The sequence below is a fragment of the Variovorax sp. GW821-FHT09D07 genome (genome assembly GCF_059416345.1).
The window spans coordinates 1-54,732 of record NZ_JBWKOY010000004.1; the positions used below are offsets into that span (position 1 = coordinate 1).

Consider the following 54,732-nt stretch of genomic DNA (forward strand, 5'->3'; position numbering starts at 1 on the left):
GGTTTATCCAGGCCGTAGTCCTTCTGCACGCGGGCGATGTCGGCGGCGGTGGCCTGGTCGCCCAGCAGCACGGAGATGGGGTCGCCCGAGGCGGCGCGCGTGAGCACGAAGACCAGCACGGCCACCAGGGACAGCACGATGAGCATGCCGGCGAAGCGCGAGGCAATGAAACGGAACAAGCGCGCCTCCTACTTGATCTTCACATTCCAGAAGAAGGGCCAGTTCGTGGGTTGGTAGTTGTCCAGTGCCGGGCTCTTGGCCGAGAGGGCGTTGAACTTGCCGACGCTGATGTACGGCACCTCGTCGTACACCACCTGCTGCACCTTGCCCCACAGTGCGCCGCGCTTGGCCGGATCGCTCTCGGTGTTGAATGCGCTGAGCGAGGCCTTCTTGGCGGGTGAGTCCCACCAGCCTGGTGCACCGTCGCCCAGTTGCGGTGGCGACAGCATGGGCTCGGGGAACAGCCCCGAATGGGTGATGAAGATTTCCCACAGCCGCGGGTCGTTGCGGCGCTGGGTGAGCGTGGCCCAGTCGACCACGTTGAGGTCGACCTTGAAGCCGGCGCGCTTGAGCTGCTCGGCCATCAACAGCGACATGTTGTAGTGGAAGTCGTACTGGCGGCTGGTGAGCACGCGGATCGGCTCGCCCTTGTAGCCGGCCTTGGCGGCGGCGTCCTTCGCCTTGGTGGCGTTGCGCTGGTTGTACTGGTCGGCGCCGGCGGCCGAGTAGAACGGCGAACTCTTGGGAAAGTGGTTCGCTTCCGCGATGAAGAAGCGCGTGTCGCCGAAGCCGGCCGCGAGCATCTCGCCCTGGCCCATCGCCGTCTGCAGGGCCTGGCGCACGGCCTGGCTGGCGAGCGGGCCTTCCTTGGTGTTGAAGACCACCAGCGGAAAACCGAAAGCGGGCGTGATGATCGGCAGCGTCTTGCCACTGGCCTTCTCCAGGCGCGGCAGCGCTTCCACCGGCAGCAGGTCGGCAAAGTCGTACTGGCCCGCGAGTGCACCTTCGACGCGCGTGCTCGCGTTCGGCACGGGAACGAAGCGCAGTTCTTCGATGACCGCTTCGCGCTTGCCGCCGTAGCCGCTCGCAGGTTCCTTGCGTGGGCTGTACTTGTCGAAGCGCGTGAGCAGCACGAACTGGTCGGGACGGCGCTCCTTGAACTTGTAGGGGCCGGTGCCGACGAAGTCCTTCAGCGGCGAGGCCATCGATTCCTTGGCCATCATCGCGGCGGTGCCATTGCTGGGCAAAGCCAGTTGCGACAGCAGCGGCGCGTACGGCGCCTTCAGCACGATCTCCACGCCCAGCGGGCCCTTGGCCTTGAGGCTCTCGATTTCCTTGCCCACGGCCTTGCCGCGCGGCGACTGGTCCATCCAGCGCTGCAGGCTGGCCACCACGTCGTCGGCCGTGAGCTCGCGCCCGTTGTGCAGCGCCACGCCCTTGCGCAGCGTGATCGCGTAGGTCTTGCCGTCGGCCGAAATTTTCGGCATGCCCTCGGCCAGCATCGGCACCACGTTCCACTTGGCGTCGAAGGTGTACAGCGTCTCGTACACGTGCTGCATGATGGTTCCGACCAGGTCGGCCGTGGAGGCCATCGGGTCGAGCGTCTGCGGCTCGGCGACCATCGCCAGCGTGGCGAAGTTGCGCGGGCTTTGCGCATGCGCTGGATGGTGAGGCAGCGTGGTGCACAGCATCGCGAGCAGCGAAGCGCCCAGCAGGCTGCGCTTGGACAGACGGGGCAGGCGCTGGACAACAAGACCGGCGTGAGACATGGGGTGTTCCTTCATGGGCGATCGGTGGGCAATGAATTCACTTTTTTCAGGCCCGAACTTTGAAGCACAACCTATGCCAAAACATCACCATTTACCCTGAGCAATGATCTAAATATTCGAACTCTCCCTTCGAAATTCAATGCCGTTCGCGCACGCATCCGCTGCTAGATTCCGGTCGAATCTTTTCCCACCGAAAGATGGCGTCCGATCGAATTTGCGAGGATGAAAATGAGCACCAAGAAAGTTCTTGCGGTAGGTTTTCTGTTCGGCTGTGCGTTGTTGACGCATGCGGCGATCACCGGGGTGAACCCCCTCGACACGATCAGGAAGGCTGCCACCAGCATGGCCTCCGCGGCCGCTGACTTGGTGGCCGATCCCTTGCCGCTGCAGGGACCCGGACTGGGCAACCTGACCTACACGCAGGCCGAGCTGTTCAAGCCCATCTCGATGATCAAGGAGGAGGTCGACACCGGCGTCGGCGCCGGCACCGGCGCCGACGTGCCGAAGATCCCCGGGGGCAGCGTGACGCACCCCACCGCCGGGTACACCAAGTACCACTACGGCCAGAACGTGGGCCTCATGATCAACGGCTACTTCCTGACGACGTTCACGCCCGACGGCGGGCTGGGCCCTGGCGGCTTCCTGCTCTACGACGTCTCCGATCCGCGCAACCTGCGGCTCGTCAAGCGCATCTACGAGCCGGACGGCCGCACCAAGGAACTGAGGGAGCCGCATTCCATCGGCATCGCCACCATCGGCGGCAAGCAGTACGTCGCCGTGCCCAGCGTCTTCGGCGTGGAGTTCTGGGACTTCACCGACATCAACGACGTCAAGCAAGTGAAGAAGCTGGTGCTGCCCAACGTCAACAAGGGCGACTACAACAACGTGAGCTGGCAGCTGTGGTGGCAGGCGCCCTACCTGTACGTGGCGGCGGCGGAGCAGGGCGTGTTCGTCATCGACGCCGCAGACCCCGCGAACGCACAGCTCGCGAACCGCGGCGCCGGCAAGCCCAACCCGATACCGACCGGCGAGCTCGGCGGCTTTCGCGTGGGGCCGATCTTCACCATGGGCAACCACATGGTGCTGACGTCCATGACCAACACCAGCGGTTTCGCCAGCCTGGACATCTCGGACCCGCTGAATCCCAAGGTGCTCGACACCGTCTCCGGGTCCACCGCCAGCTACTACTCCACCTGCTTCGACGGCAAGAAGGTCTACGCCTCCGCGCAGGAGAGCGGCGGCAAGATGTACGGCTACGACCTGAGCGACCGGTCGCGCTTCGTGGCCGAGGACAACCGGCTGGTGATCAACCAGCAGCTGTACTGCAGCACGCAGGACAACTTCGTGTTCCAGGGCGCGCAGAACTACATCCACAAGGTCGATGTGAGCAACCCGCTCAACCACGTCGAGGTCGGGCGCGGCGGATTGTTCGCAACGACGCACCCCGATTTCTCCAGCTCCGACCACGGCCAGGTGTCGCCGTTCGGCAATCTGATCTACGTCGGCAACGACCACGGCTCGGGCAGTGGCTTCATCGTGCATGCGGTGGACCCCGACACCACCAAGCCCGAAGTGAAGCAGGTCTCGCCCGTGAACGGTGCGAAGCAACAAGCCCTCACCTCGCGCATCGGCCTGGGCATGACGGACAGCATCCGCCCGGAGAGCGTGAACGCCAACACCTTCATCGTGCGCCCGGTCGGTGGCAACACGCTGGCGGGCACCTACAGCGTGCAGCTGGGCATCGTCAACTTCCACCCCGCGCAGCCGCTGCAGCCGGGCACCGCCTACGAGGTGTTCCTGCCCGCCAACGGCCTGAAGGACTATGCGGGCAATGCCATTGCGGCCGACTACCGCTCGACCTTCAACACCGGCAACGCCAACGACATCAACCTGATGCACCACTGGGCGCTGACGGGCAACCTCGGTGACCAGATCAGCGCCAACAACGGCACGCCCGCCACCGGCGATGCGTTCGAGAGCATCGGCCTGAACTTCGCCAATCGCACCACGGGCGTGCAGCTGAAGAACGACAGCGTGTCCACCACGCTGGGCGGCACCGCTTCGCTGAGCTTCTACATGAAGACCACGCAGGCCGGCGGTGCGAATTCGTGGACCGCGCCCGGCATCTTCGGACGCGACCAGTCGCCGGGCGTCGACGACGTGTTCTGGGGCTGGCTCGACAGCACCGGCAACATCAAGCTGTCGGTAGGCGACCACGCAGGCACGCGCTCGCAAAGCGCCGTGAACGACGGCAACTGGCACCACGTCGTGCTCACACGCGACGCGGCTTCGGGCGCGCAGGCGGTGTACGTCGACGGCGTGAAGACCACCTCGACCGGCCCGACCGGCACCAAGGGCCTGTCGACCAAGTTCCAGCTGCTGGGCCAGATCCAGGGCAACACCGCACTCTTCAAGGGCACGCTGGCCGAAGTGCGCGTGTACGGCCGCGTGCTCGGCGACATCGACGTGGCGGCGCTGCGGGCGCAGGCCGTGATCGGCGATCCCGGCATCGTGGGTGCACCGAAGATCGTCAACGGCCAGCTGAACTTCAACCCGGCCACGCTCGGTGCCACCGGCGCACAGTTCCGCTGGAACTTCGGCGACGGCACGCAGAGCGCGTACGCCTCGCAACCCGGCGTCACGCACACCTACAGCAGCCCCGGCCACTACACGGTGACGCTGACGGTGAAGGCCGCGAACGGCCAGGAGACCTTCTACACCTACAACCTCACGGTGATCGCGCCCGTCACGGCGGCGGCGCCGACGCACACGACCAACATCGCGGGCGATGCGAACGCGGTGTATTCGGTGAACCCCGACAGCGGCACGGTGGCGGCCATCGACGCGCAGACCTTCGCCAAGCGCTGGGAAGTGCGCGTGGGCGATGAGCCCAAGACGCTGGCCGTGGGCCCCGACGGCCGCATCTGGGTCACGGTGCAGGGCGAGGACAAGCTGGTGGCGCTCAACGCAGCCGACGGCACGCTGTCGACCACGGTGCCGCTGGCCTACGGCAGCGGCCCGTACGGCGTCGTCTTCACGCCCAATGGCACCAAGGGCCTGCTGACGCTGGAAAGCAAGTCGGCGCTGGTCAGCTTCGATCCGACCACCGGCGCTGCCACCGGCACGCTCCCCCTGGAAGGCGCGGTGCGCGGCATCGCGGTCGATGCGGGTTCGCAATCGGCCTACGTGACACGCTTCAAGTCGAAGATGACGGGCGGTCAGCTGCACAAGGTGAACCTGCAGAGCTTCAGCAGCGCCACCACCATCGCCCTGGCGGTCGACACGACCACGGTCGACACCGAGGCCGCCTCGCGCGGCGTGCCCAACTACCTGAGCCAGGTGGTGATCTCGCCCGATGGTGCGCGTGCGCTCCTGCCTTCGAAGAAGGACAACATCGTGCGCGGCACCTTCCGCGACGGCCTGCCGCTGGAGCACGACAAGACCGTGCGCTCCATCCTGTCGCAGGTGAACCTGCAGACGGCCGCGGAAGTGTTCAGCGAACAGCTCGACTTCAACGACCGCGCCCCCGCGCGCGCCGCGCTGTACTCGCCGGCCGGCGACTACATCTTCGTGGCGCAGATGGAAGGCAACCGCATCGCCATCGTCGATGCCTACAACCGTTCGGTGCGCGGCGAGATCAACGCCAGCAGCGCACCGCACGGCCTGTACCTCGATGCGGCGCGCAAGCGGCTGTACGTCAACAACTTCCTGGCGCGCTCGGTGTCGGTGCACGACGTGGCGCAGGTGCTGTCCTCGGAGTCGGCGGCCCCGGCCTTCCTGCAGAACATCACCACGGTCGCGCAGGAGCCGATGGCCGCCGCGGCACTGCGCGGCAAGCAGGTGTTCTACAACGCGTCCGACCGGCGCATGAGCATGAACAACTACATGTCCTGCGCGAGCTGCCATGCCGATGGCAGCGACGACGGCATGGTGTGGGACTTCACCCAGCGCGGCGAGGGACTGCGCCGCACCATCAGCCTGCAGGGCCGTCGCGGCACGGGCCACGGCAAGCTGCACTGGACCGCCAACTTCGACGAGGTGCAGGACTTCGAGCACGACATCCGCAACGAGTTCGGCGGCACGGGCTTCCTGACCAACGCCGACTTCTCGGCCACGGGCGACCCGCTCGGCGTGCCGAAGGCCGGCCGCAATGCGCAGCTCGACGATCTCGCGGCCTACCTGAACTCGCTGAACAAGTACATGCGCAGCCCGGCCCGCGCGGCGGACGGCAACCTCAGCGTGGACGCGGTGCGCGGCCAGACCGTGTTCAACACGGCCCAGTGCGCGACCTGCCACACGGCCGGCAGCCTGCGCGACGGTCTGCGGCACGACGTGGGCACGATCCAGCTCTCGTCGGGCAGGGGCAGCAACCAGCCGCTGGCCGGCGTGGGCTTCGACACCCCGACGCTCTACGGCACCTGGAGCAACCCGAGCTTCTTCCACAACGGCCAGAAGGCCACGCTGCAGGACGTGCTCGCGGGCGGCCACGGCGACGCATCGAGCCTGCCGGCGGCCGACCTGCTGGCGCTGGGCGAGTACGTGAAGTCGTTCGACACGGCACCGGCGATCGACACGCGCATCCGCTCGGAGGTCAACAACCTGTGCGTCAACGTGTCGGGCGGCTCGACGGCCAGCGGCGCCACGGTGGTGCAGTGGGCCTGCGGCAACGGCGCCAACGAGACCTTCACCGTCAACAGCAGCGGCGGCTACAGCCAGTTCGTCGCGAAGCACAGCGGCCTGTGCCTGGCGCAGGGCAACACCAACGCCGGTGGCGGCCCGGTGGTGCAGCTGGCGTGCACGGCGGGTGCGGCCACGCAGTGGAGCGTGGTCGGGGCGACGCTGCGCAACCGGGTGTCTTCGGGTGCGTGCCTGGATGTGCCCGGCTCGACCACCACGCAGGGCACGGCGCTGTCCACCTACGCCTGCCATGGCGGGGCCAACCAGCGCTGGAGCCAGATCCCCTGAGCTCCTGTGCCCGTTCTCTCTTTTTCTCTCGCTCTCCAAAAAGGAAATCACGTGTCGGCACTCCAACTCTCCCTCCCAGGCGGCTATCGGTTCATTCCGGGCGTCCAGCAGTACTCGGCTGGCGTGGCCGCCGAACCTGGGTTTCGCATCGAGCGCGTGCGCTTCCTGGAGCCCCTGCCCCTGAAGCAGGGCTTTCGGCGCATCAAGGAAATCCTGGAGGAGGCCTCGCGTCCGCTGGCCGCCTTCTGCGCGTGCGAACTGCGGTCCCCGGCACCGTTCACCGAACAGGGCTTCGTCGAGTTCAACAACCTCTACGTGGGCACGTTGAAGGAATGGGGGATCTTCATCGGCGACCTGAACCCGGTGGCGCGAAGCAACGTGTGCCCCGCGCTGTCGCCGCCGTCGGAGCCTTCGTTCCATGCCTTCAGCTACACCGTGCCCGACGCCGAGGCGGCGGCGTCGTTCGTGGTGGCGGGCAGCGCCGAAGCGCCGGAAGGCAAGGGGCACTACCGCGACCATGCCGTGCGCCTGGGCGACACCTCGCCGCCCGCCATCCTGAAGAAGGCGCAGTGGGTGCTCGACGAAATGGAACGCCGACTGGCATCGCTGGGCTTCACCTGGGCCAGCACCACGGGCTCGCAGCTGTACACGGTGCACGACATCCATCCCTTCATCGCCGACGAGATCGTCAAGCGCGGTGCCGCGCGGCACGGGCTGACGTGGCACTACAACCGCCCGCCGGTGGTCGATCTCGAGTACGAGATGGACTGCCGCAGCGTCCAGTTCGAACGCGTCGCGGTCTGATCGCGCGCGGGTCGCCACACCTTCTCACCGAGATGCCCATGCTCAAGAAATTGCCGCATCGCCTGGCCGCCACCTGCCTCGTCCTGAGCGCGTTCCTGGCGGCCGGCCTCGCCGCTGCGCAGAACATCCAGGAGCGCACCTTCAAGTTCGCCTTCGTGAACCAGAAGGAGCATCCGCAGGGCATGGGGGCGCAGCGCTTCTCGGAGATCGTCGAGAAAAAGAGCGGCGGCAAGATGAAGGTGAAGCTCTTTCCTTCGGGCGTGCTCGGCGGCGATGCCTCGGTCATCGCCTCGCTGCAGGGCGGCACGGTGGAAATGACGATGGCGATCCCGGGCCTGCTCTCGGGCATGGCCAGGGAGTTCTCGCTGTTCGACCTGCCGTTCCTGTTCAACAACGAGAAGGAAGCCGACTTCGTGCTCGATGGGCCGGTCGGCCGCAAGCTGCTGGACAAGCTGCCCGAGAAGGGGCTGATCGGCCTCACGTACTTCGAGCACGGCTTTCGCAACGTCACCAACAGCCGGCGGCCGGTGGCGAAGATGGAAGACCTGCAGGGCCTGAAGCTGCGCGTGATGCAGATCCCCGTGATGATCGATGCCTTCCGCGCGCTGGGCGCCAACCCGTCGCCGCTGCCGCTGCCCGAGGTCTACACCGCGCTGGAACAGAAGGCCGTCGACGGCCAGGAAAATCCGTACTCGCTGGTGGAAGCCTCGAAGTACTACGAGATCCAGAAGTACGGCTCCAACACGCGGCACGTGTTCAACCCCGTCGTGCTGCTGTTCAGCAAGAAGCGCTGGGAGCAGTTGTCGGACGACGAACGCAAGATCCTTCTCGATGCGGCCCGGGAGACGCAGCCCTTCCAGCGCGCCGCCAACCGCGACGTCAACGCCAGGGCCGCCGAGTTCCTGAAGGGCCAGGGCATGGTGTTGACCGAGTTCCCCGCCGCCGAGCGCGAACGCCTGCGCGAGAAGCTCGCGCCGGTCACGGACAAGCATGTCAAACAGATCGATCCGGCACTGACCCAGGAACTGTTCTCCGAGCTCGGCAAGGCGCGCGGCAACGCCGCCAGATAGCCAGCCAACCAACCACCAAGGAATGACGAATGAAGCTGTTGCGTTACGGGGCCGTCGGCCAGGAAAAGCCGGCGATGCTCGACGCAGAAGGCCGCTTGCGCGACCTCTCCATGCACGTGAACGACATCGCACACGAGGTGCTGTTGCCCGCCGGCCTGGCGCGCCTCGCCGCGCTGGACCCGCAGAGCCTTCCGCTGGTGGAGGGCTCCCCGCGGATCGGTGCCTGCGTGGCCGGCTCGGGCAAGTTCATCTGCATCGGGCTCAACTACTCGGACCACGCGGCCGAGACCGGCGCCACGGTGCCGCCCGAGCCCATCGTTTTTTTGAAGGCCACCTCGGCGATCGGCGGACCGAGCGACGCGCTGGAGATTCCACGCGGTTCCACCAAGACCGATTGGGAGGTGGAGCTGGGCGTGGTGATCGGCAAGACCGCGAAGTACGTCAGCGAAGCGGATGCGATGAAGCACGTTGCGGGCTACTGCCTGATCAACGACGTGTCGGAGCGCGCCTTTCAAACCGAACGCCAGGGCCAGTGGACCAAAGGCAAGTCGGCCGACACCTTCGGACCGATCGGGCCCTGGCTCGTGACACCCGATGAAGTGCCCGACCCGCAGCAGCTGGACATGTGGCTGGAAGTCAACGGCGTGCGGCGCCAGAGCGGCTCCACGGCCACCATGGTCTACGGCGTGCGCTACCTGATCGCGTACCTCTCGCAGTTCATGAGCCTGCGCCCGGGGGACATCATTTCCACCGGAACCCCGCCCGGCGTGGGCATGGGGTTCAAGCCGCCGGTCTACCTCAAGCGCGGCGATGTCGTCACGCTGGGCATCGAAGGGTTGGGCACCCAACGGCAGGTCGCCACGCAATTCGACTGAAGGGGAGGTGGCAGGGGGCGGCAGCGGGCCGTGAGGCGCCCGCTGCTGCCGCTGTGTCAGACCAGCGTGGCGCTCACGCCGCGCTGCACCACGGGCGCGATGCCGGCGTAGAAGAACGCCAGGCTGTCCTCGGGGCCGTTGACGGCGCGCCCGCGCACTTTGGCCATCGCGCAGACGCCGACCTGTGCACTGTCGGGGCCGATCACGAGGACGAAGGGGTTGTCGTCGTCGCCGCGCAGGTAGTGTCCGCCGAACTCGCGGCGTGCGGTTTCGAACACGTAGGCCGACGCCAGGAAGTGCAGGTCGTCGGGCAAGGGCGCCTGCTGCTGGAAGAAGTCTTCGAGCACCTGGTCGACCAGGACCAGCGAGGCTTCGGAGTAGTCGAGCGCCGCGCTGTCGATGGGCGCGCCGGGTTGCGAGAAGGCGCCGATGAAGTCTTCCGCCTGCGAGGCCATGCCGGCCTCGAGCGTCGACGGCATGTCCACTTCCGGCTGCTTTTTCTTCTTCAGGAAATCGAACAGTCCCATGGTGCTCAGGCCTGCACCGCGGCCGACAGTTGCCGCAGCATGGCCGACTGCCGCGCCTCTTCGGCGTCGCGCAGGCTCTTCGCGGCGCGCGCCGCGACGTAGCTGACGTACAGGGTCTCGACGGCCCGCGCCCATTCGTGCGCCTTCTGCGACACGCCTTCCGCCTTCACCGGCGAGCCGGTGGCCATCGGCGTCGACAGGTCGTCCAGCGGACGGGCCGGTACGTCGACGCCGGCCTTCCCGAGGATCACGGCTTTCTGAAGGATGGTGAGCATGGCGGACCTCTCTTTTTTCTTGTTCCAGAGTAACAGCGCCCTTCGCGGGCTGCCATTCGCCAGATGACGTATCCGCCCCCGAATTCAAGATGAACTTTCGGCTGACATGGGGTTTGTCTGGGTGGCCGGAAGCAGGGCCTACACGAAGCGCCATCGGCCTCTCGCAATGTCCCTTCGTTGGTTCTGGATGCAAATAATATTTGTTTTCATTCTCAATAGAATTGATGCTGATCAGTTGGTACGCAACAACAACGCATCCCGAGAGCGGCCCTGTTTTTCCTGCCGTTTCCCGTGGAGTTTTTGCATGTTGTTTTCGCGTTGCGGCCGTCGGCCGCGTCCGTCGGTGCTGGCGCTGGCCGCCGCATCTCTTTTTTCTCCCGCCCTGTTCGCCCAGACGCCCGCTGAACAACAACTGCGCGAGGTCGTCGTCAGCGCGACCGGCTTCGAGCAGGAACTCAAGGACGCGCCCGCGTCCATTTCGGTGATCACGCGCCAGGAGCTGGAAACGCGCCAGTTCCGCGACCTGGCCGAGGCGCTGCAGAACGTCGAAGGCATCGACGTGGGCGGCTCGACCGGCAAGACCGGGGGCCTGGACATCTCGATCCGCGGCATGCCCAGCGACTACACGCTGATCCTCATCGACGGCCGGCGCCAGAACGTGGCCGGCGACGTGACGCCCAACGGCTTCGGCGCCGCGCACACCAGCTTCATGCCGCCGCTGGCGGCCATCGAGCGCATCGAGGTCATCCGCGGCCCGATGTCCACGCTGTACGGCTCCGACGCCATGGGCGGCGTGATCAACATCATCACGCGCAAGGTGGCGCGCGAATGGGGCGGCCAGGTCACGATGGAAACCGGCATCCCGCAGGACAGCGAGTGGGGCTCGCAGACGCGCTCCAGCGTCTACCTCAGCGGCCCCGTGGCCACCGACCTGCTGGGCCTGACCCTGCGCGGCAACATCTACCGCCGCGAAGCCGCCGACTGGGTGCTGGCCCCCGGCCAGGCGCAACCTGCGACGGCCCGCAACCCCGCGCCCGCCGAGAGCCGCCAGCACAGCGTGGGCGGCCGCCTGATGCTCACGCCCAACCGCCAGCACGACATCTGGCTCGACGTCGAATCGGGCCGCAGCTGGTACGACAACGAAGACGGCCGGCTGGGCACGCGCGACGCCGCCGCGCCCAACCGCACCGGCAACAACCCGCCGGGCTACCTGGACGCGCTGCGCTTCAACCGCGACCAGGTCGCCATCGGCCACACCGGGCGCCTGGGCTTCGGCACGGTGGAAAGCAGCCTGATGCACACCACCACCGAGACCGTCGGCCGCACGATTCCGGGCGGCGCCATTCCGCGCAATGCCGCGGCCCGCCGCACCGTGTACTGGCTGAGCGAAGCCGACCGCGGCCGCGCGCGCGAACTCAAGACCACCAACCTCGTGCTCGACAGCAAGCTCGTCGCGCCGGTGGGCGATGCCCACGTGCTGACGGTCGGCGGCCAGTGGTGGGACGCCAAGCTGGTCGACGGCCTGCTGCCGCGTTCGCAGAGCCAGACCATGTGGGCGCTGTTCGCCGAAGACGAATGGCGCCTTGCGCCCGGCCTCACCGCCACGCTGGGCGGACGCTACGACCACCACAGCGCCTTCGGCGGCCACGTGAGCCCGCGCGGCTACCTGGTCTGGGACGCCACGCCGCAGTGGACCTTCAAGGGTGGCGTCAGCAAGGGCTTCCGCGCGCCGCGCCTGAACCAGCTGATCGACGGCATCAGCGGCGTGAGCGGCCAGGGCGCCACGCTCAACATCGGCAACCCGAACCTCAAGCCCGAGACCAGCACCAGCACCGAGCTGTCGGCGCTGTTCAACAACCAGAAGGGCCTGACCGCCTCGGCGACCCTGTTCCACAACAAGGTGAAGGACAAGATCGCCAGCGGCGGCGACTGCAGCGTGGCGCGCATCTCCAGCTGCATCGTCGACCCGACCGCCAACTACTCGGTCAACGTCGACCAGGCCAAGACCTGGGGCATGGAGCTGAGCAGCCGCGTGCAGCTCACCAAGGCCTGGGGCCTGAAGGCGGGCTACACCTGGACCGACAGCGAAGTGATCGAGGGCGGCGTGAAGAACGGCAAGCTGGCCGACACCGCGCGCCACCTGCTGCACGCGCAGCTCGACTGGAACCCCGACGCCAAGTGGCGCTTCTGGCTGCGCGGCGAGTACCGCGGCAAGAGCCCGCGCTTCACCGGCGACCCGGCGCGCCTCACGGGCAACAACCTGGCGATCTACCGCGCGGTGGGCGACATCAAGGCGTATCACCTGTTCCACCTGGGCGGCTCCTACCAGGTGTCGAAGAACGTGCGCCTGAACGCCAACATCAACAACCTGTTCAACAAGGACTTCCGCAAGTTCCAGCAGGTGAACCTGGCCGGCACCTCGGCCTGGGTCAACGAGTACTTCCAGGGCGGTGCGTCGGTGGCGGGCACCACGCCGGCGGGACGCACGATCTGGCTGTCTGCGAACGTGACGTTCTGACGCTGACGGCGGGCCGCGCGGACCTCAGGGGTTTGCGCGCGCCTGCCACACCAGCGTGGCCGCGCTCAGGTCTTCGAGCGCGCTGCCCACGGCCTTGAACACCGTGCGCTCTGCATCGCCCGTGCGCCCGGGCCGCGTGCCGCGGCACAGCTCGGCGAGCGTGCCCTGCACCGCGTCGGCACGCAGGGTGCCGGCCGCGATCGCGTCGAGCAGGTCACCGGCCTTCTGCAGCGCCTCGGGCGTGTCAATGAAGGTGCGCGTGCCATCGAAACATTGCACATCGGCTTCGCGCATCGCGGGCGTGAAGCTTCCGATCAGGTCGAGGTGCGCGCCCGGTGCCAGCCATTCGCCACGCACCAGCGGCGTGGTCGCCAGCGTGGCGCAGCTCACGATGTCGGCACTGCGCACGGCCGCTTCGAGGTCGGTGCCGGCCGCCTGCGCGTTCCATCCCTCACTGCGCCATTGCTCGGCCAGCGCCTCGGCGCCCTCAGGCCGGTGGTTCCACACCCACACCTCGTCGATGGGTCGCACGCTCGCGTGCGCGGCGGGCAGCATGCGCGCGATGCGGCCGGTGCCCAGCACCAGCAGCTTGTGCGCATCGGTGCGGGCCAGGAACGAAGCGCCCAGCGCCGAGGCGGCCGCCGTGCGCCGCGCCGTGATCTCGTTGCCGTCCATCATCGCCAGCGGCACGCCCGTGCGCGCGTCGTACAGCACGTAGGTCGCGTGCAGCCCGGGCAGGCCGCGCGCGCCGTTGCCCGGAAAGATGTTGATCGTCTTGATGCCCAGGAAGCCCGCGTCGCTCCACGCCGGCATGATCAGCACCGTGCCGCGCGTGGCCGCGTCGCCACCGGTCTCGATGCTGTGCACGTGGCGCGGCGGCACCTGCGCCTCGGCCGCGAAGGCGGCGCGCAGCGCGGGCACCAGCCGCTCGAAACCCAGGGGTGCGGCGGTGGCGGCTTCGTCGAAGTGTTTCATGGGCGGGCAGGCAGCGCCGGGGCGCTGTCGAAGAAGGTGGTGAGGGCTTGCTGGTACGTGGCGCCAAAGCGCGGCGCCGCCATCGGCTCGAGGTGGCCGGCGCCTGGCACTTCGATCAGCTGCTTGGGTTCTTTCGCGTCGGCCAGCAGGCGCTGCGAGTGGCCTTGCGGAATCACCATATCGGCGGTGCCGTGGATCAGCAGCAGAGGAATCGGCGCAAGGGCCGCGACGAACTTCGAGGCCGCGTAGTCGTCGCGCACCAGCAGGCCGGCGCCCGGCAGCTTGTCGTTGGCGATGGAGCGGTACGAATAGAAGGTCGACTCGATCGCCACCGCCTTCACGCCGGCCCGGTTGCCCGAGCCCACGGCCGCGATTGCGTTCGTGCCGCCCAGGCTCTGCCCGAAGACGAACAGCCGCGACGCATCGACGTCCGCGCGGGCGCGCACATGGTCGAGCGCGGCGTTCGAATCCTCGAACACGCCGCGGGGTTCGGGTTCGCCGTCCGATTCGCCATAGCCGCGGTAGTCGAAAACGAAGACGTTGTAGTCCTGCGCCGGCAGCCATGCGACGAAGCGCCAGTGGCTGCTCATGTTCTGCGCGTTGCCGTGGAAGTGCACCACGGTGCCCTTCGCCGTCTTCGGGTCCGCCCGACCCGCGGCGGGAATGAACCAGCCGCTCAGGCGCGTGCCGTCGGCGCTGGTGAAGCGCACGTTCTCGTAACGCAGGCCCAGCGCGTCGGGCGTTTCGTAGCGCACGCGGTCGGGGTAATAGAACATCGACTGCACGCAGCCGCCGAGCAGGAAGAGGGGCAGGGCGGCGAGCGACATCCACCAGCGGCGAGCGGGTGCGGTGGTGGTGGTCGTCATGCCTGCGGTCCGCCGGCCCGCCGGCTTTCGGCAAGCATGTTGCAGAAGAGGGCGCCTTGCTCGATGGCGTCGTCCAGCGCCACGTGCGTGTGCGGCAGCCCGGCGTCGAACCAGCGGCGCGGCATCGCGCGCTTGGTGCTGTCGCGGTAGCCGATCTTCAGCAGGGCCATCGCGAAGCTCTTCATGTCGAGCGCCGAATGGCTGAACGGGCTCTCGCCCGCGAAGCGCATCAGGTACCAGTAGACGAACAGGAAGTCGAAGCCCGCCGGGTACGCCACGAACACCGGCCGCGCCTTCAGCCCCTTGAGCCACGCGACGTAGTTCTTCATGGCGTGCGTCGGGTCCTGCAGGTCGGTGCGGCACGCGGCCCAGGCCTCGGGCTGCGTCTGCCACCAGGCAGCCGTCTTCGGATCGGCCTCGGCGCCGGGCAGCGTGTGCAGGTTGGCGCTGAAGGTGGACACGAGTTGCTTGTCGGCCGTGTAGGCGGCCGAGCCGAAGCTGAGCATCGAGTGCGGGCCGGGAATGGGGCCGTCGGTTTCGACGTCGGTGCTGATGTAGATCTCGGTCATGGGCGAAGGATCGTCGCGGGGGCGGTGAGTGGGAAGACATGCATGTCCATCCACCGCCCCGACGCGTTCTCGATGAGCACGACCTCCGTGCAGCGCGCCTGCACCGGCCCCGACGCAAGCAGCCGCGCCTGCAGTTCGATGGCCGCTCCTTCCGCGTGCAGCGCGTTGCCGTGCGCCACCGACAGATGCGGAATGATGTCGTCATGCGCGCCGTCGTACGGCGGGAAGTCGGGAAACTCTTTCACCAGCGCGCGCGTCATTTCGATGAACGGCGCAGCGGGCTCCGGTGCCAGGTAGGCGGTCTCGGGAAAGCGCCCGACCTTGCCGAGCACGAACGAGAACGGCGCCGTGCGTTGCAGCACGCGCCGCGCACGGGCGAGCACCTCGTCGGTGATCAGCGCGGGGTCCATGAAGGGCACGAGCAGCGTGATGTGGGCGGGCACGCCGAGCGCCACGGTGGGGTCGAAACGGCGGCGAAGGTCTGCGGCGAAGGTTTCAGCCGCGGGGACCTTCACGGCGAATGCGGAGATGGGCATCGGGCGGAGGATAGCCCATCGATGCTCCGATTCGCTCCCGGAAAACGCGGCGATGAAGGCGCCTTCTGCCTCAAAAGAAATCGGCCTCCCGCAGTGCTTTCGCGGCGACCACCAGCCGTCGGACGGTGATGCCGATCTGTTCGTGTTCCACCCCATTCGACAAGACGGCGCCCGCGTGGAAGTCCGGCTCCAGGGTGACCCGGTAGCGCATCTGGAAGCGGATGGCGCTATTGATGGTCTCGATGACCATGTGCAGCGCGTTCTCGTTGAACTGCCTGCCGGTCTTTGCGCCGGAGGCCTTGAGCACCTGCCAGTCGTCCTGCTTGTGAGCTCGAAGGTCTCCCAGATCGTGCTGCCAGGCATCAAGCAGCTTGTCGCAGATCGCCAGCCCGATCTGGTCGTCGGGCGCCGATGCGTCGAGCACGATGGGCGTGCCGGTCTCGGCGATGCTCGTGGTCGAGGAGACGATGTACGTGCTGTCCCCGTACAGGTACAAGACCGCGCGCAGTTCCTTGCCAGTGCGCAACCTGGCGTCGTTGATCTCGACGGCGGAATGGTCGGGCGACGCCCTCCTGGCGGGCTCTTCCTTGGGAGCTTTCTTCAAGAAGTCGAACATGGACAGGTTCTCCTCAGTGCTTCGCAAGCGTTGAAATTCGGCCCCAGTCCAGCCCCATCTTGGCCAGGTACTTGCGCAGCCGGTCCGCATCGTTGACCACGCTGCGCTGCGTCCGCGAGGCCTGGAACAGTTGGCGCCCCGCCTCCGACAAGCTGCGCGCCGGCCGGCACACGCGCACCACCGCCTCGAGCTGCAGGCGGTCGAACAGGTCGAGCGCCGCGAACTTCTCTTCGCCGAGCAGGGCTTCCAGGTCGACGTCGTCGCCCGCCGCCGCCGATGTGCCCGCGCCCTCGTGCTTCCACAGCCAACGCAGCCGCGCGATCTCCGCCTCGACCAGCGCGACGGCAATGCGCCCGCCATCGGCCAGCGTGGCGAGCCGCGTCACGCTCGCCGAGAGGTCGCGGAAGTTGCCGCGCCAGATTGCCTCGCTGCTTTGCGCAAAGCGCAGGTAGGCCGTGCGCGCCTCGGCGTTGAATCGCACCACGCGGTGGTTCTCGGCCGCGTGCAGGGCCAGCAGGTGGTCGAGGTTGGGCTCGATGTCCTCGGGCCGCTGTGCGAGGCCGGGCAGGTCGTAGGTCCAGAGGTTGATGCGCGCGAACAGGTCTTCGCGAAAGCGCCCCTGCGCCACGTCACGGCGCAGGTCGCGGTGGGTGCCGGCGATGAGCTGGAAGTCGCTCTCCACTTCCTTGTCGGCGCCCACGGGGAAGAAGCGCTTTTCCTCGATGGCCTTGAGCAGCATGGCCTGTTCGTCCAGGCCGAGCTCGCCGATCTCGTCGAGAAACAGCGCGCCCTGGTGCGCGGTGCGCAGCAGCCCCGCGCGGTCGCTCGCCGCGCCGGTGAACGAACCCTTCTTGTGCCCGAACAGCGTGGAGGCCGCGCCGTCGCCGCGCAGCGTGGCGCAGTTCACCTCGACGAACGGCCCCGTCACCTGGTGGCGCGCCTGCTTCAGTTCGAACATGCGGCGCGCCAGGAACGACTTGCCCGCGCCCGTCGGCCCCACCAGCAGGATGGGCGCGCGCGAGCGCACGGCCACGCGCTCGATCTCGTCGATGAGCGCGTTGAAGCGCGCGTTGCGTGTGGCGATGCCGCTCTTCAGGAAGGCGACCGCGTCGCGCTGGTCGGCGTCGAAGCGGCGCGCAATCGGGTCGTAGCGCGACAGGTCGAGGTCGATGAGCGCGACCTTGCCGGCGTCGCCCTGGCGCTGCTTGCGTGGTGGCGAGGTCTGGGCCAGCACGCCGGGCACCACGCGCGATTCCGACAGCAGGAACATGCAGATCTGCGCCACGTGCGTGCCCGTGGTGATGTGCGTCCAGTACTGCTCGCGCTCGGGCTGGAAGGGGTAGGCGCGCGCCCAGTCGTACAGGCGCGTGTAGACCTCGCCGAAGTCCCACGGGTCTTCGAGGTCGAAGGGCACGAGGTGGACGAGGGTCTCGGGCGACACGGCGGCGATGTCGGCCCTCACCAGCTCGGCCAGCGCCGTGTGCTTGCGCGTGTGCAGCAGCTCGATGCGCGCGACCACCATGTCGTCGTGCTGCGCGAGCGAGACCGTGGGGCGCCACTTGTGCCAGCGGCCCGCGCCCTGGCCGGCATCGAGCTGGGTGCCGAGGAAACCGATGACGACGATGGGCTTCATGGATAAAAGACTAGCTGAATTTCTAAAAATTATCCGAATGCTAGCAAGGGATCGGCGCCGTGTCACACAGGGCGAAGAAGAAATTTCCCTTGCCGGTCAATGACTTGCATCGCCATCGCCCTGTTTTCGGGCGCCGTGCGCGCAAGTTGGCACGCTCGCTGCAATAGAGAAAGGGTCCGGATGCAGTTCATCCGCTCCCAGGTGCCGCATGAAAGCGGCCCGGTGCCGCAGGCCAGACCTGTTCTTGGGTCCGCGGTATGCCGCTGTTGAACTGCTTTGGTCACTGGACTTGTTCCAGTCTGCTCATGGTGGAGCACCGTGCTAACCACGCGGCGTGGCGGGTTCGATTCCCGCAAACAACCTTCGGCGGTGTTCGCACCGCCGCTTTGATGGGGGCGAAAGCCCCACCGCCCCGGCACACCGGAGCGAGGCGCAGGGCAGGGCCCGGCCGAGCGACACCGTGCCAGTGCAGGCGGCTTGCGCATCGCGCGTTCTGCAAGGAACCGCATGCAGCCATCGACGCAGAAGGAGGCGATGGCGTAGCCCGAGTGGCCGCGCCACCGCACCGACCCGTCGACCGCTGCGTTGCTGACCTCGCAAGCCACGGTGCCCGCCGCCTGTCCTTCGTGGGCCCCGACACGAAACGTAGACGAACGACAACCGCAACGAAGAAGAAGAGAGAGGAAGAAGAAATGCTGGGATTCACCCAATTCACCGTCAAGAAGAATGAACGCGTGCTGCTGCTGCGCAACGGCGATTTCGAGGGCCTGTACGCCGCCGGCAAGTACCGCGTGTTCACGGGTTTCGACACCGTGCAGCTCGAGCGCTTCTCGCTGGCCGAGCCGGCCTTCGAGCACGAGCTGGCCGACTACTTCCTGGCGCGCGAGCCGCAGCTGGTGCAGCGCGAGTTCGTGCAGGTGTCGCTGGGTGAGACCGAGGTCGGCCTGCGCCATGAAGACGGCGTGCTGGTGCAGGTGCTGCCGCCCGCCACCCGCAAGCTCTACTGGCGCGGCCTGCGCGAGCAGCGCGTCGACGTGATCGACGTGGCCGCCGATGCACGCCTGCCGGCCGAGCTGCTGGCCAAGCTGCAGAGCGTGGCGCTGCGTCCGCGTGCGGTGCAGGGGCTCGAAGGCGTGCTGCTGGTGCAGGTGCCCGAGTTCCACGCCGGCGTGCTGACCCTCGAAGGCCAGATGCAGGCGCTGCTGCCGCCGGGCAACCACGGCTTCTGGCGCTTCAACCGGCAGGTGGCTGTGACCAGCGTGGACCTGCGCTCGCAGATCGCCGAAGTGAGCGGCCAGGAAATCCTGACCCGCGACAAGGTGGGGCTGCGGCTGAACCTGTCGGCGGTGTGGCGTTTTGCCGATGTGCGCCAAGCCCTGGCGCAGATGCCCAAGCCGGCCGAGCATGTGTACCGCGAGCTGCAGTTCGGCCTGCGCGCGGCGGTGGGCGAGCAGACGCTCGACGCGCTGCTGGAGAACAAGTCCGCCATCGACCAGACGGTGCTGGCGCAGGTGCGTGAGCGGCTCGAGGGTTCAGGCCTGGTGCTGGAGAGCGTGGGCGTGAAGGACATCATCCTGCCGGGCGAGATGAAGACCATCCTCGCGCAGGTGGTGGAGGCCGAGAAGTCGGCCCAGGCCAACGTGATCCGCCGCCGCGAGGAAACCGCGGCCACGCGCTCGCTGTTGAACACCGCGAAGGTGATGGAGGGCAACCCCGTCGCCTTGCGCATGAAGGAACTCGAGACGCTGGAGCGCGTGGCCGAGCGCATCGACAAGATCTCGGTGGTCGGCGGCCTGGACCAGGTGCTCAACGGACTCGTGACGCTGCGGCCGAACGGGTCCTGAGCGGTAGAGAAAAGAGAGAGACACGGGCACGCAGGCACAGAAGGGAGCGCCACTGCCAAAAATGTTTGAAATTGCCGGCAGCCTGGGTAAGACCAGGTACGGCGGGCAAGTCGGTTGACGAGCAAGGTTGAGGATGCAGGTGCTGGCTCCGATGACGGGTCTGTCACTGGCGCGCGTTTCCAATCGTCGACTGGGCCATCGGACTCAAACACCATGGTCGCCGTATTGATGCGGGTTCGAATCCCGCCGTGTCCACCAAACGAGTGTGAAGAATAGATAGAGAGAAGAGGAAAGAAAAATGACGAACTACAAACTGCATGAAGTTGCCAACGGCGTCCCGGTGAAGATGTGGACGAACGGCGTGCCCGTGGAAGACGAGGCGCAGAAGCAGCTCGAGAACGCCGCGCGCCTGCCCATCGTGTTCAAGCACATCGCGGCCATGCCTGACGTGCACTACGGCATCGGTGCGACCGTGGGTTCGGTGATCCCGACCTTCAAGGCCATCATCCCCGCCGCCGTCGGCGTGGACATCGGCTGCGGAATGATGGCCTGCAAGACCACGCTCAACGCACGCGACCTGCCCGACAACCTGGGCCCGCTGCGTTCGGCGATCGAGAAGGCCGTGCCGCACGGAAGCAACCCCAAGCGCATGGGCCGCGACAAGGGTTCGTGGGAAACGCCGCCCGATGAAACCGACGCCGCCTGGGCCAAGCTGGTGGACGAGTTCGAGCTGATCTGCGAGGACCATCCACGCATCAGGAACACGAACAACCACAAGCACCTGGGAACGCTGGGTACCGGCAACCACTTCATCGAGGTGTGCCTGGACGAAGCGGGCGCCGTGTGGTTCATGCTGCACTCGGGTTCGCGCGGCGTGGGCAATGCCATCGGCACGCACTTCATCGAACTCGCGAAGAAGGACGCGCAGCTGCACCAGCGCAACCTGCCCGACCAGGACCTGGCGTACTTCGAGGAAGGCGCCCAGTACTTCGGCGACTACGTGCGCGCGGTGGGCTGGGCCCAGAAGTTCGCGCGGGCGAACCGCGAAGTGATGATGCAGCGCGTGGTCGCGGCCGCGCGCAAGGTCATTGCCAAGCCCTTCGAGGCGCACGTGGAAGCGGTGAACTGCCACCACAACTACGTGAGCCGCGAGACGCACTTCGGGCAGGACGTGCTCGTGACCCGCAAGGGCGCGGTGAGCGCCAAGCTCGGCGAGCTGGGGATCATCCCTGGCAGCATGGGCGCCAAGAGCTACATCGTGCGCGGCAAGGGCAACCCCGAGAGCTTCATGAGCTGCAGCCACGGCGCGGGCCGGAAGATGAGCCGGACGAAAGCCAAGAAGCTCTTCACCGTCGCCGACCAGATCGCCGCGACCGAAGGCGTCGAATGCCGAAAGGACGCCGACGTGATCGACGAGATCCCGATGGCCTACAAGGACATCGACGCGGTGATGGAGGCGCAGAAGGACCTGGTGGAGGTGGTTTACACGCTCAAGCAGGTGGTGTGTGTGAAGGGGTAGAGCCAGGCGCGATCATCGCCCTGGCAAAGGGAGGCGGCGCAAGTTCCAGGCGCCGAGAAAAGGACATTGCGATGACATGGTGGAAAAGTAGAACCGAGGCGGTGCCGACGCTGGATGCGAGTGCGCTCGCATTCAGCGAATTGAAAGAGCTTGCACGTTCCTATGACGGCTATCAGCGCGAAGCCGTCGTGGCCGAACTGGTGCGGCGTCAAGACCCGCGGGCCATCGCCATCCTGCTTGTGTGTGTCGACGACTGGGTGCCGGGGGTGGGCGAGGCCGCAAAGAAAGGCCTCGCCTCCTTCATGCGCGACGAGTTCATCGGCCATTGGGCGCATGCCTTGCCGGAGCTGGCCTTCGCTTATCGCATCCGCAGGACCGACCTGCGCGCGCTGCGGGTCGCCATCGAGGATTTTCTTGCGCGCAACACCGACGAGCTGGAGCGTCAGGCTCCGGTGCTCGACGATGCCATGCGGCGTTGGATCTTCACGCTGCGCCTCCAGCGGGCGAACGCGGGTCCAGCGCTTCTGGCGCTGCTGACACAAGGTGCGCTCTCGCGCGACCCACCGACGGCGCAGCTCTGCCTCAACGCGGCAGACCGGCTGCAGTCGTCGGCGGACAGGCGCAAGTTTTTCGAGATCGCCTCCCGTGCATGCCTGCCGCGTGTGCGGGCAGCGGCCACCCGGGTGCTTCTGGGCGAGAAAGACTTCGATGTGCAGCGGTTTGCCCGGTCCATGTGCTTCGACACGAGCGCGGTCGTGCGTTCGCTGGTTGTGAATTCGTCGGCTGTGAGCAGGGAGGAGTTCGCCAGTCGGGCGGCGGAGATCTTGGAACTCCCCCAAGTCGACGCGCGAAAGACGGCCGCCCTTCACGTGCTGCACTTGCTTCAGGACTCGCGCGCGACGGGGTATGCCCGTGGGTTGCAGGCGTCGAAGGTCGTGCCGCTGCGGCGCCTTGCCCGATGGCTCGTGCTCTGTGCCGCGAAAGATGAAGAGGTCGACAGGGAATTGATGGAGATCCTGGCAGACGCTTCACCGAAGGTACGTCGCCTCGCGGTCGAGCACATCCGGCGCGGCGCATCGCTGCCTCGCCCGGATGCGCTGATGCGGATGGGTCTGGAACGTCAGGAGGTCGCACCGGAAGTCATGGCAATGCTCAGGTCCGGATCGCCCTGGGATCGCTTGCTGTTTGTCATGGCACTCATGGAGAGAGGAAACCTTTCCGGCGACCTCTGCCATGCCGTGACCATTGAAGTCGAGTCCTGGTGCAAGGCGATGGCCAATTGCTACGTGCCTCCGAAGGAAGCGCAGAAGGCGGCCGTGGCGGCTTTCTGGAGCCGAAGAAAAGAACTGCTGTCCGAGGAAAGTCCACGCACTCTTCTGCCCTATGGCTTCCCGGGTGAGATGGAGCTCCACCTGCGTGCCTTTCGGATTATTTGAAGAACATTGCGATCATGAAGAGCAACAAGCAACGCCGCGCCGAAATCAAGGCGCACCGCCTCGAACGCGCCGCGCGCGCCGTGGCATTGCAGCAGCGCCAGGCCGATGCACGCCTGCTGCGCGCCGAAGGCATGGTCGCTGCCGACACGGCCTTGCTGGCCGCGCACAACAACACCTACGGACCGTTGCCCACCTTCTACGTCGACAAGGCGTTCACCTGCCGCGACTGCGGCGCGCAAGAGGTGTGGACGGCCAAGCAGCAGAAGTGGTGGTACGAGGTGGCGCTCGGCAGCATCCACAGCACGGCGGTGCGCTGTCGCGCATGCCGGCTAGGAACGTCGCGAACGAGAACAACGACAAACGACTGAACAAGAAAGAAAGACTTTCCCGATGACGGAAGCACAAGAAGAACAACGAGCACTCGATGCCGTCGAACTCGACGGCTCCCAAGGCGAAGGCGGTGGCCAGATCCTGCGCACCGGCCTCGCGCTGTCGATGGTCACGGGCCGGCCGCTGACCATCGCGAAGATCCGCGCGGGCCGGGCCAAGCCGGGCCTGATGCGCCAGCACCTGGCGTGCGTGCACGCGGCCGCGGAGATCAGCGGCGCGCAGGTCGAGGGTGCCGAACTGGGCTCGCAGTCGCTGCGCTTCGTGCCGGGGCCGGTGCGCGCGGGCGACTACCGCTTTGCGATCGCCGGTGCGGGCAGCTGCATGCTGGTGCTGCAGACCGTGCTGCCGCCGCTGCTGCTGCAACCCGCGGGTCAGGTGAGCCGGCTGCGGCTGAGCGGTGGCACGCACAACCCGATGGCGCCGCCGTTCCATTTCCTGGAGCGCGCGTTCGCGCCGCTGGTGCGTCGCCTCGGCGGCGACCTGCAGCTGGTGCTGCGCCGTTGTGGCTTCTATCCGGCCGGTGGCGGCGAGGTGGACGCGACGATCGTGCCGGCTGCGGAAGGCGCGCGGCTGCAGGCCTTCGACCTGCTGTCGCGTGGCCATCTGCTGGCGGGCCATGCCGAGTGCCTGGCGCCCGGGCTGCCGCGCCATGTGGCGGCGCGTGAACTCGAAACGGTGGGGGCGGCGATGGGCTGGTCGGTGGAAGCCGAGCAACTGCGCACGGTGCCGACGCGCCAGAACGAGGGCCCGGGCAATGCGCTGCTGGTGACGCTGGCCTACGAACACCTCACCGAGGTGTTCACGGCCTTCGGCGAGAAGACGTTGAGCGCGGAGCAGGTGGCGCACGGCCTCGTGAAGGAGGTGCGCGCATTCCAGAAGCACGAGGACGCGGCCGTGGGGCCGCACCTGGCCGATCAGCTGGCGCTGCTGCTGGCGCTGGCGGTGTTCCGGCAACCGGGGCAGTCGGGCGCGTTCACCTGCAGCGAAGTGACGCCGCACACGCGCACGAACTGCGCGGTGATCGAGCGCTTCCTGCCGGTGCGCTTCACGATCGCCGAAGCTGCAGGCCCGCGCGCGGCGCGGGTGCAGGTGGCGTCGTGATTACAGGCCGGCCTGGCGCGTGAAGCTCACGGCCGGCTTCTTGTAGGCGGCGGGCACTTCGTCGCGGTAGAAGGCGCGGCGGTCCAGGCTTTGCAGCGGGTTGTGGGCAGCGGCCACGGCCTGGTCGCGCACGGCCTGGCGGTCGAGCGTGGAGGTCACGGCGACGGTGCCTTCGGCGGCGGCGTCGGAGTACTCGTTGCCATTGCGCGCGGCGGCGACGGCTTCGGTGCGCACGTCGGCGCGGCTGGCGGCCGAGGTGATGGCGTGCACGCCTTCATACGTTTCGGCGTGGGCCGCGCCCACGGTGCCCAGCAGGGCGAAGGCGGCGGCGGAAATGGCGAGGAGTTGCTTGCTGTTCATGATGAGATTTCCCTTGAGTCTGTGGGCGGCGGACAGTCGTCGTTGCCACAAGCTGCAGTGTGAAACCGCATCACGGAAGGCGCTGTGCGTTTGCGCACCGAATCCGGCAGGTGCTGCTCAGGCCGCTTTTGCTGCGCGTGAATACATCACGGCCAGCGGCTCGGAGCGCCCGCGCACGTTCAGCGTGTCGACCGGGCCCAGCGTTGCTTCGGCGCCGGCCTGCTGCGCCGCGAACTGCGAGACCACGAGCCGCGCCGAGGCGGTCTTCGAATGGTCCTGCAGGCGGCTCGCGGTGTTGACCACTTCGCCGATGGCGGTGAAGGTGGTGGTCTCGAGGTAGCCGACCTCGCCGACGGCCGCGCGCCCGGCGTGCAGGCCCATGCCGAAGTCCAGCTGCTGGCCGAACTGGGCCTGGAAGTCGACGTTCCATGCGTCCATGCGCTCGCCGATGAGTTGGGTGGCATGCAGGGCCTGCCGGCAGGCGGTGGGCAGGTCGCTCTCGAGGCCGAAGATGGCCATCACGCTGTCGCCGATGAACTGGTTGGGCACGCCGCCGCTCTCGCGCACGGCGGCGCCCACGATGGCGAAGTAGCGGTCGAGCACGTAGGCCAGGTCGAAGGGCCACTGCCGCTCCGACAGGCCCGACCAGCGCCGCAGGTCGACGAACAAGATCGCCACGTCGCGCTCGTGCCCGAAGCGGCCGACCGGCGCGGGCCGGCCTTCGCGCGGCAGCGGCGCGAACAGCGGCGTCACCTCGATGCTGCCGCGCGGGCGCAGCTGGCAGGCCAGCCGCACGTCGTGCGGGGCGCGCACGCGCTCGAGCGTGCGCTGCTCGTCGCGGCCCGGCGTGCCGATGTGTTCGGGCGCACCGCCCACGCGCACGCGGCAGGTGGAGCAGCGCGCGCGCCCGCCGCAGATCGACACGTGCGCGATGCCGTGCGAGCGGCTGGCTTCGAGCACGCTCCAGCCGGGCGGCACGTGCACGGTGCGGTCGGGGTAGCGCAGCGCCACGGTGGCGCCGCGCGCGCGCCGGGCCAGGCGGCTGCGCGCCGCGTAGGCCGCGAGCAGGGCCAGCAGCGCCAAGGCGTAATACAGCTTGATGTTGGTTTCGGCGGCGTTGAGCGCGCGGCCCTGTTCGGGCGTCGGCAGCACGACGGGCGGCACGCCGGTCCACTGGAACTCGCGCCCCATCGAGACGAAGCCCATCGCGGCGGTCACCGGCAGCAGCACGGCCACGGCGAGCAGCGGCGCGAACAGGCGCCGGTAGAGCGGGCGCACGCGCAGCGCGAAGTGCAGGCCGAGGCAGCCGTGGGCCCAGGCGGCGAGCATCATGCCCAGCTGCGCGCCCGCGCCGGCCAGGTCCCACAGGCCCCAGACCACGCGCACGTACGAACCCTCGATGCCGTAGGCCAGCCAGGCGCCGCGCATCGCGGTGAGGTGGGTGGCCAGCAGCAGCGGCAGCGCAAAGCCCAGCAGCACGCGCAGGGCCTCGAGCGGCGGCATGCGCAGGGTGCGGCGCTCCCACAGGGCGGCCACGGCGAGCACGAGGTGGGTGAGGGCGGCGCCGTACAGCAGCAGCGTGCCGGGCAGGCTGTGCCAGAACTTCTGCACGCCGCGCAGCACGGTTTCGGCCGCGATGAAGGAGACGATGCCCAGCGAATGGTTCAGCAGGTGCGCCGTGATGTAGGCCATCAGCACCAGCCCGCTCGCCCAGCGGAGGTTGCGCCGTGTCGGCGTTCTCAGCAAAAAAGGGGAAGGAGGGGAACGTCTGTCCATGAACGGGTTCGAAGCGGCACCCGAGCATAATGCGCGCGCCTCGATGACCACCGGCATGGCCCTACCCGAACCCACCCCCCGCTCCAGCCTCGCGCTGCGCCGCATCGCGCTGCTCGAAGGCCTGTCCGACGACCGCTTCGACCATCTGGCGCGCCAGTGCCTGTGGCACAGCGTGGCGGCCGGCAAGCCACTGATGCTGCGCGCCGACCTGCAGGGCGAGGTGTTCCTGCTGGTGTCGGGCCGCGTGCGGGTGACGACCTACGCGGCCAACGGCCGGCAGGTGACGTTCCGCGATTCGGAGGCTGGCGCGCATTTCGGCGACATCGCCGCTTTGGACGGCGGGCCGCGTTCGGCCGACGTGGTCACGCTCGAACCCTGCGTGGTCGCCAGCCTGGACCGCGCGGCCTTCCTGGCGCTGCTGCGCGAGGAGCCGCTGGTGGCCGAGCGCGTGATGCAGCGGCTGGCCGCGCTGGTGCGGCAGCTGTCGGAGCGGGTGATCGACCTGAGCACGCTCGGCGTGCAGAACCGCCTGCATGCCGAACTGCTGCGCCTGGCGCGCGAGGCGGGCATCGACGGCAACGAGGCCCGGCTGGAGCCCGCGCCCAAGCACGCGGCGCTGGCCAGCCAGATCAGCACCAACCGCGAGCAGGTGACCCGCGAACTCAACACGCTGGTGCGCGGCGGCGTGCTGCGCAAGGACGGCAAGGCGCTGGTGGTGGCCGATGCCGAGCGCCTCGCGCAGATGGTGTCGCAGGTGCGCGGGGACTAGATCAGTTCCAGCGGCCGTTGGGGCCCGCCACGCTGTAGCGGCCCGCGCCCATCAGCGCCACGCTCAGCGCGCCGAACAGGTACAGGCCCTGCAGCTCCAGCGCCCAGCCGCCCTGCTTGGTCAGCGCGAACAGGTCGGCCATGTGCACGAGGCCGAAGGCGAAGAGCATGTTGATCACCACCACGGCGGCGGCGGCGCGCGTCCACACGCCCGCGATCATCAGCAGCGGCGCGACGATCTCGCCCACGAACACGAGGTAGGCCAGCCCGCCGGGCAGGCCGGCCTTGGCCAGCATGCCGCTGATGAAGCCGACGCCGGCCGAGAGCTTGAAGATGCCGTGCAGCAGCATCAGCACGCCGACCGACACGCGCAGCACCAGCTTGCCGGCGTCGTCGCGGGCGGCGGGCGTGGCAAGGAACGACGAGGAGGAAGACGCCGAAGCGGCGGAGGCGATCGGGGCAGCCTGGGTGTTCATGGCGAATCCTTGAGTGGAAGAAAAAAGGAAGAAGGCCGCCGCGGACTGCGGCGGTTGCCATGCCAGTGTGAGAGCCCCGCCGCCGCCGGTCGGTGCGTTTACGCACACTTTTCGGCGGTTGGGTGGCCGCCGCCGGGCCTCAGTCGCCCTTGTAGCCCGAGGCCTTGATCACCGGCAGCCAGCGCGCGGCCAGCGCGTCGGTGTAGCGCACCACCTCTTCGCTCGACGCGCCGGGCAGCAGGTCGTAGCCCACGCGGCCCAGCTTTTCGCGCACGTCGGGCAGGGCCAGCACCTTGCGCACGGCCCGGTTCCACTGCGCCAGCGTGGCAGGCGCGGTGTTGGCGTGGGCGTACAGCACGTAGCGCGACGAGGCCACCAGCGTCGGGTAGCCCGACTCGGCGAAGGTCGGCACGTCGGGCAGGCCGTCGGCGCGCTTGTCGCCGGCCACGGCCAGCACGCGCAGCTTGCCCGCGCGGTGGTACTCGGTGAGGGTGGTGGTGGCGTCCATGCCCGAGGCCACCTGGCCGCCGATCAGCTCGGTGACCATGGCCGCGCCGCCGCGGTAGGGCACCAGGGTGGCGCCGCTGCGCGACAGGGCCACGAAGTCCATCGCCAGGAAGTGCAGCAGCGAGCCCACGGTGGTGATGCCGATCGAGCCCTGGTCGGGGTTCGCCTTGGCGGCCTGGACGAACTGGGCCAGCGTCTTCACCGGCGAGGCGGCGCTCACGGCCAGGCCGAACTGGATGCCGCTCACGTCGGTCACGGGCTTGAAGTCGGTGGCCGGATTGAAGCGCATGTTGGCGTAGATCGCGGGGCCGATGAACATCGGGTCGACCGGCGCCAGCAGCATGGTGGTGCCGTCGGCGGGGCTGTTCTTCAGCACCTCGGCCGCCAGCCGCGTGCCGGCGCCGGGGCGGTTGTCGACCATGACCGGGCGGCCGAGTTCGTCCTTGAGCTTTTCGGACAGCAGCCGGCCCATGAAGTCGGCCGGGCCGCCGGCCGGGAAGGGCACGATCAGGCGGTTGACCGACGGCTGCGCGTTCGCGCCGAACGGCAGCAGGCCGCCCAGGCCCGTGGCCGCTGCCGCGCGGATGAGGCCGCGCCGCGAGAGCGCAGCGCCGGTGGGGAAAGTGAAGGGGGTCATCGAAAGTCTCCGGGTGGTTGGAATCGTTGGAAGAACAGGAAGAGAAAGATCACTGCGCGACCAGCGGCGTGAAGCGGGCCGCGTCTTCGATCGCCTGGCCGGCCTCCAGCAGCAGGTCTTCGCGGAAGCGCCAGGCCAGCAACTGCACGCCCATGGGCGCGCCGCCGGCCATGCCGGTGGGCACCGCGAGGCCGGGCATGCCCAGTGCGGCGGTCGCGAGCAGCGGGCTCTGCGCGTCGATGAGGGCGCGGGCGCGCTCGAGGCTGGCGACGTCTTCGTCCTGCGGGCAGGGGCGCTGCCACGACACGGGCATCAGCACCAGCGGATGGGTCTGCATGAACACCGACCAGCTGCGCAGCAGCGCCTGGCGCCGCGCGAGCGCATCCAGAAAACCGTCGCGGTCGGTCTCGGCCATGCCTTCGAGCAGGTAGCGCTGGCTGCGCCGCATGAGGTCGTCGCCGTGCTGCTCGACGCCCGCGATGATGTTGCGGCGGGTGTCGTCCACGATCAGCGTGCGCCACAGGGCGGCGGCTTCGCCGAAGCAGGGCAGCTCGGCTTCGTCGACCGCGTAGCCCGCCTGCTGCAGCCAGCGCGCGGCGTCGTCCAGCGCCTGCGTGACGGCCGGGTCGACCGGGATGCCCGGCGCGCGCTTGAACAGCGCCACGCGGATCGGGCCGGCGGGGCGCGGCAGCTCGTGCGGCATCGGCACCCAGTTCGGGTCGCGCGCGTCGGGGCGCGCCATGGCCTCGTAGCCCAGGCGCAGGTCGGCGATGCTGCGCGCCAGCGGCCCCTGCACCGACATGAGCTGCGGCGTGATGCCGCGCTCGCTGGTCGCGCTCGGGTTGAAGGCCGGCACGCGGCCGGCCGTGGGGCGCAGGCCGGCCACGCCGCAGGCGTACGCGGGGTAGCGGATCGAGCCGCCGATGTCGTTGCCGTGCGCCAGCGCGCCCATGCCGCTGGCCACCGCGGAAGCCGCGCCGCCGCTGGAGCCGCCGGGCGTGATGGCCGCGTTCCACGGGTTCAGCGTGCGGCCGTGCACGCCGTTGTCGGTGAACCAGCGCGACGAGTAGGTCGCGGTGTTGCTGCGCCCCACGATGACGGCGCCGGCACTGCGCCAATGCGCCACCACCGGCGCGTCCTCGCGGGCGATGTGGTCCTTCAGCGGAATCACGCCGTTGGTCGTGGCGTGGCCGGCCTGGTCGACGTTGACCTTGATGCTCACCGGCACGCCGTGCAGCGGGCCCAGCGCTTCGCCGCGCAGGGTGCGCGCGTCGGCCGCGTCGGCGCTGGCCAGGGCCTCGTCGGCCAGCACTTCGGCCAGGGCATTGAGGCGCGGGTTGAGTTCGGCGATGCGCGCGAGCACGCTGGTCGTCACTTCGCGGCAGGACAGCTCGCGGCGGCGCACGGCGTCGGCGAGGTCGGTGGCGCTGCGCTGCCAGAGGGCGGGGGATGCAGTCATGGGAGGTCTTCGGGAAAGTTCAGGCAAAGGAAACCCCGCACCCCGGCGCGACCGGGGTGAAGGCAAGAGAGAGCAGGGGAAGCGGGCGGCGGCGACGCGGATCAGCGCGCGCCGCGCAGGCGTCAGCCGGTCGGTTTCTTCATGAGCAGGCTGCCGCGGTCGACGCGGGATTCGGCTTCGAGGGCCAGGGCTTCGGCGTGTTCCATGTGCACGCGCATGACCTCGCGCGCACGCGCGGGGTCGCGGGCGCGCAGCGCGTCGAGCAGTTCGGTGTGGCTGTCGACGATCTCCTCGTCGAACTGGTCGAACTCGGTGAGCGCGTTGCGCACGATGATCACGCGGCGGATCACGTCGTTGAGCAGGCGGCACACCAGCGCCAGGAAGGGGCTGCTGCAGGCCTCGGCCAGGCGGTCATGGAACAGCAGGTCGGCCTCGCGGCGCTCGTTCCAGTCGGTGCTGCCGCCGTGGGCCGGGTGGCTGTGGCCGATGAGCGCCTCCAGCGCGGCGAGGTCGGCCTCGGTGAGGCGCGTGGCCACGTTGGCGGCCAGCTCGGGCTCGACCACGCGCCGCAGCGCGTACAGCATCGTGATGTCGACCGGCTGGAAGTACAGGAAGTTCGACACCGCCTGCAGGCACTGCTCGTACGAGGCCTGCGTGAGCGTGGCGCCGCCTTTGGGGCCGGTGCTGATCGCGACCAGCCCCTGCACCTGCAGCGCGGCCAGCGCCTCGCGCACCGTGCCGCGCGACACGCCGAGCTGCTCGATCAGCTCTTTCTCCTGCGGCAGCTTGTTGCCGACCTGCTGCTGGGTCTGCACGACCCAGCGCTTGATGTTGTCGACCACCTGGTCGGAGCGCTTCACGCGCTTGTCGCGCGTGAGCGAAGGCTTGGGTTGGGAAGGGGGCATCTGCGTTTCGGGTATTTATGATCATAAATGTCATAAATCTCGAAAACGCTGTCAAGCGGGTTGTCCCGCGAGGCGTGGCCGGGGTGGGCCGTCGGCAGGAAACCGGGCTTCCTGCTACGCTCCCGGACGGCCCGCCTGCCCCTGGCGGGCTTTTTTCTGCGCTGCTGGTTTCCCCATGGTTTTTCCCCTCATCACCGACCCGTCGTTCTACGCGGTCGCCGTCCCCGCCGTGCTGCTGCTCGGCATCAGCAAGAGCGGCTTCGGCGCCGGTTTCGGGTCGCTGGCCGTGCCGATGATGGCGCTGGCCGTCACCGTGCCGCAGGCGGCGGCGATTCTGATGCCGCTGCTGCTGCTCATGGACCTGCTCGGCCTGGCCGCGTTCCGGCGCGACTTCGACCGCTCGCTGCTCAAGTTCCTGGTTCCGTTCGGGCTGGTCGGCACGGTGATCGGCACGCTGCTGTTTCGCGTGCTGTCGGCCCACACGGTGGCGGGCATCGTGGGCGTGTTCACGCTGGTGTTTTTGGCGCAGCGTCTGCTGTTTCCGCCCAAGCCCAACGACCCGCTGCCGTCGCGCGCGGTGGGCGCGGTGCTGACGGCCGTGTCGGGCTTCACCAGCTTCATCGCGCATGCGGGCGGGCCGCCGATCAATGCCTACGTGATCCCGTTGAAGCTCAAGCCGGTGGTGTTCACGGCGACCATGGCCTACTTCTTCTTCGTGGTGAATCTCAGCAAGTGGATTCCCTATGCGTGGCTCGGCCTGCTCGACTTTCGCACGCTGGCCACCTCGCTCGTGCTGATGCCGATCGCACCGCTGGGCGTGTGGATCGGCATCCGCATTGCACGCCGCATCGATGCGACGTGGTTCTATCGCTTCGTCTACCTGGGCATGCTGCTCACGGGCCTCAAGCTCGTCTACGACGGCTTCCTGGCCTGAGAAAGCATCAAAGTTCCACGATCGACTTGAAGCCGCCGAAGATCATGCGTTTGCCGTCGAACGGCAGGTTCTTCATGTCCATCATGGCCTCCAGGCGCGGGTCGGCCATGACCTTCTTGTTGATCGTGTCGCGGTGCTTGCGCGACTTGTAGGTGATCCACGAGAAGGCCACGGTCTCGTCGGCCTTGAGCTTCACGCTTTGGGGGAACGACGTGAGCTTGCCGGGCTTCACGTCGTCGGCGATGCACTCCACGTACTCGAGCGCGCCGTACTCCATCCAGACCTTGCCGGCCTTGCGTGCGAGCTTGCGGTAGGCCTCGACGTTCTTGGTGGGAATGGCGACGATGAATCCGTCTACATAACGAGCCATGTCTGTTCTCCTGAATAGGGGATAGAAACGTTGAAAAAGAAAAAGCGGGGGCTGCATGGCGCCGTCGCGTTCACGACGACGCCGTGTTGCCCGCCGCGCCCGGGGCCGACGCTGCTTCGTTGTTGTTGTGGGTGTGCCCCGGCGCGGCCGGGCGAAGCAGCAGGACCCCGATCAGACCCGCCGCCGCCGCGAACACGGCGCCGACCAGGAATGCCAGGTTGTAGCCACCGGTGAGCGCCAGCGGCATCTGCGCGCCGGCGGTGGCCATGGCGGTGGTGCGTGCCGCCGCGGCGCTGGCCAGCACGGCCAGGCCCAGGGCGCCGCCCATCATGAAGGCGGTGTTGACCACGCCCGAGGCCAGGCCCGAGTCGGCCGGGTCGACCTCGCTCATGGCCGCCAGCAGCACCGGGTTGAAGGCCATGCCCGCGCCCAGGCCCAGCAGCACCATGCCGGGCAGCACGTCGAGCACAAAGCTGCCGTTGACCGGCGCGCGCGCGAACAGCGCCAGCCCGAGGGCTGCGAGCCACAGCCCCGCCGCCAGCGGCTTGCGGATGCCGAAGCGCATCACGATCTTGGCCGAGAGGCCGAGCGAGAACACCGCCATGATCACGTTGGCCGGCAGGAAGGCCAGCCCGATCTGCATCGGCGTGTACTGCAGCACCAGCTGCATGTACAGCGCCGAGATGAAGAACCACGCGAACATGGCCGCGGCCCACAGCACGCCCACCACGTTGGCCACCGACACGCTGCGCAGTTTGAACAGGCCCAGCGGCATCAGCGGATGCTGCACGCGCGCCTCGATGGCGATGAAGACGGCCAGCAGCACCACGGCCGCACCGAGCAGGCCCATCGTCTGCGTGGAGCCCCAGCCCGCTTCATTGCCGTTGACCACGCCGTACACCGCGAGCATCAGCGACGAGGTGACGGTGATGGCGCCGGCCACGTCGAGCTTCTCGCCGTGCGCATGGCCGCGTGCGTTGGGCAGCAACGCCACGCACAGCGCATACACCGCCACGCCGATCGGCAGGTTGACCAGGAAGATCCAGTGCCAGCTCAGCGTGCTCGTGAGCAGCCCGCCCAGCAGCACGCCGATGCTGCCGCCGCCCGCGCACACGAAGCCATACACGCCCATCGCCTTGGCGCGGTCGGCCGGCTCGGTGAACAGGTTCATGATGAGCGAGAGCGCCACGGCCGACACCACCGCGCCGCCCAGGCCCTGCACCGCGCGCGCCGCCACCAGCAGGCCTTGCGAGGTCGAGACCCCGCAGGCCAGCGAGGCCAGCGTGAACAGCACCAGACCCGCGAGGAACACGCGGCGGTGGCCGTACAGGTCGCCCAGCCGCCCGCCCAGCAGCAGGAAGCCGCCGAAGGTCAGCATGTAGGCGTTCACCACCCAGACCAATGACGTCTCGGAAAAGCCGAGGTCGGTGCGGATCGAAGGCAACGCCACGTTCACGATCGTGGTGTCCAGCACGATCATCAGCACGCCCAGGCACAGCACCATCAGGGCGAGCCAGCGCTTTCGGTTGTCGAGGGTTTCGGTCATGGAAGGTGCTTCCTGCGAAGAAGAGAAAAAGTAGAGAGAGGCGGCTCCGTGCTCAGACCAGCGCCTTGCCGCCGTTGATGAGCCACGGCGTGCCGAAGCGGTCGGTCACCATGCCGAAGCCTTCGACCCAGAAGGTCTTCTCGAACGGCATGCCGATCGAGCCGCCGTCGGCGAAGGCGTCGAAGATGCGCCGCGCCTCGGCCACGGTGTCGAGCGTGAGCGCCACGCCGAAGCCCTTCATGCCTTCGAAGGGCTGGCCCGGCATGGTGTCGGAGGCCATGAGGATGCCGTCGCCGTAGGTGAGCGACGCATGCATGATCCGCTTCTTGGCCTCGGCCGGCATCTGCTCGGTGTCGGGCGCTTCGCCGACGGTCATCATCATCTGCATGGTGCCGCGCAGCGTCTTCTCGTAAAAGCGCATGGCCTCGGCGGCGTTGCCGTCGAACGTGAGGTAAGCGTTGATGGGGGACATGAGAGTTCCTTGAATGAGTGAGGTGAGTCGATGGAGGAAAGAGGCGTCTACTTTTCGGTTGCGCTCTTCAGATTGGCCAGGCCCGCCTCGAAGTCCTTGCCGATCATCTGGTCCATGTCGAAGAAGATGCCCATGAGCTTGGCCATGTAGGGGCTCGGGCCGTACATGGCCCAGGTGACCTGCGTGGCGCCGCCCTGCGGCTGCAGCGTGAACTCGGCCGTGTTGTGGCCTTCGAAGGGCTTCACGAAGTCGAGCTTGATCGCGACCTTCGACGCCGGCTGCGATTCGGTGATTTCCATCGTGCCCGCGCCCGCCTTGCTGTTGCCTTCCCAGGCGTAGGTCGCGCCCTTGCCGCTGGCGGCGCCGCCGTAGCTGCGCTTCATGGCCGGGTCGAGCTTCTCGTAGGGCGACCACGCGCCCCAGCGGTGGAAGTCGTCGATCAGCGGAAAGATTTTTTCGGCCGGCGCCTCGATGCGCGTGGTGCGCTCGACGCGGAAGCTATCGGGTCGCGTGGCGCCGTAGATGAGCAGCGCGGCAATCAGCGCGAGAACGGCGAGGACGATGGTCTTGAGCATGATGAAGAAAAGCGAGTGGGAAGAGTGAAGAACGAGCCCCCGCGCATCACGCGGCGGCCGGGTCCGCCACCAGCAGCCAGCCCACGCCGAAGCGGTCGCTGAGCATGCCGAAGCTGGTGGTGAAGAAGGTCGGGATCAGCGGCTGCATCACCTGGCCGCCGTCGGCCAGTGCGTCGAACCACTTGCGGGCGTCGGCGTCGCTGTCGGCCGACAGCGACAGCATGATTCCCTTGAACTCGGCCTGGCCGGAGCAACGTCCGTCGGACAGCATGAGCTCGGTCTGGCCGATGCGCAAGACCGAATGCATCACTTTGTCAGGGCCGGGCATGCCGCCGGCGCAGCCGGCGTCGGGGTTGCCCTCGGGGCCGCCGGTGGCCGGCGCCTCGCTGTAGCGCATCAGCTGCACGACTTCGGCGCCGAGCGCCTTCTTGTAGAAGGCAATCGCTTCGTCGCAACGACCTTCGAAGGACAGGTAAGACTGGACTTTCATGGCGTTTCCTTTCGGTTGGTTCACGGGCACAACGGGTCTGCGCGAAAACAATGGAATTACTTTGTGTACACCGTCCACAAAGAATAGCAGAGATAATGGACAGTGTCCACATGGAGTCGCGATGAAGCTCAACAACGTTCCCGAAAGCCTGCCGCCCGCGCGCAGCACCTACCGCCACGGCGACCTGCGCCGTGCGTTGCTGGATGCGGGCATCGAACTGGCGCGGGACGGCGGCCCCAGTGCCGTGGTGCTGCGCGAGGCCACGCGCCGCGTGGGCGTGGTGCCGAACGCGGCGTATCGCCACTTCGCCAGCCGGCACGACCTGCTGCTGGCGGTGCGCGCCGCGGCGCTGTCGGAGGCGGCCAAGGCGATGGAGGGCGAGCTCGCCGTGCTGCCCTGCGACCAGCCGCCCGCCGACTTCGCGCGCGCCCAGGTGCGCGCCATCGGCACCGCCTATCTGCGCTTTGCGCAGGCGCAGCCGGGGCTGTTCCGCACGGCCTTCGTGGTGTCGGAAGACGCGCAGGGCGACGTCGGTCCCGACGGCGCGGGCGCCAGCGGCATGAACCCGTTCGAGTTGCTGGGCGCGGCCGTCGACCGGCTCGTGGACGCGGGCCTGCTCGACCCGGCGCGGCGCCCGGGCGCCGAATACCTCGCGTGGTCGGCGGTGCACGGGCTGGCGTTGCTCATCATCGACGGCCCGCTGCGCGGGGTCGACGCAACGGCCACGCACGCGCTGGGGCAGCGCCTCATCGACATGGTGGAACGCGGCCTGTAGCCGCAGCGTCGCCGCGCTCCGGTCTCAGAGATAGATCTTCTGCAGCAGCTTGATGAGCGTCTCGCGCTCGCGCGTGCTCAGGCGGCTGCTGGCTTCGGTTTCCAGTTGCACCACGGCCTGCTCGGCTTCGCGGATCAGCGTCTCGCCGGCCGGCGTGAGGTGCAGGCCGACGGCGCGGCCGTCGTGCGGGTGCGGGCGGCGTTCGATGAGGCCGCGGCCGTCCAGCGTGGCCACCAGGCTCACGAGGTTGGGCGGCAGGATGTCCAGCGTGTTGCACAGCTGCCGCGAGGTGGCGCCCGGGTTGTGCGCCAGCAGCGAGAGCACCGAGAAGTCGATCTGCTTGAGGCCGTAGGGCGCCATGCGGTCGGCGAACACGGTGCTCACGATCAGCCAGGCGCGCCGGGCGTTGTAGCCGACCAGCCCTTCGAGCACGCGGGCGTCGAGCCGGTCCGTGCGGGGGGACGGCAGGGCGGCGGATTCGGTTTTGGCGGACGGTGTTTTCGCGGGAGGAGGCATGCGGCGAGCGTAACCGCGCGTTGCTTTCTCGAACAACTAGCGTGACGCCTCTTGTGCGGAATGCGCCAGTGCGACACCCTCACAAGCCCGCTTGACGATGCCCAGGCGCATCTCGAACTCGGGCAGCACCCAGCGCCGGAAGGCCGCCGCGGCGCGAAGGAGATCCGCATCGGCGGGCGCGGCCACTTCGATGCGGGCCCAGGCCCACGCCATCAGCGTGAGCGCCGTCACGCGCAGGAAGTCGTCCGCCACTTCGTACGGCAGCACGGGGTTGGCGTGCGCCGCCATCGCCACCGTGGTGCCGAGGTAGCGCAGCTGCGCCAGCCGGCGCTGCACGTCGGCATCGGCCTCGCGCGAGGCGTCGAGCGTGTCGCGCAGCTCGAGCAGCACGGCCGACAGCGCCGCGCCGCCGTCGGGCAGCACCTTGCGCACCAGCAGGTCGATGGCCTGGATCTCGTTGGTGCCCTCGTAGATCATGGTCACGCGCGCGTCGCGCACCACCTGCTCGACGCCCCATTCGCGCACGTAGCCGTGGCCGCCGAACACCTGCAGGCAGTCGCTCGCGCCGTGGAAGGCCTGGTGCGTGCAGGCGGCCTTGAGCACCGGCGTGACCAGCGAGCACCAGCGCTGCGCGCGCTCGCGTGCCTTGGGGTCGCTGTCGTGCGTGGCGATGTCGAGCATCAGCGCGCTGCGGTAGGCCAGCGCGCGCGAACCGTCGATCCAGGCGCGCTGCGTGTCGAGGATGCGGCGCACGGCCGGATGCTCGGCGATCAGGTCGGCCGCCTCGGTGCCGCGGCTGGCGGGCGCGGGGCCGGGTGCACGCATCTGGCGGCGCTCGGCGGCGTAGGCGTCGGCCTTCTGCCACGCGGCATCGAGCAGGCCGATGCCCTGCAGCGCCACGTGCAGGCGCGCCGCATTCATCATCACGAACATCGCGGCCAGCCCGCGACCAGGCTCGCCGACCAGCCAGCCGGTGGCGTCGTCGAAGCGCATCGTGCAGGTCGGGCTGCCGTGCAGGCCCATCTTTTCCTCGATGCGCTCGCAGTGCACCGCGTTGCGTGCGCCGTCGGGCAACACCTTGGGCACGAGCGCCAGCGACAGGCCCTTGGGCCCGACCGGTGCATCGGGCAGGCGGCACAGCACGAGGTGCACGATGTTCGGCGTGAGGTCGTGCTCGCCGCCCGAAATGAAGATCTTGCCGCCGTTCACGCGCACGCTGCCGTCGGCCTGCGCCGTGGCGCGCGTGCGCACCTGGCCGAGGTCGCTGCCGGCATGCGCTTCGGTGAGGCACATGGTCGCGAGCCATTCGCCGGTCGCGATCTTCTGCAGGTAGCGGCTCTTCAGTTCGTCGCTGCCGTGGTGCTTGAGGCAGGCGTACGCGCCGTGCAGCAGCCCCGGCGCCATGGTGAAGCCGTGGTTCGCGGCGCTGAGCCATTCGTAGAGGATGGCCTCGAGCACCGCGGGCAAGCCCTGTCCGCCGTCTTCGGTGGCGGCGGACAGGGCCGGCCAACCGCCGTCCACGAAGGCCTGGTAGGCCGCGCGAAAGCCCGGGGGCGTGAAGACCTCGCCGCCGTCGAAGCGGCAACCGACCTCGTCGCCCTCGCGGTTCAGCGGCGCGATCACCTCGCCGACGAAGCGTGCGGCTTCTTCGAGCACCTGCGACTGCAGCGGCTCGTCGACCTCCGCGAAGGGCGCGAGGGCACGCAGGCGCGTGGGTGCATCGAGCACCGCGTTCAACAGGAAGCGGACGTCTTCGGGGCGAGGCTGGTAATGCATGGGGTTCAGGACTCGGCGGTGAAGCCGATCTTCTTGACCAGCGGACCCCAGCGTTCGTACTCGGACTGCAGCGACTTCTTCATCTCTTCGGGCGAGGAGCCGTGCGCGATCAGGCCTACCGACAGCAGGCCGTCGGCCACGGCCTTGTCCTTCAGCGCGGCCTGGATCGCGGTGCTCGCGACGGCGATGGTCGCGGCCGGCGTCTTCGCCGGTGCGAAGAAACCGAACCACTCGTCGGCCACGATCTCGGGGAAGCCCTGCTCGGTGAAGGTCGGCACGTCGGGCAGGTAGGCGGGGCGTTGCGCGCCCGAGGTGGCGAGCACGCGCAGCTTGCCGGCCTTGGCGAAGGGCAGGCAGTCGCCGGCCGGCGTCAGGCACGAGGCGATCTGGCCGCCCACCACGTCGTTGATGCCGGGCAGCGAGCCGCGGTAGGGCACGTGGCGCAGGTCGGTGCCGGTGCTCAGGCCCAGCAGCGCGCCCAGGAAGTGCGGCGTGGAGCCCGCGCCCGGCGAGCCGTAGCTGGCCTGGCCGGGGTTGGCCTTGGCCCAGGCGATGTAGTCCTTCAGCGTCTTCACGCTGGCCGGCACCATCGGGCCGACGGCCAGGCCGTGCGTCATCACGGCGCCGATGGAGATGGGCGCGAAGTCGGGGATGGCGTAGCTGAGCTTGGTGTAGATGTGCGGGTAGATCGACAGCGCCGAGGCCTGCGCGAGGCACAGCACCGCGCCGTCGGCCGGCGAGGTCTTGAGCGTGTCGAGCGCGATGCGCCCGCCCGCGCCGGGCTTGTTCTCGACCACCGGGTTGGTGGCGGTGAAGGGCGTGTTGCCCAGCTTGTCGGCCACGCGGCGGGCCACGCTGTCGCCCGCGCTGCCGGCCGGAAAGCCGTAATAGATCTTCACCTGCTGCTGCACCGCCTGGGCGAGTGCGGCAAGGGGATGCAATGCGGCGAGCGCGGCGGTGCCGCCGAGCGCCGCCGTGAATTGGCGTCGGGTGGTCATGGTCTTGTCTCCTGGTTGTCTGCGGGGGCGGGAATCAGCGCGGTGCCATGCGCAAGGCGCCGTCGAGGCGAATCACTTCGCCGTTCAAGTGGCCGTTGGTCACGATGTGGCAGGCCAACTCGGCAAACTCCGACGGCTTGCCCAGGCGCGGCGGGAACGGGATCGACGCGGCCAGCGAGTGCTGCACCGGCTCGGGCAGCTCCAGCAGCAGCGGCGTGGCGAAGAGGCCCGGCGCCACGGTGCACACGCGGATGGCGTGCTGCGCGAGGTCGCGCGCCATCGGCAGGGTCATGCCGACGAGGCCGCCCTTCGACGCGCTGTAAGCCTGCTGGCCCACCTGGCCGTCGAAGGCCGCGACCGAGGCGGTGAAGAGCATCACGCCCTTTTCGCCGTTGTCGAGCGCGTCGAGCTTCGCGCAGCGCGCCGCGAACAGGCGCGCCATGTTGTAGCCGCCGATGAGGTTGATGTTGACCACGCGCACGAAGTCTTCGAGCGGCGCGGGGTTGCCGTCCTTGCCGACGATGCGCTTGGCGCTGCCGATGCCGGCGACGTTCATCAAGATGCGCGCGGGGCCGTGTGCGGCCTCGGCCTTGTCGAGCGCGGCGTTCACGCTGTCGGTGTCGGTGATGTCGCAGACGCAGGCGACGCCGCCGATCTCTGCGGCCACCTTTTCGGCGAGTGCGGCGTTGCGGTCGAGCACCGCGACCTTGGCGCCCAGGCGTGCGAGTTCGCGCGCGGTGGCCTCGCCGAGGCCCGAGGCGCCGCCGGTGACGAGTGCGGCTTGTCCTTCGATCTTCATGGGTTGTCTCCTGATTGGGTTAGCGGGGCTTGAGCGTGAAAGGCAGCGTGTCGGCGTGCAGCGCGTCGGCCAGCGCGGCGCGGTGCTTGAGCACGGCGCGCTGGTTGATCGAGCCCTTGTCGGTCACTTCGCCCTTGTCGATCGACGGCGGTTCGGCCATCAGGTGCAGCCGCGCGATGCGGTTGGCGCTGCCGGTGGCGCCGGCCGCGAGCGTGTCCACCACCTGCTGGAAGTGCGCCTGCACGGGCGCGCTTTCGAGCACCTGCTGCAGCGGGGCGTCGGCGGGCAGGTCGGCGAGCTGACGCACCTTCTGCGTCGGGAAGATCAGCGCGCCGACCTCCTTCAGGTTGATGCCCGTGAGCACCGCGTCTTGCACGTAGGGCGAGCCGGCCGCGATGATCTTCGCGCGCAGCGGCCCCACGCTCACGAAGGTGCCGGTGGCGAGCTTGAAGTCTTCGGCGATGCGGCCGTCGAAGCGCAGGCCGCGGTGGATGTCGCGGTCGTCGATCCACTTCACCGCGTCGCCGGTGGAGAAGAAGCCTTCGTCGTCGAAGGCCTCGGCCGTGGCGTCGGGCGCGCGCCAGTAGCCGGGCGTGATGTTGGGGCCGCGGTAGCGCACCTCGGTCTTGCCGTCGACCTCGATCAGCTTGAGCTCGATGCCGGCGGCCGGCAGGCCCACGTCGCCCGACTTCACGTCGGGGCCGGTCACGTACAGCGCGAAGGGGCCCGACTCGGTCATGCCCAGGCCGGTGCCCATCACGATGCGCTCGCCGACTTCCGACTCCTGCGTGCGGTGCAGGCTGTCCCACACGGGCTGCGCAAGCGCCGCGCCCGAGTAGAAGAACATCTTCACGCGCGACAGCAGGTTGCGGCGCAGCACGGCGTCGGTTTCCATCGCGTTGGCAATCGCCTCGAAGCCGGTGGGCACGTTGAAGTAGATGGTGGGCGCGATCTCGCGCAGGTTGCGCAGCGTCTCGGCCATGCCGGCGGGCGTGGGCTTGCCGTCGTCGATGAACAGCGTGCCGCCGTTGTCCAGCACGATGCCCACGTTGTGGTTGCCGCCGAAGGTGTGGTTCCAGGGCAGCCAGTCGACCAGCACGGGCGGCTCGTCGCCCAGCGCGGGAATCGACTGGCGCAGCTGCTGCTGGTTGGCGCACCACATGCGGTGCGTGTTGATCACCGCCTTGGGCATCTTGGTCGAGCCCGAGGTGAAAAGAAACTTGGTGATGGTGTCGGGGCCGGTGGCCTGCATCGCCGCGTCGATGGCGGGCGTGGCCGGCGTGGCGGCGAGCACGTCGAAGCGCGTGGTGGCGCGGCCTTCGAGCGTGCCTTCGGCGAGCACGACCTCGGTGCCGGCCGGCACGGTGGCTGCAATGGCCTTGGCGAAGCGCGCGGCGTCGGCCGCGAACACCAGGCCGGGCGTGAGCGTGTCGATGACGTGGCGCAGCTTGTCGTAGTCCTGACTCACGATCGCATAGGGCGGCGACACGGGGCAGTAGGGCACGCCGGCGTAGAGGCAGCCCAGCGCGAGCAGCGCGTGCTCGATGCCGTTCTCGCTGAGGATCACGACCGGGCGCTCGGCGTTCAGGCCGCGATCGAGCAGGGCCTGTCCGATGCCGCGCGCTTCTTCCAGCGCCTGCGCGTAGCTCACGCGCAGCCAGTCGCCGGTGCGGCCGTCGGGCAGGCGCTCGCGGCGCGCGATGAAGGTGCGATCGGGCGCCACCTGCGCCCAGTGCGCGAGCCGGTCGGTCATGCGCTCGCGGTAGGCCTGCAGCGGCGTCTCGGCCGTGAGGTAGCGCGTGCCCGGCGCGCCGTCGCGCAGCACCGCGCGCGTCACGCCGAAGGCCAGCGGGCGGTAGCGGACGGCGGTCATCCCTTGCTCACCTTCGCGCCGCGGCCTTCGAGGAAGTCGCGCACGCGTGCCTTCGCTTCGGGCGCGGCCTGGACGATGCCCGACATCAGCGCCTCGGTGAAGAAGCCGTGGTCGGCCGACTGCTCGGAGATGCGCGGCAGGGCGTGCATCAGCGCGTAGTTGGTGAGCGGCGCGTTGGTGGCGATGCGCTTGGCGAGCTCCAGGGCCTTGTCGAAGGCGGTGCCCTCGTCGACCAGGTACTGCGCGAAGTTGGCGCGCTCGCCGTCTTCGGCGTTGTAGACGCGGCCGGTCATCATCATGTCGGTCATGCGGGCCACGCCGATCAGCTTGGGGATGCGCACCGAGCCGCCGCCACCCACGAAGATGCCGCGCGAGCCTTCGGGCAGTGCGTAGAAGGTGGAGCGGTCGGCCACGCGGATGTGGCAGGCGCTGGCCAGCTCGAGCCCGCCGCCGACCACCGCGCCGTGCAGCGCCGCCACCACCGGCACCGGGCCGTGCTGGATCAGGTCGAGCGCGCTGTGCCACAGGCGCGAGTGCTGCATGCCCTGGCCGGCGTCGCGTTCCTTGAGCTCGCCCAGGTCCAGGCCGGCGCAGAAATGCGGGCCCTCGCCGTCGAGCACGGCCGCGCGCACCGTGGCGGGCAGCGTCTCGAAGGTGTCGCGCAGCGCGAGGATCAGGCCGTCGGACAGCGCGTTGCGCTTGGCGCCGCGCGTGAGACGAACGATGGCGACGTCGTCGCGGATGTCGAGGTGGAGGTCTGGATTGGTCATGATGGTGTGCGGGGTTGCGTTGGATTATGGTTATGAGAAATAATCAATTCAAGGCATTGGAGCCTCCCGAAACCTAGGGACTTACCCGAACCGGAGACAACGACATGGACCCACGGAACCTGATCGCGATCGACATCCACACCCACGCCGAAGTGAGCTGTTGGAACCCTTTCGACAACTACGGCGAGGAATACGACCGCGCGGCCGACAAGTTCTTCGGCTCGAACCGCCGCCCCACCATCGCCGAGAGCGTGGCGTACTACCGTGAAAGGAAGATCGGGCTGGTGATGTTCATGGTCGACGCCGAGTCGAACATGGGCCGCCGCCGCATCCCGAACGAGGAGATCGCCGAGGCCGCGGCGCAGAACAGCGACATCATGATTGCCTTCGGCAGCGTCGATCCGCACAAGGGAAAGATGGGCGCGCGCGAGGCGCGCCGGCTCATCGAGGAACACGGCGTGAAGGGCTTCAAGTTCCACCCCACCGTGCAGGGCTACCACCCCTACGACCGCATGGCCTGGCCGATCTACGAGGTGATCGCCGAGTACAAGCTGCCGGCCATCTTCCACACCGGCCACAGCGGCATCGGCTCGGGCATGCGCTGCGGCGGCGGCCTGCGGCTCGAATACAGCAACCCGATGCACCTGGACGACGTGGCCATCGACTTCCCCGACATGCAGATCGTCATGGCCCACCCCAGCTTCCCCTGGCAGGACGAGGCGCTGAGCGTGGCCACGCACAAGCCCAACGTGTGGATCGACCTGTCGGGCTGGAGCCCCAAGTATTTCCCGAAGCAGCTGGTGCAGTACGCCAACACGCTGCTGAAAGACCGCGTGCTGTTCGGCAGCGACTACCCGCTGATCACGCCCGACCGCTGGATGAAGGACTTCGAGGCCGCCGGCTTCAAGCCCGAGGTGATGCCCGGCATCCTCAAGGACAACGCGGTGCGCCTGCTGGGGCTCGGAACCCCGGCGGCCTGAGGCTCAGGCGGCGCGCGGTGCCGCCTCGTTCCAGTGCGGCTCCCACAGCGCCGCACCGCGTTCGAACACGGCGGCCAGCTCCTTCTTGCGGCGCTGCGCCACCGCGGTGATCAGCGCATTGCAGACCGACAGCGCCGCCGTGTACGAATCGAAGGGCGACGCGCTGGAGGTGCGCACCAGCAGCAGGTGATCGGCCGAGGCCGCCGCGGGCGCGGTGGGGCTGTCGGTGACCATGACGACCTTCGCGCCCTTCTCGCGGAAGTAGGCCGCCGTGCGCGCGATCGCGAGCGAGTGGCGGCGGAAGGTGAGGGTGAGCAGCAGGTCGTTGTCGTCGATGCGCAGCAGCTGGTCTTCGAGCGGCAGCGCGCCAGCGCCGCCGAGCAGCCGCACGTCGGGCAGGCACAGGTTCAGGTTCAGCGCGAGGTGGCTGGCCAGCGGCAGGCCGTTGCGCTGGCCGAGCACGTGCACGCGCACCTTGCGCTGTGTGAGCAGCTTCACCGCCGCCTCGAACGCGCCCACGTCGAGCGCCGCGAAGGTGGAGGCCAGGTTGTGCTGGTCGTGCAGCAGCGCGTTGTCCAGGCAGCTGCGCACGGAGGTGTCGTCACCGATGACCGCGTCGGCGCGCGTGGCGGGCGAGGCGAGCAGGGCGGTGACTTCGGCGCGCGCCTCCATCTGCGCCTGGGCGTAGCTCTCGTAGCCCAGCTTGGCGAGCAGCCGCACCACGGTCGAGGCGCTGGTGCCCACCTTTCTTGCAAGGCTCGTTGCAGATTCGAGCAGCCCCTGCGGGTGGTGCGCCTGCAGCTCCTCGATCAGGCGTCGCTCGCTTTTCGTGAGCTTCTTGCCGTAGCCCGAGATGCGCTGGTTCAGGCTGGGGGCGGCGGGGGTGTCTGCGTGCGGCATCGGAGAAACCTCATGTTTGCAACGAGTATTGCAAAAATTAGGTCTCCTTGCAAAAATGAATGCACGATTTCGGCCGGCCCTGTCCGCCCGATTGCCCGCTTCTTCTGCAGAAAGACCTTGCCATGCGTTCCACCACCCCCGCCGTGCCCGCCCTGCGCCGGCGCGAGATCCTCGGCGCCGGCTTGACGGCGGCGCTGCTGCCCCTGTCCGCGCGCGCCCAGGCCTTCCCGGCCCGCCCGGTCACGCTGGTGGTGCCGTTCCCGGCCGGCGGCTCGGTCGACCTGATCGCGCGGCTGTACGCCGAGCCGCTGTCGAAGGCGCTGGGCACGCCGGTGGTCATCGACAACCGCGCCGGCGCCGGCGGCTCCATCGCCAGCGCCCAGGTGGCGCGCGCCAAGCCCGACGGCTACACGCTCGTGGTGTCGTCGCAGAGTTCGCACCTGGCCAATCCGCTGACGCAGGCCAACCCGGGCTACGACCCGATCAAGGATTTCCTGTCGATCAGTCAGCTCGCGCGCTCCATCAACGTGCTGCTGGTGAACCCGGCCGTGCCCGCCAAGACCTTCAAGGAGTTCGTGGCGCTGGTGAAGTCGCGCCCGGGCGAGCTCAACTTCTGCAGCGCCGGGCCGGGCAGCATGGGCCAGCTCAACGTCGAGCTGATGAAATCGCAACTGCAGCTCAACGCCACGCATGTGCCCTACCGCGGCGGCGGCCCGCTGGTGACCGCGCTGATCTCGAACGAAGTCCAGTTCGGCCTGGACAACCTCGCGCCCTTCCTGCCGCACATCCAGGCCGGCAAGCTGCGTGCGCTGGCCGTGGCCTCGCCCACGCGCGTCGCGGCGCTGCCCGACGTGCCGACCTTCACGGAGCTGGGCTACCCCGTGCTGAACACCACCTCGTGGATCGGCCTGGCCGCGCCCGCGAAGACGCCGCCCGAGGTCATCGCCGCGCTGCACAAGGCCGTGCGCACGGTGGCCGAGCAGCCGACGATGGTCGAGGCGCTGCTGGCACGCGGCTCGCTCGCGCCCGAGGCGCAGTCGCCCGCGCAGTTCACGGCCATGATGTCGGAGCGGCTCGCGCTGTACGGCGAGATGGTCAAGCGCGCCGGCATCCGCGGCGAGTGAGCGGGTTGCTGGTTCCATGACGCAGACACTGCAGGCCTTCGCACCCGACACCTCCCCGCTGGAGGTGCTGCCGCGCGACCTCTCGGCCTACCGCCAGGGCAACACCGGCATCGACTACGTGCACCGCTTCGCGTCCGGCAAGCCGGGCCCGCACGTGCTCGTCAACGCGCTCACGCACGGCAACGAGATCTGCGGCATGGTCGCGGCCACGCACCTGCTCGACACCGGCGTGCGCCCGAAGATCGGCACGCTCACCGTGAGCTTCGCGAACGTCGAGGCCTACGAGGCCTTCGACATCGGCCGGCCCTACGAGAACCGCCAGCTGGTGCACAACCTGAACCGCATCTGGTCGCCCGAGCTGCTCGACGGCACCGGGGACAGCCCCGAGCTGCGCCGCGCGCGCGAGCTGCGGCCGGTGCTCGACGCGGCCGACTACGTGCTGGACATCCATTCCACGCGCGCCCCCGTGCAGCCCTTCTGGGTCTACCCGGAGTTCGAGCGCAACGCAGGCCTGGCGCAAGCCGTCGGCGGCCCGGCGGTGCACCTCGTGATGCCCGTGGGCGCCGCGCCCGGCACGGGCGTCACGGCCTACGGCCGCCACGGCGAGCCGGGCATCGACGGCGGCGCGGTGGTGGTCGAGTGCGGCCAGCACTTCGCGCAGTCGGCGGCCGACCTGGCCACCGACGTGTCGCTGCGCTTTTTGGCGCACCTCGGGCTCGTCGACCCGGTGCCGCGCGTGCCGGTGGCCGCGCGCCGCTTCCGGCTGCTCGAGGTCCACATGGTCACGTCGGACGACTTCGCCTTCGTGCGGCCCGTGCTCGGTTTCGAGACCTTCGACCAAGCTGAGCTGATCGCGGTGCAGGCCGGGCGCGAGATCCGCTCGCCCTGCGACGGCTGCACGATCTTCATGCCGACCCGCGCACCGGTGATCGGCCGCGAGGGCGTGTACCTGACCGTGCCGGTCTGACCCTGGGCCTCAGGGCGCCTTCGCGTCGCCCGCTGGTTCGTCTTCGCCGAGCCGGTCCCAGTCCTGGCCCGAGCGCAGCTTGCGCTCCTCGCGCTCGCGCGCCATCTGCTCCTCGAACTGCTGGCGGCCCGCCTTGTTGGCGGCGATCAGCTTGGCGCGGTCCTTGTAGTGCGGGTAGATCTCGTCGCTGAGCTTGAGGTTTCGCTGGCGGAAACGCATCGACGCCTCGCGCGCCTCGGCCGCCGGCCAGCCCAGCGCCTCCAGCGCCGAGCGCGCGCTGCGCAGCGACGACTCGAACACCTCGCGTTCGATGTCCTGCACGCCGCGGTCGCGCAGCTGGAACAGGTGGGTCACGTTGCGTGCGCGCGCAATGATGCGCGCCTGCGGGAAGTTCTCGCGCACCAGGTCGACGATGTCCAGCGACTGCTCGATGTCGTCCACCGCCACCACGATGGCGCGCGCCGTGCCGGCGCCCGCGGTGCGCAGCAGGTCCAGCCGCGTGGCGTCGCCGTAGAACACCCGGAAGCCGAACTGGCGCAGGCCCTCGACGGTGTCGGCGTCGTGGTCGAGCACCGTCACGCGCAGGCCCTGCGACATCAGCAGGCGCCCGACGATCTGGCCGTAGCGCCCGAAGCCGCAGATCAGCACCTTGGCGTCCTGCTGCTCCGAGATTTCCTCCAGCTGCGGCCCGCCCGCGTGGCTGTAGCGCGGCAGCACGAACTTGTCGAGCAGCACCAGCAAGAGCGGCGACAGCAGCATCGACAGCGCCACCGCGCCGATCAGCAGCGAGGTGGTCTGCGGCGGCAGCACGTCGGGCCCGGCGGCCTGGAACACCACGAAGGCGAACTCGCCGCCCTGCGCCAGCAGCAGCGTGAACACCGGCCGCTCCTGGTAGGCCAGGCCCATGGCCTTGGCCAGCGCGTAGATCACCACCAGCTTGATGACCAGGAAGCTCACCACCAGCAAGGCCATGACCCCCGGGTTGGCCAGCAGCACGCCGAAGTTGATCGACATGCCCACAGCGATGAAGAACAGCCCCAGCAGCAGGCCCTTGAAGGGCTCGATGTCGGTCTCCAACTCGCGCCGGTATTCGCTCTCGGCCAGCAGCACCCCGGCAAGGAAGGCGCCCAGCGCCATCGACAGGCCGACGAACTGCATCAGCGCCGCGATGGCCACTACCAGCAGCAGCGCGGCGGCGGTGAAGATCTCGGGCGTGTCGCTGCGCGCGATCCAGCGCAGGATCGGGCGCAGCAGCAGCCGGCCGCCGAGGATGATGCCGGCGATCACGCCGACGATCTTCAGCGCCTCGAGCGCGCGGTCCAGCCCGCTCACGGCCTGCTCGGCCGCGGTGGCGCCGGCCAGCAGCGGCAGCAGCGCGAGGATCGGGATCGCCGCCACGTCCTGGAACAGCAGGATCGAGAAGCCGGCCTGGCCGCTGGGCGTCTTCAGCAGGTTGCGTTCGCCGAACACCTGCAGCGCGATCGCGGTGGACGACAGCGCCAGCCCGAGGGCGGCCACCAGCGCCACGCGCCACGGTGCGCCCACGGCCCAGCCGACGGCGAACAGCACCGCCGCGCAGCTGAGCACCTGCGCCGAGCCCCAGCCGAAGATCGGGCGGCGCAGGCTCCACAGGCGCTTGGGCTCGAGTTCGAGGCCCACGAGGAACAGCATCAGCACCACGCCGAACTCGGCGAAATGCAGCACGTCTTCGACACTGGACACGAGGCCCAGGCCCCAGGGGCCGATGGCGATGCCGGCCACGAGGTAGCCGATGATCGAGCCCAGGCCCAGGGCCTTGGACAGCGGCACCACCAGCACGGCGGCGCTCAGGTAGATCAGGCTGCTGGTCAGCCAGGCGGGTGCGTGTTCCATGCTCAGGCCGCCTTGTGGGTGCTGCTGCCGTTGGCGACGGCCAGGCCGTGCGTCATGGCGCTGTGGAACGCGCCGGCCATCACTTGGCCCACGTCGTCGGATTCGGCGGGGCGGTCGGTCTCGGGCACCGGGCAGGCGATGCAGGCATCGAGCTCGTCCATTTCCGGCCACACCGGGTAGCTTTCCAGGCGCTGCACGAACACCTCGACATGCGCGGCCACCTCGGCCTCGCTGGCGCGGCGCGCGCCGTGCAGCAGCAGCGGCGGCAGGAAGCGCATGCCGCACAGCGCGGCGGTCTGCTCGTAGGGCGGCAGGAAGGCGTCGAAGAAGTAGCGGTTGTAGCTTTGCGGGTGGTAGCTCGGCTCGGGGCCGCCGGTGGTGGCGACCAGCCAGCAGTCCTTGCCCTGCAGCGCGGTGCCGCCGGGGCCGTAGGCCCAGCCGTAGCCCAGCACGTCGTCGATCCAGAGCTTTTGCAGCGGCGGCATCGAATACCACTGGATCGGGTGCAGCAGCACCACCAGGTCCGCGCGCGCCAGCCGCTCGCGTTCGGCCTCGACGTCGATGGCGAAATCGGGGTAGCTGCCGTACAGGTCGTTCACGTCGGCGCCCGGCACGCGCTGCGCGGCGGCGAACAGCCGTCGGTTCACGCGCGAGTCGCGCCAGTGGGGGTGGGCCGCCAGCACATAGATGCTGACAGGGTTCTCCGCGGATGTTGTTGTCGTCATGTGGCGAACATAACGCAGACGGCCCGCCGTCGCCGACGCGCAATCCGGGGCGACTACCATCCAGCCCTGTTCCCGTTCTGGAGGAGATCCTCATGCCGGTGGTTCTGGTCGCCAATCCCAAGGGGGGCGTGGGCAAGTCGACGATTGCAACGAACATCGCGGGCTACTTCGCGAGCCGCGGCCATGCCGTGATGCTCGGCGACGTGGACCGCCAGCAGTCCTCGCGGCTGTGGCTCGGCCTGCGCCCGCCGCAGGCCCGCCCCATCGCCACCTGGGAAGCCACCGGCGACAGCACCGTGGTGCGCCCGCCGCGCGGCACCACCCACGCGGTGCTCGACACGCCGGCCGGCCTGCACGGCTGGCGTTTCAAGGAGGTGCTGGCGCTGGCCGACCGCGTGATCGTGCCGCTGCAGCCGAGCATCTTCGACATCTACGCCACGCGCGATTTCCTCGACCGCCTGCTGGAAAGCCGCCGCGCCGAGAAGACCCGCATCGGCCTGGTCGGCATGCGCGTGAACGCCCGCACGCTGGCGGCCGACCGGCTGCACGAGTTCATCGCCGGCCTGGGCGTGCCCGTGCTGGGCGAGCTGCGCGACACGCAGAACTACGTGCAGCTGGCCGCGCGCGGGCTCACGCTGTTCGACATCGCGCCGGGGCGCGTGCAGCGCGACCTGGAGCAGTGGGCGCCGATCTGCGAATGGCTCGACGCCTGAACTGATCCCCCGGATTTCCCTGAATCCCGGTTGTCGCAAGTCCGACAGCCAGCCTTGTGCCCTTGGCACCAGAATGCCCCGCATGACCAAAAAGACATTCCAGACCCTTCAGGATCTCGCCGCCTGCGTCGGCCAGGAAGTCGCCGTGAGCGACTGGATCAGCGTGACGCAGCAGCAGGTCAATCAGTTCGCCGAGGCGACGGGCGACCACCAGTGGATCCACGTCGATGTGGAGCGGGCCAAGTCCGGCCCCTTCGGCGCGCCGATCGCGCACGGGTTTCTCACGCTGTCGCTGCTGCCGAAGTTCTTCGAGACGGCGATCGACGTGGTCGAGTCGCGCATGGGCGTGAACTACGGCCTGAACCGCGTGCGCTTCATGTCGCCGGTGCCCGTGGGCCAGCGCCTGCGCGCCCGCATGAAGCTGCTGAGTGCTGAGCCGATTCCCAACAACGGCCTGCAGATGACCTGGGAAACCACCATCGAACTCGAAGGCGCCGCCAAGCCGGCGTGCGTCGCCGAGTCGGTGGTGCGCCGTTTTCCCTGAGCGAGTTTTTTCTCTTTACATCCGGCGGTCGGTGACTTCGCCGTAGGCGGCGGCGCCCTGCCGGGTGATGCCGACGGCGCTCGCACGCACCGCCGCACGGTCGACGTTGCCGGCGGTTGGGCGGGCCACGCCGGTGCCGCCGTTGCTGATCTGCAGCGGCTGCAGGGCTTGCTGCTGGACCTGGGCGCGCGTCAGCGACGACTGGAAGGGCGCGGGCGGCAGCGGGTTCTGCTCGCCCTGGAAGGCATGGGCGCCGCCGGCGAAGGCGAGGGCGGCGAGGGTGATCAGGCGCAGGGTGGGGGTGTGCATGGCGGGGCTCCTTGGCAATCAGCGTTGAGGGGACGGATGCCGGTGCGACTCACCGGCATGCCTTCCCATACGCCGCGCAGCGCCGATCGGATGTGCCCCTGCCGCGTGAAGGGCCGTCAGGCGAAACCGTTTTGCCGCCAGGCCTCGAACACCGTGACCGCCACGGCGTTCGACAGGTTCAGGCTGCGCTGGCCGGCGCGCATCGGCAGCCGCAGGCGCTGCGGCTCGGCAAAGCCGTCGCGGATCGCGGGCGGCAGGCCGGCGGTTTCCGAGCCGAACACCAGCCAGTCGCCGGGCTGGAAGCGCACGTCGTGCACGGCGCGGGTGCCGCGCGTGGTCAGCGCGAACATGCGGTCGGCCGGCGGTTGCTGCGCGGCCAGCAGCGCGGCCCAGTCGGCGTGGCGCTTGACCTCGGCGTACTCGTGGTAGTCGAGCCCGGCGCGGCGCAGCAGGCGGTCGTCCATCGAAAAGCCGAGCGGCTCGACCAGGTGCAGCGTGCAGCCTGTGTTGGCCGCGAGCCGGATCACGTTGCCGGTGTTCGGCGGAATTTCGGGGTGGACCAGGACGATATGGAACATGCGCCGATTGTCGCGGGCGCCGTCGATGGCTTCAGCGCGGCGGGTCGGTCCGCGCCAGCACCACGCCGGTGATGTGCGCCGCACCCGCCAGGCGCAAGGTGGCGGCCGCGGCGAACAGCGAGGCGCCACTGGTCATCACGTCGTCCACCAGCACCACGCGCCGCCCCCGCAGGCCGTCGGCGCGCAGCGGTTCCACGGCGAAGGCGCCGCGCAGGTTGCGCAGCCGGTCGGCGCGCGGCAGGCCGCTCTGCGCGGGCGTGTCGCGCGTGCGCAGCAGCAGGGTGGCGTCGGTCTTGGCCGGTGCCAGCCGGCGCGCGAGCTCGTGCGCCTGGTTGAAGCCGCGCTCGGCCAGGCGTCCGGGCGCCAGCGGCATCGGCAGCACGAGGTCGCACTGTTCCAGCGCTGGCTCCACCCACGGCGCGCTGCGCAGCAGGGTGGCCAGCGGGCCGGCCCAGCCCGCCTCGCCGCGAAACTTGAACTGGGCGATGCAGTCGGGCCACGGCCACGCGTAGGTGCAGGCGGCGAGGCAGGCGTCGAGCGGCGGCGGGTGTTGGATGCATTCGCCGCAGCGCGCCACGCCCTCGGGCATCGGCAGTGCGCAGCCGCCGCAACGAGGGGTCGGCGGCGCGAAGCGGCCCACGCAGGCGTCGCACACGCGCTGCGCGGGCCAAGCGCGGCAGACCTCGCACTGGCTGGGCAGCCGCGCGAGCAGCGAGGTGAAAGGCCTCAGGGCCCGGCGGTTGTGCATGCCTCAATATACTCACGGCCCCATGGCCACCGACCCCGCAAGAAGACCGCCGACCATCGATCCCACGGCGGCCGACCGCTGGCGCCGGCTCGCGCCCGCCGAGGGCTCGCCCTGGCTGCACGAGGAAATCGGCCGCCGGATGGAAGACCGGCTGCAATGGATCAAGGCCCAGCCCCGCACCTGGGCCGACTGGTCGCCGCTGCGCGGCGGCCTCGAAGCGCACGCGCTGCTGGCCCGCCGCTACCGCGACGCCGAAGCCTTCGTCATCGAATCCGAACCCGCATTGGCCGACCGGACCGGCGAGGCGCTGACCGCCCCCTGGTGGAGCGCGCGCCGCTGGCAGGGCGGCAAGGCCCGCTTCGACGCCACGCCCGAAGACGGCGTGGACCTGCTGTGGGCCAACATGTCGCTGCACATGGCGGCCGACCCTGAAGCGCTGATCGCGCAGTGGCACCGGCTGGTCGCGACCAACGGCTTCCTGATGTTCTCCTGCCTGGGCCCGGACACCGTGCGCGAGCTGCGCGCCCTGCACGCCCGGCTCGGCTGGCCCGCCGCCGGCCATGAATACACCGACATGCACGACTGGGGCGACATGCTCGTGCACGCCGGCTTCGCCGAGCCCGTGATGGACATGGAGCGCATCGTGCTCACCTGGGCCACCCCCGAGGCGGCCCTGGCCGAGTTGCGCACGCTGGGGCGCAATCTGCATCCGGCGCGCTTCCCCGCGCTGCGCGGCAAGGCCTGGCACCGCGCGCTCAAGCAGGCCCTGCCCGAGCTGGCGCCGGCCGCGGAAGGCGAGGGCCGCATCGCGCTGACCTTCGAGGTCATCTACGGCCACGCCTTCAAGCCGACGCCGCGCGTGGCGCTCTCGCCCGAGAGCGCGGTCTCGCTGCGCGAGATGCGATCGATGCTCCAGCGCGGCCGCCCTGGCGCCTGAGCGACCCGGCAGCCCTCATTCGGTGCGCGGGGGCCGCGCTCTACCCGCTACAATCCGCCGTTGCGTGAAACTCGCGGGTATTGTCCCGTGATCGAGGGGTGTCGGATCCTGTTTGTACGAGGGGTTTGGCCACCATCGACGCACCGATTTGCTGAACTCGCCCGTGTCGAATTCCGTGTTTCGTTTTGCCACCGTCTCAGGCCAGAACATCCACTGGTTCCTGAAACGCAATTGCTCGGTGACGCCGAGCCAGCTGGGCTGGCTCTACGCATCGCTGTGCGTGGTATCTCTGGGAACGGGCATGGTGTTCTGGCTGCACGGTGCGCCGCTGGTATTGCCATTCGCCTGGCTCGAACTGGCCGCGGTGGGCTTTGCGTTCATGATGTACGCGCGGCATGCCACCGACGGCGAACGGATCGCGCTGCAGGGCGGGCGCCTCGTCGTGGAGCTCGAGAACGGTGGGCACTACGAACGCACGGAATTTCTTCCGCACCAGGTGCGGATCGAACCGCAGACCGGCGATCGTTCGCTGATCGAGGTCTCGGGGCAAGGTCGATCGGTCAGGGTGGGGCGCTATGTACGCCCGGAGTTGCGAGCCGCACTGGCGCGCGAGATTCGCATGGCGTTGCGTGGCGCCTGAGGGGGCTCGCGCGGTGCTGCACGGTTGGGTTTTCGAAAAATTGAAGAAACGTGAACACGATGAAGAGCATTTGGCGCAATAAGTACAGGCCGGCGAATCTGTTGCTGGCGGCCGGCGCGGCGTTCAGCAACGCGGCGCACGCAGTCAACGATCTGCCCGGCGGCCCCGCGGTGCGCCAGCTGAATCTTCCGGTCGGCGTGACCAAGATCGCGCAGGAGCAGCATCTGCTCCACACGATCATGATGATCATCTGCACGGTCATCTTCGTCGCCGTGTTCGCGGTGATGTTCTATTCCATCTGGAAGCACCGCAAGTCGGTGGGCCACAAGGCCGCGAACTTCCATGAATCGGTGGTGGTCGAGGTCATCTGGACCATCGTGCCCTTCCTCATCGTGATCGTGATGGCGCTGCCTGCCACCAAGGTGCTCGTGGCCCAGAAGGACACCACGAACGCCGACCTCACGATCAAGACCACGGGCTACCAGTGGAAGTGGGGCTACGACTACCTGAACGGCGAAGGCGAGGGCCTGGCCTTCATCTCCACGCTGGACAGCTCGCAGCGCGCCATGTCCGACGCCGGTGCCAAGGGCGCCATGCCCGACGACTACCTGCTCAAGGTCGACAA

At 68.7% G+C, this 54,732-nt stretch carries 53 protein-coding genes and 1 pseudogene (1 of these 54 only partly in view); 21 read left to right on the plus strand and 33 right to left on the minus strand.

The features are described from left to right. A pseudogene (locus AC07OX_RS15650) lies at positions 1-179 on the minus strand (ABC transporter permease); the annotation flags it as partial. A gap of 9 nt (positions 180-188) precedes the next feature. Next, positions 189-1,769 carry an ABC transporter substrate-binding protein gene (locus AC07OX_RS15655; protein WP_495261246.1) on the minus strand — a complete coding sequence of 527 codons (1,581 nt, stop codon included), beginning with the start codon at positions 1,767-1,769 and terminating at the stop codon, positions 189-191. A 228-nt stretch (positions 1,770-1,997) separates the two neighbouring features. Between AC07OX_RS15655 and AC07OX_RS15660 the strand changes: the two genes are divergently transcribed. From AC07OX_RS15660 to AC07OX_RS15675, 4 genes are read left to right on the plus strand one after another with little or no spacing between them, the layout of a single operon-like run. Further along, a complete protein-coding gene (locus AC07OX_RS15660; RefSeq protein ID WP_495261245.1) occupies positions 1,998-6,734 on the plus strand; it encodes an Ig-like domain-containing protein in 4,737 nt (1,578 codons plus the stop codon). A 51-nt stretch (positions 6,735-6,785) separates the two neighbouring features. Next, positions 6,786-7,538 carry a 2-amino-5-chloromuconate deaminase CnbZ gene (gene cnbZ, locus AC07OX_RS15665; RefSeq protein WP_062479841.1) on the plus strand — a complete coding sequence of 251 codons (753 nt, stop codon included), beginning with the start codon at positions 6,786-6,788 and terminating at the stop codon, positions 7,536-7,538. A gap of 38 nt (positions 7,539-7,576) precedes the next feature. After that, entirely contained in the window at positions 7,577-8,608 is a 1,032-nt protein-coding gene (locus AC07OX_RS15670; RefSeq protein ID WP_495261244.1) for a TRAP transporter substrate-binding protein, read from the plus strand. Positions 8,609-8,637: 29 nt separating this feature from the next. After that, on the plus strand, positions 8,638-9,483 hold the full coding sequence (locus AC07OX_RS15675; protein ID WP_495331109.1) for a fumarylacetoacetate hydrolase family protein: 846 nt from the start codon (positions 8,638-8,640) through the stop codon (positions 9,481-9,483). 56 nt (positions 9,484-9,539) lie between these two features. Here AC07OX_RS15675 and AC07OX_RS15680 read toward each other — a convergent pair whose 3' ends face one another. Both AC07OX_RS15680 and AC07OX_RS15685 read right to left on the minus strand, forming a co-directional pair. Then, a complete protein-coding gene (locus tag AC07OX_RS15680; protein ID WP_495261242.1) occupies positions 9,540-10,010 on the minus strand; it encodes a hypothetical protein in 471 nt (156 codons plus the stop codon). 5 nt (positions 10,011-10,015) lie between these two features. Continuing rightward, a complete protein-coding gene (locus tag AC07OX_RS15685) occupies positions 10,016-10,285 on the minus strand; it encodes a hypothetical protein (protein WP_070061928.1) in 270 nt (89 codons plus the stop codon). A 304-nt stretch (positions 10,286-10,589) separates the two neighbouring features. On the opposite strand from AC07OX_RS15685, the gene AC07OX_RS15690 reads away from it, so the two are divergent. Next, positions 10,590-12,803 carry a TonB-dependent receptor domain-containing protein gene (locus AC07OX_RS15690; protein ID WP_495261241.1) on the plus strand — a complete coding sequence of 738 codons (2,214 nt, stop codon included), beginning with the start codon at positions 10,590-10,592 and terminating at the stop codon, positions 12,801-12,803. A 24-nt stretch (positions 12,804-12,827) separates the two neighbouring features. On the opposite strand, the gene lhpI is transcribed toward AC07OX_RS15690, so the two are convergent. From lhpI to rtcR, 6 genes are all read right to left on the minus strand, one after another. Further along, entirely contained in the window at positions 12,828-13,778 is a 951-nt protein-coding gene (gene lhpI, locus AC07OX_RS15695) for a bifunctional Delta(1)-pyrroline-2-carboxylate/Delta(1)-piperideine-2-carboxylate reductase (protein ID WP_495261240.1), read from the minus strand. Then, the gene (locus AC07OX_RS15700) at positions 13,775-14,644 is read right to left on the minus strand and encodes an alpha/beta hydrolase (protein WP_495261239.1); all 870 of its coding nucleotides are present in this window, start codon (positions 14,642-14,644) and stop codon (positions 13,775-13,777) included. Before AC07OX_RS15700 ends, lhpI begins: the two co-directional genes overlap by 4 nt. Further along, positions 14,641-15,213, minus strand: coding sequence for a 3'-5' exonuclease family protein (locus AC07OX_RS15705; RefSeq protein WP_159272961.1), 573 nt, complete (start codon positions 15,211-15,213; stop codon positions 14,641-14,643). Before AC07OX_RS15705 ends, AC07OX_RS15700 begins: the two co-directional genes overlap by 4 nt. Next, positions 15,210-15,749 carry a 2'-5' RNA ligase family protein gene (locus AC07OX_RS15710; protein WP_495261238.1) on the minus strand — a complete coding sequence of 180 codons (540 nt, stop codon included), beginning with the start codon at positions 15,747-15,749 and terminating at the stop codon, positions 15,210-15,212. Before AC07OX_RS15710 ends, AC07OX_RS15705 begins: the two co-directional genes overlap by 4 nt. A gap of 70 nt (positions 15,750-15,819) precedes the next feature. Beyond that, positions 15,820-16,365: a hypothetical protein gene (locus AC07OX_RS15715; RefSeq protein WP_495261237.1), complete on the minus strand. Its 546-nt coding sequence runs from the start codon at positions 16,363-16,365 to the stop codon at positions 15,820-15,822. Between the two features lie 13 nt (positions 16,366-16,378). Further along, complete coding sequence (gene rtcR / locus AC07OX_RS15720) at positions 16,379-17,998, minus strand: RNA repair transcriptional activator RtcR (RefSeq protein ID WP_495261236.1); 1,620 nt, start codon at positions 17,996-17,998, stop codon at positions 16,379-16,381. Positions 17,999-18,690: 692 nt separating this feature from the next. On the opposite strand from rtcR, the gene AC07OX_RS15725 reads away from it, so the two are divergent. The 5 genes from AC07OX_RS15725 to rtcA all read left to right on the plus strand — a co-directional run bounded on the left by AC07OX_RS15725 (position 18,691) and on the right by rtcA (position 24,288). Next, complete coding sequence (locus tag AC07OX_RS15725; RefSeq protein ID WP_095746717.1) at positions 18,691-19,842, plus strand: slipin family protein; 1,152 nt, start codon at positions 18,691-18,693, stop codon at positions 19,840-19,842. Between the two features lie 298 nt (positions 19,843-20,140). Then, positions 20,141-21,361, plus strand: coding sequence for an RtcB family protein (locus tag AC07OX_RS15730; RefSeq protein WP_493193092.1), 1,221 nt, complete (start codon positions 20,141-20,143; stop codon positions 21,359-21,361). 71 nt (positions 21,362-21,432) lie between these two features. Beyond that, on the plus strand, positions 21,433-22,797 hold the full coding sequence (locus AC07OX_RS15735; protein WP_495261235.1) for a hypothetical protein: 1,365 nt from the start codon (positions 21,433-21,435) through the stop codon (positions 22,795-22,797). A 14-nt stretch (positions 22,798-22,811) separates the two neighbouring features. Continuing rightward, on the plus strand, positions 22,812-23,165 hold the full coding sequence (locus AC07OX_RS15740; RefSeq protein WP_139699966.1) for a zinc-ribbon domain-containing protein: 354 nt from the start codon (positions 22,812-22,814) through the stop codon (positions 23,163-23,165). Positions 23,166-23,187: 22 nt separating this feature from the next. Next, positions 23,188-24,288 carry an RNA 3'-terminal phosphate cyclase gene (gene rtcA / locus AC07OX_RS15745; protein ID WP_495261234.1) on the plus strand — a complete coding sequence of 367 codons (1,101 nt, stop codon included), beginning with the start codon at positions 23,188-23,190 and terminating at the stop codon, positions 24,286-24,288. On the opposite strand, the gene AC07OX_RS15750 is transcribed toward rtcA, so the two are convergent. Both AC07OX_RS15750 and AC07OX_RS15755 read right to left on the minus strand, forming a co-directional pair. Next, positions 24,289-24,648: an alpha/beta hydrolase gene (locus AC07OX_RS15750; protein WP_307637548.1), complete on the minus strand. Its 360-nt coding sequence runs from the start codon at positions 24,646-24,648 to the stop codon at positions 24,289-24,291. Between the two features lie 117 nt (positions 24,649-24,765). After that, positions 24,766-26,424, minus strand: a complete 1,659-nt coding sequence (locus AC07OX_RS15755) for an adenylate/guanylate cyclase domain-containing protein (RefSeq protein WP_495261233.1) — start codon at positions 26,422-26,424, stop codon at positions 24,766-24,768. A 43-nt stretch (positions 26,425-26,467) separates the two neighbouring features. Here AC07OX_RS15755 and AC07OX_RS15760 point away from each other — a divergent pair, with 43 nt between their 5' ends. After that, positions 26,468-27,193, plus strand: a complete 726-nt coding sequence (locus AC07OX_RS15760) for a Crp/Fnr family transcriptional regulator (protein ID WP_354342819.1) — start codon at positions 26,468-26,470, stop codon at positions 27,191-27,193. Between the two features lies 1 nt (position 27,194). Here AC07OX_RS15760 and AC07OX_RS15765 read toward each other — a convergent pair whose 3' ends face one another. From AC07OX_RS15765 to AC07OX_RS15780, 4 genes are all read right to left on the minus strand, one after another. Next, entirely contained in the window at positions 27,195-27,668 is a 474-nt protein-coding gene (locus AC07OX_RS15765) for a DoxX family protein (RefSeq protein WP_489057671.1), read from the minus strand. Positions 27,669-27,807: 139 nt separating this feature from the next. Continuing rightward, on the minus strand, positions 27,808-28,812 hold the full coding sequence (locus tag AC07OX_RS15770) for a tripartite tricarboxylate transporter substrate-binding protein (RefSeq protein WP_495261232.1): 1,005 nt from the start codon (positions 28,810-28,812) through the stop codon (positions 27,808-27,810). Positions 28,813-28,861: 49 nt separating this feature from the next. Beyond that, positions 28,862-30,271, minus strand: coding sequence for an amidase family protein (locus AC07OX_RS15775; protein WP_495261231.1), 1,410 nt, complete (start codon positions 30,269-30,271; stop codon positions 28,862-28,864). 122 nt (positions 30,272-30,393) lie between these two features. Next, on the minus strand, positions 30,394-31,176 hold the full coding sequence (locus AC07OX_RS15780) for a FadR/GntR family transcriptional regulator (RefSeq protein ID WP_495261230.1): 783 nt from the start codon (positions 31,174-31,176) through the stop codon (positions 30,394-30,396). Between the two features lie 175 nt (positions 31,177-31,351). Here AC07OX_RS15780 and AC07OX_RS15785 point away from each other — a divergent pair, with 175 nt between their 5' ends. Beyond that, on the plus strand, positions 31,352-32,110 hold the full coding sequence (locus AC07OX_RS15785) for a sulfite exporter TauE/SafE family protein (protein ID WP_307637542.1): 759 nt from the start codon (positions 31,352-31,354) through the stop codon (positions 32,108-32,110). Positions 32,111-32,117: 7 nt separating this feature from the next. Here the strand turns inward: AC07OX_RS15785 and AC07OX_RS15790 are convergent, their stop codons facing one another. From AC07OX_RS15790 to AC07OX_RS15810, 5 genes are all read right to left on the minus strand, one after another. Next, a complete protein-coding gene (locus AC07OX_RS15790; RefSeq protein ID WP_062479540.1) occupies positions 32,118-32,480 on the minus strand; it encodes a DUF1428 domain-containing protein in 363 nt (120 codons plus the stop codon). 70 nt (positions 32,481-32,550) lie between these two features. Then, positions 32,551-34,026 (minus strand): DHA2 family efflux MFS transporter permease subunit, encoded by a 1,476-nt coding sequence (locus AC07OX_RS15795; RefSeq protein ID WP_493193101.1) that lies wholly within the window; start codon positions 34,024-34,026, stop codon positions 32,551-32,553. A 52-nt stretch (positions 34,027-34,078) separates the two neighbouring features. After that, entirely contained in the window at positions 34,079-34,498 is a 420-nt protein-coding gene (locus AC07OX_RS15800; protein ID WP_062479535.1) for a VOC family protein, read from the minus strand. Positions 34,499-34,545: 47 nt separating this feature from the next. After that, positions 34,546-35,073: an SRPBCC family protein gene (locus AC07OX_RS15805; protein ID WP_447746969.1), complete on the minus strand. Its 528-nt coding sequence runs from the start codon at positions 35,071-35,073 to the stop codon at positions 34,546-34,548. Positions 35,074-35,119: 46 nt separating this feature from the next. Beyond that, on the minus strand, positions 35,120-35,563 hold the full coding sequence (locus AC07OX_RS15810) for a VOC family protein (protein WP_139699950.1): 444 nt from the start codon (positions 35,561-35,563) through the stop codon (positions 35,120-35,122). A gap of 121 nt (positions 35,564-35,684) precedes the next feature. Here AC07OX_RS15810 and AC07OX_RS15815 point away from each other — a divergent pair, with 121 nt between their 5' ends. After that, a complete protein-coding gene (locus AC07OX_RS15815) occupies positions 35,685-36,338 on the plus strand; it encodes a TetR/AcrR family transcriptional regulator (RefSeq protein ID WP_062479525.1) in 654 nt (217 codons plus the stop codon). A 24-nt stretch (positions 36,339-36,362) separates the two neighbouring features. On the opposite strand, the gene AC07OX_RS15820 is transcribed toward AC07OX_RS15815, so the two are convergent. From AC07OX_RS15820 to AC07OX_RS15845, 6 genes are read right to left on the minus strand one after another with little or no spacing between them, the layout of a single operon-like run. Continuing rightward, positions 36,363-36,854 carry a MarR family winged helix-turn-helix transcriptional regulator gene (locus AC07OX_RS15820; RefSeq protein WP_070061951.1) on the minus strand — a complete coding sequence of 164 codons (492 nt, stop codon included), beginning with the start codon at positions 36,852-36,854 and terminating at the stop codon, positions 36,363-36,365. A gap of 36 nt (positions 36,855-36,890) precedes the next feature. Beyond that, complete coding sequence (locus tag AC07OX_RS15825; RefSeq protein ID WP_495261229.1) at positions 36,891-38,630, minus strand: acyl-CoA dehydrogenase family protein; 1,740 nt, start codon at positions 38,628-38,630, stop codon at positions 36,891-36,893. A 5-nt stretch (positions 38,631-38,635) separates the two neighbouring features. After that, positions 38,636-39,628, minus strand: coding sequence for a Bug family tripartite tricarboxylate transporter substrate binding protein (locus AC07OX_RS15830; RefSeq protein WP_447746960.1), 993 nt, complete (start codon positions 39,626-39,628; stop codon positions 38,636-38,638). Positions 39,629-39,662: 34 nt separating this feature from the next. Then, positions 39,663-40,427 (minus strand): SDR family NAD(P)-dependent oxidoreductase, encoded by a 765-nt coding sequence (locus tag AC07OX_RS15835; protein WP_489057682.1) that lies wholly within the window; start codon positions 40,425-40,427, stop codon positions 39,663-39,665. A gap of 19 nt (positions 40,428-40,446) precedes the next feature. Next, complete coding sequence (locus tag AC07OX_RS15840; protein WP_495261228.1) at positions 40,447-42,300, minus strand: feruloyl-CoA synthase; 1,854 nt, start codon at positions 42,298-42,300, stop codon at positions 40,447-40,449. Then, on the minus strand, positions 42,297-43,070 hold the full coding sequence (locus AC07OX_RS15845; RefSeq protein WP_495261227.1) for a crotonase/enoyl-CoA hydratase family protein: 774 nt from the start codon (positions 43,068-43,070) through the stop codon (positions 42,297-42,299). Before AC07OX_RS15845 ends, AC07OX_RS15840 begins: the two co-directional genes overlap by 4 nt. A 104-nt stretch (positions 43,071-43,174) precedes the next feature. Between AC07OX_RS15845 and AC07OX_RS15850 the strand changes: the two genes are divergently transcribed. Continuing rightward, the gene (locus AC07OX_RS15850) at positions 43,175-44,050 is read left to right on the plus strand and encodes an amidohydrolase family protein (RefSeq protein ID WP_070061956.1); all 876 of its coding nucleotides are present in this window, start codon (positions 43,175-43,177) and stop codon (positions 44,048-44,050) included. 3 nt (positions 44,051-44,053) lie between these two features. On the opposite strand, the gene AC07OX_RS15855 is transcribed toward AC07OX_RS15850, so the two are convergent. Beyond that, a complete protein-coding gene (locus AC07OX_RS15855; RefSeq protein ID WP_495261226.1) occupies positions 44,054-44,950 on the minus strand; it encodes a MurR/RpiR family transcriptional regulator in 897 nt (298 codons plus the stop codon). Between the two features lie 122 nt (positions 44,951-45,072). On the opposite strand from AC07OX_RS15855, the gene AC07OX_RS15860 reads away from it, so the two are divergent. After that, positions 45,073-46,074: a Bug family tripartite tricarboxylate transporter substrate binding protein gene (locus tag AC07OX_RS15860; protein ID WP_070061958.1), complete on the plus strand. Its 1,002-nt coding sequence runs from the start codon at positions 45,073-45,075 to the stop codon at positions 46,072-46,074. 16 nt (positions 46,075-46,090) lie between these two features. Next, complete coding sequence (locus tag AC07OX_RS15865) at positions 46,091-47,041, plus strand: M14 family metallopeptidase (protein ID WP_495261225.1); 951 nt, start codon at positions 46,091-46,093, stop codon at positions 47,039-47,041. A 9-nt stretch (positions 47,042-47,050) separates the two neighbouring features. On the opposite strand, the gene kefC is transcribed toward AC07OX_RS15865, so the two are convergent. Both kefC and kefF read right to left on the minus strand, forming a co-directional pair. Then, positions 47,051-48,913: a glutathione-regulated potassium-efflux system protein KefC gene (kefC, locus tag AC07OX_RS15870; protein ID WP_307589379.1), complete on the minus strand. Its 1,863-nt coding sequence runs from the start codon at positions 48,911-48,913 to the stop codon at positions 47,051-47,053. Positions 48,914-48,915: 2 nt separating this feature from the next. After that, positions 48,916-49,638: a glutathione-regulated potassium-efflux system oxidoreductase KefF gene (gene kefF, locus AC07OX_RS15875; protein WP_495261224.1), complete on the minus strand. Its 723-nt coding sequence runs from the start codon at positions 49,636-49,638 to the stop codon at positions 48,916-48,918. Positions 49,639-49,730: 92 nt separating this feature from the next. On the opposite strand from kefF, the gene AC07OX_RS15880 reads away from it, so the two are divergent. After that, complete coding sequence (locus tag AC07OX_RS15880) at positions 49,731-50,351, plus strand: nucleotide-binding protein (RefSeq protein ID WP_307637534.1); 621 nt, start codon at positions 49,731-49,733, stop codon at positions 50,349-50,351. A gap of 73 nt (positions 50,352-50,424) precedes the next feature. Next, the gene (locus AC07OX_RS15885) at positions 50,425-50,895 is read left to right on the plus strand and encodes a MaoC family dehydratase (RefSeq protein WP_062479484.1); all 471 of its coding nucleotides are present in this window, start codon (positions 50,425-50,427) and stop codon (positions 50,893-50,895) included. Positions 50,896-50,910: 15 nt separating this feature from the next. Here the strand turns inward: AC07OX_RS15885 and AC07OX_RS15890 are convergent, their stop codons facing one another. The 3 genes from AC07OX_RS15890 to AC07OX_RS15900 all read right to left on the minus strand — a co-directional run bounded on the left by AC07OX_RS15890 (position 50,911) and on the right by AC07OX_RS15900 (position 52,530). After that, the gene (locus tag AC07OX_RS15890) at positions 50,911-51,204 is read right to left on the minus strand and encodes a DUF4148 domain-containing protein (protein WP_495261223.1); all 294 of its coding nucleotides are present in this window, start codon (positions 51,202-51,204) and stop codon (positions 50,911-50,913) included. 116 nt (positions 51,205-51,320) lie between these two features. Further along, complete coding sequence (trmL, locus tag AC07OX_RS15895) at positions 51,321-51,782, minus strand: tRNA (uridine(34)/cytosine(34)/5-carboxymethylaminomethyluridine(34)-2'-O)-methyltransferase TrmL (RefSeq protein ID WP_495261222.1); 462 nt, start codon at positions 51,780-51,782, stop codon at positions 51,321-51,323. Between the two features lie 31 nt (positions 51,783-51,813). Further along, positions 51,814-52,530, minus strand: coding sequence for a ComF family protein (locus AC07OX_RS15900; protein WP_495261221.1), 717 nt, complete (start codon positions 52,528-52,530; stop codon positions 51,814-51,816). Positions 52,531-52,552: 22 nt separating this feature from the next. Here AC07OX_RS15900 and AC07OX_RS15905 point away from each other — a divergent pair, with 22 nt between their 5' ends. The 3 genes from AC07OX_RS15905 to coxB all read left to right on the plus strand — a co-directional run. Continuing rightward, entirely contained in the window at positions 52,553-53,467 is a 915-nt protein-coding gene (locus tag AC07OX_RS15905) for a class I SAM-dependent methyltransferase (RefSeq protein WP_062481352.1), read from the plus strand. Positions 53,468-53,630: 163 nt separating this feature from the next. Further along, a complete protein-coding gene (locus AC07OX_RS15910; protein WP_056578078.1) occupies positions 53,631-54,107 on the plus strand; it encodes a DUF2244 domain-containing protein in 477 nt (158 codons plus the stop codon). A gap of 59 nt (positions 54,108-54,166) precedes the next feature. Then, positions 54,167-54,732, plus strand: the beginning of a protein-coding gene (gene coxB / locus AC07OX_RS15915) for a cytochrome c oxidase subunit II (protein WP_495261220.1). Its footprint extends 613 nt past the window's final position; 566 of the gene's 1,179 nt are visible here — the first part of the coding sequence; it begins with the start codon at positions 54,167-54,169; its stop codon lies beyond the right edge, outside the window.

Coding starts and splice junctions, on each gene's coding strand:
- AC07OX_RS15655 (WP_495261246.1), bottom strand. CDS start 1,769: ATGTCTCACGCCGGTCTTGTTGTCCAGCGCCTGCCCCGTCTGTCCAAG.
- AC07OX_RS15660 (WP_495261245.1), top strand. CDS start 1,998: ATGAGCACCAAGAAAGTTCTTGCGGTAGGTTTTCTGTTCGGCTGTGCG.
- AC07OX_RS15670 (WP_495261244.1), top strand. CDS start 7,577: ATGCTCAAGAAATTGCCGCATCGCCTGGCCGCCACCTGCCTCGTCCTG.
- AC07OX_RS15675 (WP_495331109.1), top strand. CDS start 8,638: ATGAAGCTGTTGCGTTACGGGGCCGTCGGCCAGGAAAAGCCGGCGATG.
- AC07OX_RS15680 (WP_495261242.1), bottom strand. CDS start 10,010: ATGGGACTGTTCGATTTCCTGAAGAAGAAAAAGCAGCCGGAAGTGGAC.
- AC07OX_RS15685 (WP_070061928.1), bottom strand. CDS start 10,285: ATGCTCACCATCCTTCAGAAAGCCGTGATCCTCGGGAAGGCCGGCGTC.
- AC07OX_RS15690 (WP_495261241.1), top strand. CDS start 10,590: ATGTTGTTTTCGCGTTGCGGCCGTCGGCCGCGTCCGTCGGTGCTGGCG.
- lhpI (WP_495261240.1), bottom strand. CDS start 13,778: ATGAAACACTTCGACGAAGCCGCCACCGCCGCACCCCTGGGTTTCGAG.
- AC07OX_RS15700 (WP_495261239.1), bottom strand. CDS start 14,644: ATGACGACCACCACCACCGCACCCGCTCGCCGCTGGTGGATGTCGCTC.
- AC07OX_RS15705 (WP_159272961.1), bottom strand. CDS start 15,213: ATGACCGAGATCTACATCAGCACCGACGTCGAAACCGACGGCCCCATT.
- AC07OX_RS15710 (WP_495261238.1), bottom strand. CDS start 15,749: ATGCCCATCTCCGCATTCGCCGTGAAGGTCCCCGCGGCTGAAACCTTC.
- AC07OX_RS15715 (WP_495261237.1), bottom strand. CDS start 16,365: ATGTTCGACTTCTTGAAGAAAGCTCCCAAGGAAGAGCCCGCCAGGAGG.
- rtcR (WP_495261236.1), bottom strand. CDS start 17,998: ATGAAGCCCATCGTCGTCATCGGTTTCCTCGGCACCCAGCTCGATGCC.
- AC07OX_RS15725 (WP_095746717.1), top strand. CDS start 18,691: ATGCTGGGATTCACCCAATTCACCGTCAAGAAGAATGAACGCGTGCTG.
- AC07OX_RS15730 (WP_493193092.1), top strand. CDS start 20,141: ATGACGAACTACAAACTGCATGAAGTTGCCAACGGCGTCCCGGTGAAG.
- AC07OX_RS15735 (WP_495261235.1), top strand. CDS start 21,433: ATGACATGGTGGAAAAGTAGAACCGAGGCGGTGCCGACGCTGGATGCG.
- AC07OX_RS15740 (WP_139699966.1), top strand. CDS start 22,812: ATGAAGAGCAACAAGCAACGCCGCGCCGAAATCAAGGCGCACCGCCTC.
- rtcA (WP_495261234.1), top strand. CDS start 23,188: ATGACGGAAGCACAAGAAGAACAACGAGCACTCGATGCCGTCGAACTC.
- AC07OX_RS15750 (WP_307637548.1), bottom strand. CDS start 24,648: ATGAACAGCAAGCAACTCCTCGCCATTTCCGCCGCCGCCTTCGCCCTG.
- AC07OX_RS15755 (WP_495261233.1), bottom strand. CDS start 26,424: ATGGACAGACGTTCCCCTCCTTCCCCTTTTTTGCTGAGAACGCCGACA.
- AC07OX_RS15760 (WP_354342819.1), top strand. CDS start 26,468: ATGACCACCGGCATGGCCCTACCCGAACCCACCCCCCGCTCCAGCCTC.
- AC07OX_RS15765 (WP_489057671.1), bottom strand. CDS start 27,668: ATGAACACCCAGGCTGCCCCGATCGCCTCCGCCGCTTCGGCGTCTTCC.
- AC07OX_RS15770 (WP_495261232.1), bottom strand. CDS start 28,812: ATGACCCCCTTCACTTTCCCCACCGGCGCTGCGCTCTCGCGGCGCGGC.
- AC07OX_RS15775 (WP_495261231.1), bottom strand. CDS start 30,271: ATGACTGCATCCCCCGCCCTCTGGCAGCGCAGCGCCACCGACCTCGCC.
- AC07OX_RS15780 (WP_495261230.1), bottom strand. CDS start 31,176: ATGCCCCCTTCCCAACCCAAGCCTTCGCTCACGCGCGACAAGCGCGTG.
- AC07OX_RS15785 (WP_307637542.1), top strand. CDS start 31,352: ATGGTTTTTCCCCTCATCACCGACCCGTCGTTCTACGCGGTCGCCGTC.
- AC07OX_RS15790 (WP_062479540.1), bottom strand. CDS start 32,480: ATGGCTCGTTATGTAGACGGATTCATCGTCGCCATTCCCACCAAGAAC.
- AC07OX_RS15795 (WP_493193101.1), bottom strand. CDS start 34,026: ATGACCGAAACCCTCGACAACCGAAAGCGCTGGCTCGCCCTGATGGTG.
- AC07OX_RS15800 (WP_062479535.1), bottom strand. CDS start 34,498: ATGTCCCCCATCAACGCTTACCTCACGTTCGACGGCAACGCCGCCGAG.
- AC07OX_RS15805 (WP_447746969.1), bottom strand. CDS start 35,073: ATGCTCAAGACCATCGTCCTCGCCGTTCTCGCGCTGATTGCCGCGCTG.
- AC07OX_RS15810 (WP_139699950.1), bottom strand. CDS start 35,563: ATGAAAGTCCAGTCTTACCTGTCCTTCGAAGGTCGTTGCGACGAAGCG.
- AC07OX_RS15815 (WP_062479525.1), top strand. CDS start 35,685: ATGAAGCTCAACAACGTTCCCGAAAGCCTGCCGCCCGCGCGCAGCACC.
- AC07OX_RS15820 (WP_070061951.1), bottom strand. CDS start 36,854: ATGCCTCCTCCCGCGAAAACACCGTCCGCCAAAACCGAATCCGCCGCC.
- AC07OX_RS15825 (WP_495261229.1), bottom strand. CDS start 38,630: ATGCATTACCAGCCTCGCCCCGAAGACGTCCGCTTCCTGTTGAACGCG.
- AC07OX_RS15830 (WP_447746960.1), bottom strand. CDS start 39,628: ATGACCACCCGACGCCAATTCACGGCGGCGCTCGGCGGCACCGCCGCG.
- AC07OX_RS15835 (WP_489057682.1), bottom strand. CDS start 40,427: ATGAAGATCGAAGGACAAGCCGCACTCGTCACCGGCGGCGCCTCGGGC.
- AC07OX_RS15840 (WP_495261228.1), bottom strand. CDS start 42,300: ATGACCGCCGTCCGCTACCGCCCGCTGGCCTTCGGCGTGACGCGCGCG.
- AC07OX_RS15845 (WP_495261227.1), bottom strand. CDS start 43,070: ATGACCAATCCAGACCTCCACCTCGACATCCGCGACGACGTCGCCATC.
- AC07OX_RS15850 (WP_070061956.1), top strand. CDS start 43,175: ATGGACCCACGGAACCTGATCGCGATCGACATCCACACCCACGCCGAA.
- AC07OX_RS15855 (WP_495261226.1), bottom strand. CDS start 44,950: ATGCCGCACGCAGACACCCCCGCCGCCCCCAGCCTGAACCAGCGCATC.
- AC07OX_RS15860 (WP_070061958.1), top strand. CDS start 45,073: ATGCGTTCCACCACCCCCGCCGTGCCCGCCCTGCGCCGGCGCGAGATC.
- AC07OX_RS15865 (WP_495261225.1), top strand. CDS start 46,091: ATGACGCAGACACTGCAGGCCTTCGCACCCGACACCTCCCCGCTGGAG.
- kefC (WP_307589379.1), bottom strand. CDS start 48,913: ATGGAACACGCACCCGCCTGGCTGACCAGCAGCCTGATCTACCTGAGC.
- kefF (WP_495261224.1), bottom strand. CDS start 49,638: ATGACGACAACAACATCCGCGGAGAACCCTGTCAGCATCTATGTGCTG.
- AC07OX_RS15880 (WP_307637534.1), top strand. CDS start 49,731: ATGCCGGTGGTTCTGGTCGCCAATCCCAAGGGGGGCGTGGGCAAGTCG.
- AC07OX_RS15885 (WP_062479484.1), top strand. CDS start 50,425: ATGCCCCGCATGACCAAAAAGACATTCCAGACCCTTCAGGATCTCGCC.
- AC07OX_RS15890 (WP_495261223.1), bottom strand. CDS start 51,204: ATGCACACCCCCACCCTGCGCCTGATCACCCTCGCCGCCCTCGCCTTC.
- trmL (WP_495261222.1), bottom strand. CDS start 51,782: ATGTTCCATATCGTCCTGGTCCACCCCGAAATTCCGCCGAACACCGGC.
- AC07OX_RS15900 (WP_495261221.1), bottom strand. CDS start 52,530: ATGCACAACCGCCGGGCCCTGAGGCCTTTCACCTCGCTGCTCGCGCGG.
- AC07OX_RS15905 (WP_062481352.1), top strand. CDS start 52,553: ATGGCCACCGACCCCGCAAGAAGACCGCCGACCATCGATCCCACGGCG.